The following is a 57,671-nucleotide window of genomic DNA, read 5'->3' on the forward strand; positions in this document are numbered from 1 at the left end:
GAATTGGCTGGAATACTACTTCAAAGCTATCCGCCAGGTTATCCTGGTAAAGGGCGCTGCGCAGACCGGTTTCAATTTTATTCTGTCGTTCAATTTGCCTGGCCAGCGTTTCTTTGAATTCGACCAGACGGTTGTGGTCTGATAGCGCATCAAAAGTTGCCATTTCCGCTTTGTTAAGACTTAATTCATGGTCGTCATTGGGCTGTTCTTTATAGTAGCCCAGTGAGACATTGCTGTAGAAACTGTTACCGTTAAAATTAAAAGGTTCATTTAGTTGCTTGTATAAGGTTTCGATGTTCAGTGGAACTGTATCGGGAATAAACACGCAGTAACAGTCGGAAGAGTGTTTAGAGAATATCCCTTTATCAAATTCTCCCTGGAATCGTGCCAGGATCTCCATAAACACCAAGTTGGCAACACCAATATTCCAGACTTCGGAAATACGCTGAAAATTGCAGATCCGGACACAGCAAATAGTGCCCTGATGAGGTTGCTCTTTAATTTTGTTAATGAAGGCATCCCGATACAGTAATCCGGTGTGGGGATCACGGATTGCGAGCTGCTTATTTAGGCGCCTGACGGAGATCAGCTCTTCGACAGGCTCAAGCCTGATGTAATATTGGTCATCTTGTCTGAAGCTGTAGAGTCTGACCCAGGTAACGCTGCTATTATCGATACTGACGCCCAGCTCAATTTGGTCAAATATAGGATCGAACAGGATTTCACTGAGATTGAGCTCAATAAAGTCCTCATCAATAAAAACCAGCTTTTGCGATAGTATGTCGCCAGGCTTTAGGCCTAGCATGCGCTCGGCAGCATCCGAGATGGAGATGATCTGCCCCTGCCTGTCATAGCTAAGATAAGCAATGTGCAGTAGTTGACTCAGTTGGTTTTTCATACAGATAACCCAAGCGCTTTTTGGATCTGGTAAGGGAGGTTACTCAGCGCATAGATTTTATCGACGGCCCCCCTCGCGATGGCTTCTTTTGGCATACCAAACACCACACAACTGGATTCGCTTTCTGCAAAAGTCACAGCCCCCTTTTGCTTCATTTCCAGTAAACCACTTGCGCCGTCATTGCCCATGCCAGTTAGAATAATACCAAGGGCATGATTGCCTACCGACTGGGCTACGGAGCGAAACAACACATCCACCGAAGGCTTGTGACGGCTGACAAGTGGTCCATCGCGTATCTCTAAATAGTAGTCCGAGCCTTGACGTTTTACCAACATATGCTGGCCTCCCGGGGCGATATAAACATGGCCGTGGCGGATGCGAGTGGCAGTTTGTCCTTCTTCTACCTTATGTGGTGTGATGTCATTGAGGCGTTGGGCGAACGCAGCCGTAAACTTACCTGGCATATGCTGTACGATAACAATCGGTGGTGAATGGGCTGGCAGCTGCTGTAAAAGTCGGGCGATTGCCTCTGTACCGCCTGTCGAAGCACCAATAGCAATCACTTTTCCCGCACTGTCAGGTGGCTGCGCTGTTTTGTGGGCAGGTAGCACTTCTTCTGTCGTATGTAGTTCACGAAAGGTGCCTTCTTCGAGGTATTTGAGTTGACGAACTTTGGCTTTAGTCGCCGCTTTGATAGCGTCAATGATCTGGGATACTGAGTCACTGTGTAAAAAGTCTCCCAGCCCGTGAGTGGGTTTGGCAATCACATCCACAGCGCCACAAGCAAGCGCTTCCATCGCGGTGGTGGTTTTTTCCTGCGCCAGTGCCGAGCAGATGATCACCGGCGTAGGGCGTTCCTGCATAATTTTCTTCAGGAAAGTGATGCCATTCATTTTAGGCATTTCCACATCCAACAGAATGACATCCGGCCAATTCAAATTCATTTTTCGTTCTGCAATGATGGGGTCAGGGGCTGTACCGCTGACAATTAAGGTACGTTCATGGGCTATGATCTCACTCATGACTTGGCGCATCAGGGCGGAATCATCGATGATGAAGACGCTGGTCATAAGGTCACCTTCTTGTATATGCAGGGGCTCAGAGTTTGCAGACAAGCAGGCTTATCTCGCATGGCTTCCGAATGTCCCAAAAAGAGTAAACCGCCATGGTTTAAACGTTTGATGATATTATTCAGGATGGCTTGTTGTTTGGATTTGTCAAAGTAGATGAGTACATTACGCAGAAAAATCACATCAAATGAAAAATCAACCGTGGTCAACTTCAACAGGTTGTCTTCCTGAAAGCTACATTGCTTTTTTAGCGTCGAGATCAGCGTGAAGTTATCGGCATTTTTGCCCGTTCCTTTCATGCAATACCGGATCCGGTAGCGTTTGGGAATTTTGCCTACGGTAGATATGGCATAGCGCGCATCTCTGGCCATCAGCACAGACATTTCAGAAATATCTGTGCCGATAACATGCCATGGCCGGTTATAGAATAAATCGTCCAGTATCATCGCCAGTGAGTAAGCCTCTTCTCCGCTCGAGCAGGCGGCGCTCCAGGCCCGAATGGGAGAGTGTCGTGGACGATTGTGCTGATAATAGTGATAAAGAAACTCAAACTGGGCTTGTTCCCTGAAAAAGTAGGTCTCATGTGTGGTGAGTTTATCAATAAAGACTTGCAGCTCATCTTGTCCCTCAGGTGTCATTAACAAGCGATAATACTTGCTGAAAGAAGAGCAGCGTTTAGCACGCAGGCGACTGGCAAGGCGACTTGCCACGATATCCGCTTTGTTTTTACCCAGACTGATCCCGGTATGCTGCTCAAACAGACGATTAAGTTGCTGAAACTCCACAGTTGAAATCGCCATTGCTGCCTAACGCTGACAAAATCGGGTGAAGAATTCAGTCTGAGAGGACTTCAGTTGCGTATTTATCTCACTGATATTGAGCACACTGTTCATGTCCAGCAAAATAGTGAGCTGATTATTAATTTTAGCCATTTTCCAGACAAAGTGACGGGGGATATTGGCCCCGAAAGAGGGGGAGTCCTCCAGCTGAGTGCAATTGATAAACTGAATAGACATCACGCTGCTGACTAGCATGCCGAGGGTCATAACTTCGTCCAGACTGGGGTCATAAAAGTCATATAACACGATGCAACTGTATTTGTTGTAAGGCTGAGGATTTTTCAGCATCAGGCGGTGCTGCATATCCAGAACCGGGATAACACTGCCCCGGACGTTGATCACGCCCCGGATCACCTGATTGCACATAGGTACCATCGTCGTGTCGGTCAGCTCAATGACTTCTTTCACGGATTCTATCGGAATGCCAAAGGTATCATAGCCGATCGACACTAACAGTGAATGAAGTTCTTCGTTGGTCTTATTGTTGTCCGTCAGAGTGGGCGCTGAATTCATATCACCTTTCCTCGTATGAGTGTGCGGGGTCAGAGTCGAGTGTCAGTTCCAGTGCAAGTTGTTTATTATGTTGCTGTAAGTCGTCAAACAACTGCACATCATCCAGCGTCAGTATTTTGGTTATGTCCAGTATTGTCATCAGATTGTCTGTTAGTTTTGCCAAACCATACACAAAACGGCTATGAAACTGACCAGCAATACTAGGCACCTGGTCAATTTCATGTGCAGGAATATCCAGCACCTTAGTGACCATATCGACTTTCAGGCCGACAGTAATATTCTGCGCTTTATAGTTGCACTCAGCAACGATAATACAGGTACGATTGGTATTAGGTTGTGCAGGTTTGTTCAGTCGAACGGATAAGTCAAAAACAGGTATGACTAACCCTCTGAGGTTGATGGCACCAATAATGAAATCAGGTGCCATGGGAATTTTATCCACTTCGATATATTCCATGATCTCTCTGACAATGGAAATACTGATTGAATACGATGCGCCATTGAGCTCAAAAGCCAGATACTTATCAAGATCATAGGCTGCGGTGACTGGGTCATGGATCAATTCACTCATCGCACATTACTCATCAAATGGGGTGTAACCATCTTCGCGGCTATGGCTACTGTCGTGAATGACATGAGACTGACGCCCTTTGTGGCTGCGGCCATTGTTACTCAATTTAAAGTAGCCCACGGTCGAGCGAATATCTCCGGTTTGATCCTGAACCATTTTTGCAGTTGAGGCGAGCTCCTCTGATGCGGATGCATTTTGTTGCGCAATTTCATCAAGCTGAGCCACGGTACGATTAATCTCAGCCACACTGGTACTTTGTTCCGTCGATGCAGCGGTGATCTCCTGTACCAAATCGGCGGTCTTGCCAATGTTGGGTACCATTCTGTCTAGCATGGCGCCTGCGTGTTGTGCGATTTTAACGCTGTTGTCGGCAAGTGTACTGATGTCCTGTGCGGCAACTTGAGAACGCTCTGCGAGCTTACGCACTTCATCAGCCACCACCGCGAAGCCCTTACCATGTTCACCGGCTCTGGCCGCTTCAATGGCGGCATTCAAAGCCAGGAGATTGGTTTTATATGCGATGTCTTCGATGATGCCGATTTTCTCTGCTATCTGGGTCATGGCCTGAACAGTGTCTTTTACAGCCTGGCCACCATCGTTTGCCTCGCTGCTGGATTGCTTGGCAATGTCATTGGTCATTTTTGAGTTTTCGGTATTCATTGAAATTGACGAACTCATTTGTTCCAGCGAGGCGGAGGTTTCTTCCACGCTGGCTGCCAGCTGGTTGGAAGTGGAACTGAGCATGCGAGAAGTGGTGCTCACTTCATTAGTACTGTGGGCAATGGACTCAACAGATTCCTGGATATCCAGCAGGATATTTTGCAGCCGTTCGATAAAGCCATTGAAGCTTTGTGCGGTTTGGCCTATTTCGTCATTACCAAAATCCGGTATACGACGGGTCAGATCGCCTTCGCCTGAACGCAGGTCTTCTGCCGCTTCTGCCAGCGCATTGATAGGCAGCACTATGCCTCGGATCAAAAAAGCGGCGGTGGCGACAGCAAGGACGATGGCGACGACCAGCAACCCCCAGACCAGCCGGATACTGTCTTGCGCTGCTGACATTAGGTCTTTAAGAGACGTTGAACCGTCTATAATCGCTTCATTGGAAATCTTTTCCAGTATCTCTTCTATTTTACTAAAGATGTCGTGCTCCAGTCTGTCAACATCTTTGGAAGCCTGGATCTTCTGTTTGGGGTCATACATAGCGAAAATTTCTTTTCCACCGTTATAAAGTCCCAGGTACATACGCTCTATGTCTCCAATGGCTTTGATTTCCTGGGGTTTTCTTTCTAATGGTTTCAGTTCAGACAGAAAGTTAGAAAAAGCGCGTGCATCTTTTTCAAATGCGGCCTTTGCACCCACCCGGCCACGCATATATGCATTAAGTGAATTCATCATGTCGCCTTGCTCATCGATCAGCTCGAGATAGTAACGCACCCCGGGCAAATCATCGTTGACGACTTCGGCAAAGTCACCGCTACTACCCGCATCTTCTACTTCTGCCTCTTTTTGTGAGTCGAGTAAACTTTCGAGCGGCTCCGCGAATTCGCGATTGAGGTACTCAAATTTATCGACCGCTTTTTCTTCCTGAAGGGGGTCAAATCGGTCAAAAATCAGCTCCTGATTTTCGCTGGCATAGCGACGCACTAAATCTTCCAATTGCCGTATGTAACCGGTGTCGACTGTTTCGAGTCGTTTTAGATCTTCAAGGTAGTTAGTGAACTCACTGTAATTTGATAGAAAGTCCGCTTTTTCGTCGGCCTCACCGGCGATGTATTCAAGTACATTGCTGTTCATGTCTCCCAGCTCGTCGAGCATGTTCAACGCATAAATGGCTTCGGGAATATCTGTTTGCCCTACGTTGGTGGCAAATCCCTCAATACGACCATTTTTCATTTGCACAGACATGGCAATCACCAGCAACAGCAGCCCCATGGTAAACATGGCCAGAATGATCTTGTTTTTAATGGTCAGATTCTTAAACATCTTTACGCTCCGGTTTTATCTGACTAATGCTTGAGCTCTAATTGCTCATACATCGTAATTGCGGTGCGGATCAGGGCAGATACATCCAGAATAATGGCAACTTTGCCACTGCCGAGTATGGTTGCTCCGCTGATACATTTGAGGCCTTCGAACAGCCTCCCCAGGGGTTTTACAACGGTCTGAAACTCTCCTTGCAATGAGTCGACGACCAGACCGGCTCTGAGCGTGCCAAACTGGACGATAACCAGTGATTCCTTCGTATGTTCAATTTGCTGCTCTATCCCAAACAGGGAGCGCAGACGAATAAAAGGCAGGACCTCAGTTCTGAGGTTGATGTAGTTTTTATCCTGAATGTCGGACTCGGAGACCACCTCGTGGAGTTCCAGGCACTCAACCACAGTATCTAGGGGGATCACGTAATCCTCGTCGCCAACGGTAAACATAAACCCGTCAATAATGGATAAAGTCAGCGGCAGGCGAATAATAATTTTGGAGCCCAGCCCTTTGGTACTGTCGACTTCCACGCTGCCCCGCAAGCTTTCAACATTACGTTTTACCACGTCCATGCCCACGCCACGGCCCGAGATACTGGTCACGGCAGCGGCGGTTGAAAAGCCAGGTTCAAAGATAAGCAGGTTAATTTCTTTGTCCTGCAAAGAGTGCTCTGCGCTTATTAAGCCGTTTTCGATTGCTCGAGCCAGGATTTTGCTCTGATCTAACCCCTGACCATCATCCTGGATCTCTATCACAATTGAACCAGAGTCATGATAGGCCTTCAGCGTTAGCTGGCCACAGGCAGGCTTGCCTGCGGCGACACGCTCGTCAGGTGTTTCGATACCATGGTCTATAGCATTGCGGATGATATGCATAAGCGGATCGCTGACTTTCTCAACAAAGGTTTTATCCAGCTCGGTATCCGCGCCAATAATATTGAGCTCCACCTCTTTACCCAGTTCGTCAGATACATCCCGGACAACGCGTTTGAATTTATTAAAGGTTTCGCCAATTTGCACCATTCTGAGTTTAAGTGAGCTGTCACGAATGTTCTCAACTAACCTTTCAAGTAGTGCCATGGCTTCTATCAGGGTTTCGTTGCCTGTTTCGTGGGCAAGCAGATTCGTTCTGGCCCCGGTAATGACCATTTCTCCGACTTGATCAATCAACCTGTCGAGCTTCATTGCTTCGACCCGCAAGGTTTTGCTGCTGTGTACTTTGTTTTTCTGTTTATCCTTCACGGGGAGGGGTTTAGAGTCATCATCTGAGGTTGACGTGGATGGCTCGTTCGGTAAAAGTGACTGAGTGAGCTGTGACAGGGTTGACTGGAACTGAGATGGTTCCGGAAAGTACCGTGCGCATGCCTGGATTGCGTCGTAACTGCACTGATCAGGCGGTAAAATCTCTATAGCCGCATCGTTTTTAATAAACTCGAAGACCTCTTCTATCGCCTCTTTATTTTGACTTGTACGAAACAGCATCAGAAACGCCAGGTAGCAGGACTCGGGGTCATAAGGGGTTTGGGCATTCAGAGGAACAACATTGGTGGCGACTTCAAGCTCGGTCACTTCGTTATTAAGAAAATGAATAAAAGGGAAGGGGTCGAGGCCATTGCGCAGTACATTTTCGTTTGGAACAAAGCAGATAAACCAGATGCCATTTTGCGGCTGCATGTGGATGTCTGAGGTGGCAATGTTATCCTGGGGGGGAGCAGCATCGTCGATAAACTCACTGAACTGGCCGCTCAGAGCAGCAAGTTGGGTCAGCTGGTGTGCACTGGGTTCATTGTCCGACGCGGCGAGCAGGATCAGTTCCTCGCACAAGTCACCCGTTTCGAGGTATAGAGAGAGCAGGGGTTTACTCATTTCCCGATTGCCGTTTCGAACATCGTCCAGTACTGTTTCTGCAATGTGGGTCAGGCTTACGACGTAGTCAAAACCAAACAAGCCTGCACTGCCTTTAATGGTGTGAATGGCGCGGAAGATGGCGTTGATGGTTTCTTCCTGATCGGCACCAGCGTCACTGGCTTCCATATCCAGCAGAGAGTTTTCCATGTCGGCCAGAAGCTCTTTGGACTCACTGACAAAGGTGGTAATGGCCGCGCTTAAATCAACAGACATAGTTAAAGTTCGCTTTTATTTGGAGCGGCTAGGGACACATTCAACAGGGTTAGCCTGGCTGTTAGCAGATCTGACAGGGTGAGGGCATTAATCTGTACCCCTGTTGTCCGACAGTGATTCACCAGCCAGACTGTCAACTGGATCCCTGCGCTGTCGAGCTCTTCGACCTGGCTTAAGTCGAGCTCTACCGTCTGTTTGCCCTCTAAAAACGCACTGAGCTCAATATGCACATCTTGTACTTCGTAGATGGTTAATTCTGCTGGGAACTTAAAACACTCAGACATCACGATCACATCATCAATAACTTAGAGACGGCTTGAAGCATTTGTGCTGGCTTAAATGGTTTGACCATCCAGGCCTTTGCGCCTGCTTTTTTGCCTTCTTCCATCATGCTCTGTTGATTTTCAGTGGTCAGCATAATGACGGGTGTAAATTTGTATTGTGGCAGCTGTTTGACATTTTTGACGAACTCAATGCCGTTCATATTGGGCATATTGACGTCACTGATTATCAGGTGAACTTTGCTACCGGTGAGTTTACTGAGTGCATCTTTGCCATCGCAGGCTTCAATAACCTGATAGCCTGCCCCTGTCAGCGCAATATTTACGACCTGTCTTAAAGAATCAGAATCATCTACAACTAAAATGGTTTTACTCATAATGTACCCTCAGGCTGCATGTCAGAAAAAAGTAAGGTCGTCCACAGTGTCATCGTCCTTGCGATTGTTGCCGCTATGACTAGATGCCAGAATATGTCGTTGCTCCCGGGTCGCAGCAGTACGAGACAGTGTGTCACTGATCCGCTGATGATTAAATCGGGCGGTGTCGCTTTGGCGGCGCTCTTCAATGAATTTATCCAACTCTTGTGTCATGATCTCCAGCGCAATCGTCACGCTGTCCTGGATCTGATCAACCCGGTCCTGAAACTGCAGGTCAACCAATATCTCCGAGATTTTTTGTCGATTATCTTCGTTAGAGGTCTGAAGTATTTGTGCCTGTTGCTCTACGTTTTGAGATAAAGTGAGCCAGGTATCAATCACCTCGTTGATTTGGCGCTGATACTTTTCCGTCAACACCTGGCGTTCGCTTAATTCACTTTCCATCATTGTCATGGAGCTTTGCATTGCCTGCGCGATAGACTCGACCATTTTGTTTATTTTGACCCCAGTTTCTCCACTTGAATTGGCCAGCGCGCGTACTTCATCTGCTACAACAGCAAAGCCACGACCATTGTCACCGGCACGCGCTGCCTCTATGGATGCATTCAGAGCCAGTAAATTGGTTTGCTCTGCAATTTTCGCAACATCGATAGACATTGCTTGTAATTCTTTGCTCTGCTCGACCATGGTTTTAAATGTTTCGGTGCGTTGCTGTTGGCTGGTATTGGATTGTTCAAGATAAGCCAGGATTTGATTTAACTGGTCGCGACTGTGTTGAGAGGTTTGCTGCAAGGTATTGGCACTGCTGTTATCCAGGTTGCTTAAGGTTGCAGTGATATTGCTCACTAACTGGGAGAACTCACCAGACATATTGTCAACCGCCTGCTTGGTTTGCTGACGGGCGCTGTTGATTTGCTCCCGCAGCTGCGGAGTAATAGTATGGCCCAATTGCTCCAGGCAAGTGAGATCCGATTGCTGCCCGAGAGCTTGATCTGGTTGTGGTTCTGTTACTGGGGAGGCGTCTGCCCTGGCGGCTCGGATGCTCACATACATGGCTAGTCCAGATAGAGCTGTGATGACTAGCGCAAAGACCAGGTTTGACCCATACCAGGCGATGGCAAAGATGACTAACTGAATAGCAATGGAAAGTGGGATCATAGTTACGACCACTTTAACCTGTTAGATGATCCTTTAATCCTAGTCGAGTCTATTTATTGTGCAAATGCAAATAGTCACCTTAAACATTCCCGCGCTTTTACACCTGCCAGAGTGGGGTCGTGCTTGCATCCTGTTCATTTAATTCATACAGTAGGGGAAATTTTCTCAAGAAGTACCTAGAATGACGAAAGACAACAAACAAATGAGTAAAGAAGAACAACAAAAAATGCTTGCCCAGTGGCAACACACTTCTTTGCAGGCTGCTCAAAAGTATCTTGCAGAAAAGGGCATAGTAGGTATTAATATTCAAGCCAAAGAGTCCCGTATATTGCCCCCGATCTGTGGTGTCTGGAAAATTAAGGACAACCAGGGTAAAGGGTATTGGGTTATTTCAGGTAAAGTTCCAACAGATGCGATGCCAGTGAGCGGGGCTGCGGATGCCCGCGCTGCACTTAAGCACTTTTCTTATCAATGGCAAATTAAAGCTGATAAAATCTTGGGTGCAGAGCGTCCAGATCCAACCCAGACTGAGTATGCCAACTTTCTTATTCACCATGCCCATGGCGTGTATGATTTGGCCAACAAAGACCAGTTATGGGCTAATGTAGCATCGTAAAAGGCTCAGAGTTCATTTCTTTTACCGGGCATTTCATCCGCTGTCTTGGAATGCCTGCTTCCATAAACACACCGCCTTGTTTGGAAAAGCCGGACTTCAAAAAGGTGGGTACCTCGTCTAAGATGCATTGCACGAAGACGTTTTCATAGCCTTTTTGTTCCGCCAGGGTACTAAGAAAGCTGATCAAAGATTGGTAGGCCTCGCGATTTCTGTGAGACCGAATGATCGCAATTCGACTGATCAGACCATCACAACATAATCTGCCGGTTCCAATCGGGCACTGATTTTCATCCCGCACGAGAACATGTTCCGCAGTTTTATCGTGTTGATCAAACTCTACTTCCTTTGGAAGGTGAAGTTCGCAAACAAAGACTCGTTCGCGGATTTGGCGCAGTTGTCCCTGAGTTTTTTGCCAACTCACTCTATCGACGTGGTAATTCATGATTGCCTCGCATCAAACATCATAATCACGCCTGATTAGGGGATCAGCCTGTGCTCTTTATTATTGTGGCATCGACTTTATCGATGCCTTATTTTGTGACTAACCCTCAGATTCAGGTAATTACACCCAGTCCTCAATGTAAAAGGACCCATCGTTAATAAGCGTAGTTAATGTTTGTTTAAATTCCAAACATGTAAACTCATCTAATAATGAAGATACGGGCGTAGAACTCTGATCTGTCAGCTTTTTAACAGCTGGTAAGACCTCAAGTGGAAGGGTAAAATTTTGCCCATTCACACTCAGTATCACTGCGTGTGTCGTTAATTGATACAGTGCTCTGACGCCACCTGAGCGCACCAGGGTATCTTCGCTTGAAATATCATCTTGTAAGGAGTCAGCATTCAGTGGCGGATCGAGTGGGGCCAGATCCATTTCATGCTTAGGTTCACTGAGTGTCTGCCCCAGCCATTGGTCGAAGATCTCGCTGTCATGCAGTATTGCTTCCAGCATGGTGCGGATCTTCCCTTTGTCCTGACGACTGACCTCGCCGAGAGAATCTCGTAGCGTGAGGTCAGGGTCACTGTAACGGGTTGTACCTGATTCTGAGTCTATCAGGTGATCAGCTAGGCTTGAGAGCAGATCTTTTTGATCAGGGGCCCGAAAACCAACAGAATAGTTCATTGCATTTTCAACGGCATAGCCTTCATGAGGGCAGCCAGGTGGAATGTATAAGATATCACCTGGTTCCAGCTCTGCATCTATGCAGGCTTCAAATTGCTCTACTTGCAGCAGGCTTTTGTTCTGGGCAAATTGTTTTAGGCTGGCATCAGGCATGCCGACGCGCCAGCGTCTTTTCCCCTGGCCTTGAATAATAAATACGTCATATTGATCAAGGTGCGGACCAACGCCGCCCCCTGGCGTAGAAAAACTGATCATCAGATCGTCAATACGCCAGTTTGGAATAAAGCGAAAGGGTTCTAGCAAGCTGGCAGCCTGAGGGTGCCAGTGATCAACGGCTTGTACCAGCAAAGTACTGTGCTGCTCTGTCAGTAAGGAAAAATCTTCAAACGGACCATGGTGCGCATCCCAGTGATTGTCATGGTTGGTGACGATCCTAGACTCAATATTGTCTTCCATTGCCAGGCCAGCCAGTTCTTCTGGTGACAGTGGATCGATAAAATCCTGAAAGCCTTGTTTGATAAGTAAAGGTTTTTTTTGCCAGTACTGGGCGAGAAACGCAGCCTCAGTAAGGGCATTGATAGATAGCTGATACATAAAGTGACTCCAATAAAAAAGCGAAAGTCCGGCACTATGCCACGACTTTCGCTTCTCAGGCTTATATCTGAGTTATACCAATTTGCATAATTAAGCCGCCAATGCTGAGGTCAGGACACCTCGCTTGTCACCGGTCAAAAATGTCTGAACATATCTCTGAAGTATAGGTTCTGAGCGAACATTTTTAACACTATGAGCGGCAGATTTTATCTCTCAAACTGGTTTTTAAAACTTGGTATTAGTTTAGTTCATCAATGAAAGCTTCGGCGCGGCCAATGTAGTTGGCTGGCGTCATTAGCTTCATGTCAGCTTTTACGTGCTCTGGCAGATCCAGGCCATCGATAAACTCAGCCATAATTACCTGATTAACGCGCTTACCGCGAGTCAGCTCTTTGAGCTTTTCGTACGGCTTTTCGATACCGTATTTACGCATGACAGTTTGAATTGGCTCAGCCAGCAGCTCCCAGTTGTCATCCAGTTCAGCCAACAGGCGATCTGCATTCACTTCTAATTTGCTGATCCCTTTAAGGGTGGCTTGGTAAGCAATCAGGGTATAACCCATGCCAACACCCAGGTTACGTAGTACCGTAGAATCGGTCAAGTCACGCTGCCAGCGAGAAACCGGTAGTTTTTGTGCAAGATGAGTGAAGATTGCATTCGCAATACCCAGGTTGCCTTCAGAGTTTTCGAAGTCGATAGGGTTCACTTTGTGTGGCATGGTTGAAGAACCGATTTCGCCAGCAATGGTCTTTTGCTTAAAGTGGTTGAGTGCAATGTATCCCCACACGTCACGATCAAAGTCGAGCAGAATGGTGTTGAAACGTGCAACCGCATCAAACAGTTCCGCAATATAGTCATGCGGTTCAATTTGCGTGGTGAAAGCATTCCAGGTCAGGCCCAGACTGGTCACAAATTGCTCAGCATGATTGTGCCAGTCGTAATCAGGGTAAGCGCTCAGGTGGGCGTTGTAGTTACCCACGGCACCATTGATTTTGCCCAGCATCTGAACGTTGGCAATTTGCTCACGTTGACGTTGCAAACGTACGTATACATTTGCAAATTCTTTGCCCATAGTCGAAGGAGAAGCGGGTTGACCGTGGGTGCGGGTCATCATCGCAACAGACTTATATTCAATCGCCTTTTCTTTGATAGCAGCCAATAGCTTATCGCAGTATGGCAGTAATACCTGATCACGTGCTTCACTCAGCATCAGGCCATGAGAAAGGTTGTTGATATCTTCAGATGTGCAGGCAAAGTGAATAAACTCATTAACAGCCTGAAGCTCAGCGTTGTCTGCGACTTTCTCTTTTAACAGATACTCGACGGCTTTAACGTCATGGTTGGTTGTGCGCTCAATCTCTTTAACTCGTGCGGCATCCGCTTCACTGAAGTTATCAACAATGCTGTCTAGCAGGGCATTCGCCTGCTCACTGAAGGCTGGAACTTCGTTGATTGCAGCTGCGTTGGCCAGGGCTTGTAGCCAACGTACTTCAACCGTCACGCGATACTTGATCAGGCCGAACTCACTGAAAATACTTCTCAGCTCACTGGTTTTGCTACCATAGCGGCCATCTACTGGAGAGATAGCGGTTAACGCTGAAAGCTCCATAACTTCTCCTAACTAATTGGTTTTTGAACGATATTTAAATATAACTTTGTGCAGCAGTAATGATTTTTTTCTTTGCAAAGAAAAATTGACGACGCTTACCACCAAGCTGACGCCATAGTACTGCGCTGCGGATCCCGGCCAGTAACAGGGCCCGGATCTGATGTTGTACATGAGATTGTTTGAGCAACTCGGGCTTACCAAAAATCTGGATTTTTGGACCCACCGGACTTACAACCTGGCTATAGATATCAGCCAGAGCGGCAATGATTTGTTCGTCACCGATATCAAAATGCTGTAGTTGCCTGTCGAGTTGCTCAATGCGCTTACCCAGTTCAGCCAGTGCTTTATCATTGGCTGATAATGCGCGCTCTAACTGCATCAGGCTGCCCACATATTTGACCATTTCCACGTCTTTTTCACCTTGCGCACTCAGCTGATCTGCGAGTGCGCGACAGCCTTGCTTGACGGCACTGGGGTCTTCGTAGACATCCTGAGGGTTTTGCGGTGAAGTAATAGTGATACTTTTTAATATACTGTCCGTTTCGTGGCTGTTAAAAGTGCCATATCGAGCGCATTTCTGAACGAGTTTGGCAATGTGACACATTGCTGCCAGTGGGATCACGACTTCACGTTGCATTATTTGATCACCGACTCAATGATACCACCACCAAGACACACATCATCCAGGTAAAAGACCGCAGATTGTCCTGGTGTCACTGCTTTTTGCGGTTCATCAAATAACACACGTGCCATGCCATCCTGACCTACTAGTAATGTACAAGGGATGTCTTCCTGGCGATAACGGGTCTTGACTGTACAGCGCGTTGTGCCTTGTGGGCCAACTCGGTCAACCCAGTGGAGCTGATTGGCGTTCAGGCCATTGCTGAACAGGCGAGGGTGGTTTTTACCTTGCCCAACGATCAACACATTGCGTTCAACGTCTTTGTCGACTACGTACCAGGGTTCACCGGAGCCTTCTTTCATTCCCCCAATCAATAACCCCTTACGCTGACCCAAAGTGTGATACATCAGGCCTTCATGTTCACCAACATGGTTGCCTTCGCTGTCTTCGATATTGCCAGGTTGAGCAGGCAGAAACTTTTGTAGAAAGTCTTTAAATTTGCGCTCACCAATGAAGCAAATACCGGTACTGTCTTTTTTATTGTGAGTAATTAAATCTTGTTCTTCTGCAATACGGCGTACTTCCGGCTTTTCGATATTACCAACTGGGAAAAGTGTTTGTGCCACGTGCTCGTGACTGAGTGTATAAAGGAAGTAACTTTGATCTTTATTGTTATCCAGCCCACGTAACATGGCAAACTTACCATCTCGTTCCTCACGACGTACGTAATGGCCCGTTGCGATGTAGTCTGCACCCAGTGCTTCGGCGGCAAATTCAAGGAAAGCCTTAAATTTGATCTCTTTGTTGCACATGATGTCCGGGTTTGGCGTACGACCCGCTTTGTATTCGGCAAGGAAATACTCGAATACGTTATCCCAGTATTCTGCAGCAAAGTTAACGGTATGCAACTCTATGCCCAATTTATCGCATACTGCCTGAGCGTCTTTTAAATCTTCAGCGGCGGCACAGTATTCGTCATTGTCGTCTTCTTCCCAGTTTTTCATGAACAGGCCTTCAACCTGATAGCCTTGCTGTTTAAGCAGGTAGGCCGAAACGGAGGAATCTACGCCGCCGGACATACCGACGATGACTTTAATTTGACTGTTATCGCTCATAAACTCGCTGTGTATTTTGATTACAAAAAAGTGAGCTGCATTATAGCATGTAAATCAAGGTGCCCGGAAGTCGCGGGCTGATTAATCCCAAGTTTTTCATCACCGGGTTAAGTGGTTTTCATCACGCGATACTGGCCATTTTCAATCCCATCCAGGGTGTAGGGACCGATTTGGTAACGGATCAGTCGCAAGGTCGGGTAACCAACATGCGCTGTCATGCGCCTTACCTGACGGTTACGGCCTTCAGATATGGTGATCTCCAGCCAGCTAGTGGGAATGTTCTTACGTTCGCGGATAGGGGGTGTGCGTGGCCATACATCGGGAGCTGTGATCACGCGCACTTTGGCTGGTCGTGTCGGACCGTCTTTAAGTATGACACCTTCACGCAATGCCTCCAATGCGGTGTCATCTGGCTCACCTTCTACCTGGACCCAGTAGGTTTTGTTGGTTTTTTTCCCCGGTTCAGTCAGCTTATGTTGTAAGCGGCCGCAATTGGTGAGCAACAGTAGGCCTTCGCTGTCCCGGTCGAGTCGTCCAGCGGCATAAACATCTTTTATGTCAACAAAGTTGGCGAGTGTTTGGCGGTTCTGATCGTCGGTAAACTGGCACAGAACATCAAATGGTTTATTAAACAGAATGACTTTAACCTGATCTGGCGAGAGTTTGGGTTTATTCGTGCGTTGTGTGCCGGGGCGTTTATGAGTAGTGCGCTTAGCAGTGTGTGTTCGGTTTTTTGTGCGCTGTGCAGGCATAGTCACTAGTATAGCTGAGTTGCAATGGCGCGAGTGTAGCAAAGAATGGCGGCAAATAAAAAAGGTGGCTGTGAGGCCACCCTTTTTTTAGAGCAATTAACGCATTAAGCCATGTTAGCTAATACGTTATTCAGTGTTTTGCTCGGACGCATGGCTTCTGCTGCCAGTACATCGTTAGGCTGGAAGTAACCGCCAATATTCATTGCCTGGCCCTGAGCATCGTTCAGTTCCGATACGATTGTTGCTTCATTGTCTGTTAGACCTTTTGCAACGTCGGCAAATTTAGCCTGTAGCTCTGCATCTTGAGTTTGCTCTGCAAGTGCTTGTGCCCAGTACATAGCAAGATAGAAGTGGCTGCCACGGTTGTCGAGTTCTTTCACTTTACGTGAAGGAGACTTGTTCTCATCAAGGAATTTACCTGTTGCTGCATCTAGCGTATCTGCCAGTACTTGTGCTTTGCTGTTACCAGTTACCTGGCTCAGATGTTCAAGAGAGGCCGCTAGCGCCAGGAATTCACCCAGCGAATCCCAACGTAAGTGGTTCTCTTTTTCGAACTGTTGTACGTGCTTAGGCGCAGAACCACCAGCACCTGTTTCAAACAGACCGCCGCCGTTCATGAGTGGCACGATAGACAGCATTTTTGCACTGGTGCCCAGCTCAAGAATTGGGAACAGATCTGTCAGGTAATCACGCAGTACGTTACCAGTCACTGAAATCGTGTCCTGCCCATCTTTCATGCGAGCAAGTGAGAATTTGGTTGCTTCAATAGGCGCCAGAATGTGAATTTCCAGACCCGCAGTGTCGTGCTCTGGCAGGTAGGCATTTACTTTTTTGATTAGTTCAGCATCGTGCGCACGGTTTTCGTTCAACCAGAATACCGCAGGTGTGTTAGTTGCGCGTGCACGGTTAACTGCCAGCTTAACCCAGTCTTTGATAGGTGCGTCTTTCACCTGACACATACGCCAGATATCGCCTTGCTCAACATCGTGTTGCAGCAATACGTTACCTGCCTGGTCAACAACGCGGATTTGACCAGCTGATGGTGCTTCGAAAGTCTTGTCGTGCGAACCGTATTCTTCGGCTTTTTGTGCCATCAGGCCAACGTTAGGGATAGTACCCATAGTACGAGGGTCGAACGCACCGTGTTCTTTACAGAACTCGATGGTTGCCTGATACACGCCAGAGTAACAACGATCAGGAATTACGAAGCTAGTATCTTGTTGCTTACCTTCCGCATTCCACATCTGACCACTGGTACGGATCGCCGCTGGCATAGATGCATCGATAATAACATCGCTTGGTACGTGCAAGTTTGTGATGCCACGGTCAGAGTCAACCATTGCAATACTTGGACGCAGGTCATAAACGGCTGCTAAATCTGCTTCAATTTCTGCGCGTTTTGCATCGTCCAGGTTAGCTAGTTTGTTGTAAACGTCACCAATACCATTGTTTACATCTACACCCAGCTCTTCGAACGTGTCGCCATGCTTAGCAAATACTTCTTTATAGAAGACTTTAACAGCGTGACCGAAGATGATTGGATCAGAAACCTTCATCATGGTGGCTTTCATGTGCAATGAGAAAAGTACGCCTTTCTCTTTTGCAGCTTCTACTTCTGCTTCCAGGAAGCTACGTAGTGCAGTTACGCTCATACGAGACGCGTCAATAATTTCGCCTGCCAATAGTGGCGTGCTTTTTTTCAGAACTGCAACCGTGCCGTCTGCGGCAACGTGTTCAATACGAACGTCAGTTGCTTGTGCAACGGTAGTTGATTGCTCAGAACCGAAGAAGTCGCCTTCGCTCATGCTGGCAACATAGGATTGTGAGTCTTTAGACCATGCACCCATTGAATGCGGGTTTTTACGTGCGTACGCTTTAACAGAAGCTGGCGCGCGACGATCTGAGTTACCCTCACGTAATACAGGGTTTACTGCACTACCTTTGATCTTGTCGTAAGTCGCTTTGATTTGGGCTTCTTTGTCGTCTTTTGGCTCTTCAGGGTAGTCAGGAAGGGCATAGCCTTTTTCTTGCAACTCTTTAATTGTCGCTTTTAGCTGCGGGATAGACGCACTGATGTTAGGGAGTTTGATGATATTGGCATCTGGCGTTTTGGCCAGTTCACCTAGCTCAGCCAGAGCATCACCAATGCGTTGCTCTTCGCTCAGAAATTCTGGGAAGTTCGCAATGACACGGCCTGCCAGTGAAATATCACGAGTTTCAACTTCAACACCAGCCGCATTGGTGTAAGCCTGGATAACTGGCAATAAAGAATAAGTTGCCAGAGCCGGCGCTTCATCTGTTTTAGTGTAAATAATTTTTGATGTCATCATCATTCCTAGATAGTTTAGGGCTAAACAGCCGTTCAACAAAGCAAAAGCTTGCTATTCAAGGACGTATCCGCATACACGATCTTTATTCAGCCATCAGCTTGGTGACCTGATAAGGGATCATCAAGCTGATGGCTGAGCTCGGCATATAGCAAGTTTGTTAGGTATTGTTACTCGTGGGCACAATAAAAATATCTAACACACCTGACGCGCCCTGAGGCATAACAAATTGGTTGGCTTGTTTGACATCGGCGGGGATTGTATCAACCAAATGACTAAGTCGCTAATGCAATTTAATAAACATATAAAATTTTATGAACTAAGGTGGAAGAAATGAGACTAATTAACGAAGGGGATTAAGCGAGAAACAAACGTAACCCGCTTTGAGTGTGCCAAAATCTTGCAATGCTACACAACTTCCTCCGCTATCGGCGCGATGTTGGTAGCGTGCAGGCCTTTGGGACCTTCTTGCAGATCGAATGTTACATCCTGACCGGCTTTAAGCGTTTTGTATCCATCCATTACAATCGTGGAGTAATGGGCAAAGATATCTTCTTCGCTGCCGTCTTCTACGATGAAACCAAACCCTTTGGCATTATTGAACCATTTGACTTTTCCGCAAGCCATACTTCTACATCCTTCTATAAGTTGACTAAATTAAGTTAATCTAACCTTTGAAATTTGCTAAGCTGCCCATATGATTAATATGTCCAGCTAGGTAAAGACTGTAGTTTATTTGGCCAGACAGTCAAGTTTTTAAAGCGATTTTTTAACAATTTATTTATTTTTCAATTCAAGTTGCTTGAGTTGATAAGACAAGACTATATTTTATTATGAGTGGGACAAACGAATCTGGTGTGGTTGACGCGGTCCGCGAGGAACAGAAGCAAAAGTTGCAACCGCCGCGCAAATACAAAGTGATTTTAAACAATGACGATTACACACCAATGGATTTTGTCATTGAAGTTTTAATGACATTTTTCCGTATGGATAGCGAAAGAGCAACTGAAGTGATGTTGAAAGTACATCACGAGGGAAAAGCGGTATGTGGACTGTATCCTGCCGACATTGCCCATACAAAGGCTGAGCAGGTAAATCGATATGCTCGGGATCACGAGCACCCGCTGCTCTGTAGTTGTGAGCAGGAATGACCTTATATATTCTCGTTGGGGGTTGCCAATGCTAAATAAAGACTTAGAAATTACTCTGAATACCGCGTTTCGTGAGGCAAGAAATCGCCGTCACGAATTTATGACGGTAGAACATTTACTGCTCGCATTGATCGATAACCCGTCTGCCAGTGAAGCATTGAATGCTTGTGGCGTTGACACAGAGGGGCTAAAAAAGGAGTTATCCGAATTTATTGATGAGACGACGCCGGTCATTCCAGATTTGGAAGAAGACCGTGAAACACAGCCGACACTTGGCTTTCAGCGCGTATTACAACGTGCCGTTTTCCACGTGCAGTCTTCTGGTCGTAATGAAGTGACTGGTGTCAATGTGTTAGTGGCGATTTTCTCTGAGCAGGAAAGTCAGGCTGTGTATTTGCTGAAAAAAGCAGATGTCAGCCGATTGGATATTGTTAATTATATTAGTCATGGTATTTCGAAATCGGACGACGAAGTTGAGCCGGAAGATAACGAAGAAATCCATGAAGAGAGTCACGAAGCTGCGTCTGAAGAAAAAACCAAATTGGAGAACTTCACCGCCAATTTGAACGTGCTGGCCAAAGCGGGTCAAATTGATCCTTTGGTTGGGCGCGATCAGGAAGTAGAAAGGACCATTCAGGTCCTATGCCGCAGAAAGAAAAACAATCCACTGCTGGTTGGTGAGGCAGGTGTTGGTAAAACGGCGATTGCTGAGGGCTTGGCGTATCGGATTGTTAATGAGCTGGTGCCAGAAGTGATTGCCGATGCTGTGGTGTATTCACTGGATATGGGCGCATTACTTGCCGGGACTAAGTATCGGGGTGACTTTGAAAAGCGTTTCAAAGCATTGCTGAAGGAATTACAAGCAAAACCGAATGCCATCTTATTCATCGATGAAATTCACACTATCATAGGGGCTGGAGCGGCGTCAGGTGGTGTGATGGACGCCTCAAACTTGATTAAGCCTTTACTATCAAGTGGTCAGCTCCGTTGCTTAGGGTCAACTACGTATTCTGAATTTAAAAACATTTTCGAAAAAGATCGTGCCCTGGTGCGGCGTTTCCAGAAAATTGATGTAGTAGAGCCGAGTGTAGCTGATACCGCGAAAATTCTTAGCGGTCTGAAAGAACGTTACGAAGAACACCATGGTATCCGATATACCCAAAAAGCGTTGAAGGCAGCTGCTGAGCTGAGCGCAAAGTACATTAATGAGCGTCACTTGCCTGATAAAGCTATCGACGTGATTGATGAAGCGGGTGCAAATCAGCGTCTGTTGCCAGCTTCTCGACGTAAAAAAACGATTGGTGTTGCTGATATTGAGCAGATAGTGTCTAAGATTGCACGCATTCCTCAGCAGAATGTGTCATCAAGCGACAAAGAAGTGCTTAAGAATTTGGATCGTAATCTGAAGATGCTTGTCTTTGGTCAGGATGAATCCATTGATGCGCTGACTTCTGCCATTCGTTTATCACGCTCAGGGTTGGGCAGTGAAGATAAGCCAATTGGTTCATTCTTGTTTGCGGGCCCAACTGGGGTTGGTAAAACGGAAGTGACTAAGCAACTGGCGAAGTGTATGGGCATTGAGTTTGTGCGCTTTGACATGTCTGAGTACTCTGAGCGCCATGCGGTGAGCAGATTGATTGGTGCGCCTCCTGGATATGTTGGCTTCGAACAGGGCGGTTTGCTGACCGATTCGGTGATTAAGCATCCACACTCTGTAGTGTTACTGGATGAAATTGAAAAAGCGCATCCGGATATCTACAACATCTTATTACAGGTTATGGACCACGGTACACTGACCGATAATAACGGTCGTAAAGCCGATTTCCGCAACGTAATTGTGGTGATGACAACCAATGCGGGTGTTCAGGAAACCGTGCGCCAATCTATTGGTTTCCAGCAGCAGGATCATTCGCACGATGCTATGGTTGAGATCAATAAGGTGTTTACGCCTGAGTTCAGAAACCGTCTGGATAATATTATTTGGTTTAACCACCTTGAGAAAGACGTTATCTTGCAGGTCGTCGATAAGTTTATTGTTGAACTACAGGCGCAGCTTGATAAGAAATCTGTCTGTCTTGATCTGACCAATGAAGCGAGAGATTGGCTGTCAGACATCGGTTACGACAAGTCCATGGGCGCGCGTCCAATGGCCAGGGTGATACAGGACAACCTTAAAAAGCCGCTTGCTAATGAGATTTTGTTTGGTGAGCTGGTTGATGGTGGGACTGTCACTATATCTGTTAAAGATAAGAAGCTGTCGTTTAAGTTCGAGTCTAATGTGGTTGAACCTGCTTAACCTCGACTTAAGATGACAAAAAGCCCGGCAATCGCCGGGCTTTTTGTTTTAATCGTCTCTTTGCATCCGCTTAGTGTGGTAAGCGTTACTGAGCTGGGCGAATTAACGCGCGCGGAAGACGATACGTCCTTTGCTCAGATCATAAGGTGTCATTTCAACAGTCACCTTGTCACCGGTCAAAATACGGATGTAGTTTTTGCGCATTTTGCCAGAGATATGTGCCACAACTACGTGACCATTTTCCAATTCAACACGGAACATAGTATTTGGTAAAGTGTCAAGGACCGTGCCTTGCATTTCAATAACGTCTTCTTTCGCCATGGGGAGCGTATCACCTCTTTGATAAGTTTAACGGTGCAGATTTTGCCGAAAAGCGCGCGATAAGTAAAGGCAGGAGCGCTTATTTTTGTAATCTAAATGTTTACCCAGACATCGCTTTTGAACTGTTGTGCAGGTAAATATTGTTGCTTATAGCGCATTTTGGCGCAGGCATCTATCTGGTAACCAAGATAGAGGTACGCTTTATCATGTTGGCGGGCAAAGTCTAATTGGGCCATGATCATGATAGTCCCCAGGCTCAATTGAGCATATTCGGGGTCAAAAAAAGTATAGATAGCCGATAGAGCGGTGGGCATGGTATCCGTGACTGCAACGGCTATGAGCTGGTCTCTGTGCCACAGCTCTATGAAAGTGATGGGCAGCCAGCGACAAAACAAAAAGCTCTCGTACTGTAGCCGGTTGGGCGGATACATAGAGCCATCGCTGTGGCGCATAGTGATATATTTTTCGTATAACTGATAATAGTCAGGTTGTTCCTGAGTACTGTATTCAAAGCGAAACTCTGGGTTTATTTTATTCCACTTGCGCTTTTGTGAGCGCGAAGGGGTATACGCATCTGCAAGTACACGTACTGACTGGCAGGCATGACAGGCAGGGCAGTGTGGACGATATATCTGATCGCCACTCCGGCGAAAACCAAATGAGAGCAAGGTCTCAAAACGGGATGGTGTATAGCAGTTGCTATCCAGTATAACTAACAACTGCTCTTTTCTGTCTGCGAGGTAACTGCAATCAAACTGTTGGCTCAGTCCAATTTTTGAAGGGAAATGTTCAGTCATATATCGCCCTCAATGGTTGCGGATGCCACATCGATTCAGGCACTTGATAATGGCTTGCTATCTTAAGTTTAGCTAAAAATTCTCTTCGTGAGATGACTTTTGCACCTAAAGACACCAAATAAGGGTTCTCCAGCTGGCAGTCTATGAAATGGGCATCATGGCGCTTGAGCCAGTTGACCAATGCCCACATAGCCAGTTTGGATGCATCGGGTTTGCGGTAAAACATTGACTCACCGCAAAAAACACCATTTAACATCACTCCATATAAACCGCCAATCAGGGTGCTCTCGTGCCACACTTCAACGCTGTGTACGAACCCTTCATCATGGGCTCTCAGATAAGCATCGAGCATGGCACTGTTAATCCAGGTACCTTCTTTATCAAGCCGTTGTTCTCTACATGCCTTAATAACCTGCTCAAATGCTGTGTTAACAGTAACCTGCGGCGCAAGTTTTCGCAGAGACTTTTTGAGTGAACGGCTGACATGGAACTCATTTAAGTCGAGGATCCCCCGTTCGCTCGGCGTCCACCACATAATGGGCTCTCGTTCATTGAACCAGGGGAAAATACCTTGCTGATAGGCGCGACGCAGCCTTGTGGTACTCAGGCATCCACCTACGGCCAGCAGCCCATCTGGATCTTTGAGTGCAAAATGGCAGGGAGGAAAAATAAAATCGGTAGCAGACAGATGAAACAATTGCTGAGTCATATTCGCGGATCTGAATTACAAACTAAAAACCTCGGGGATGAAGTCAGTCTAACCTATTTTTGCTTAGGCGTGGGGATTTTATATTGGAAGACGTGCGTTAAGTCACACGTCTTCCTGCAGGCGTTACTTAAGGTTGTCTAAGTAACGCTCTGCATCCAGGGCTGCCATACAGCCTGTGCCCGCAGAGGTAATTGCCTGGCGGTAGATGTGGTCAGAGACGTCACCAGCAGCAAAAACGCCTTCAACACTGGTTTGAGTGGCATTGCCGTTTAGGCCTGATTGTACAACCAGGTAGCCGTCTTTCATTTCCAGCTGATCTGCAAACATGTCTGTATTTGGTTTATGGCCGATCGCAATAAACACACCAGCAAGGTCTAGCTGTTCAGTTGCGTCAGAATCGGTATCTTTAATACGGATACCCGTCACACCCATGTCATCGCCCAGGACCTCATCGAGCGTTTTGTTCAGGTGAAGTACAACGTTACCATTGTTTGCCTTTTCCATCAGACGGTCTGACAGGATTTTTTCACTGCGGAAAGTGTCACGTCTGTGGATCACGTGTACTTCTTCAGCAATGTTTGACAGATACAGCGCTTCTTCAACCGCTGTATTACCGCCACCAACAACCGCAACTTTTTGTCCGCGATAGAAGAATCCATCACAGGTTGCACATGCTGACACACCGCGGCCCTGGAAGTTGGTTTCTGATTCCAGACCCAGATACTTAGCAGAAGCACCTGTCGCAATGATCAACGCATCACAAGTATAAGTACCCTGATCACCTGTTAAAGTGAAAGGACGCTTAGTGACATCAACTTTATTGATGTGATCAAAAATGATCTCAGTCTCGAAGCGCTCAGCGTGTTCTTTCATGCGATCCATCAGTGCAGGGCCTGTCAATCCATGCGCATCACCTGGCCAGTTTTCAACTTCAGTAGTGGTAGTCAGCTGACCGCCTTGTTGCATGCCTGTGATCAGTACTGGGTTAAGGTTAGCACGGGCTGCATAGACCGCGGCAGTATAGCCTGCAGGTCCTGAGCCTAAGATCAATAGTTTGCAGTGTTTTGCATCACTCATGTAAACAATTCCTAAAAATAAATTTTATCTTCTCTAGTTAGTGCTGCCGATTCTATGAATTTCAAGCCAGAAGTAAAATAAATTGCAAAAATCGATTTTTTATAAAATGACAAGCTGTCAAATATACTGTACTTGCTGAGAATTTGCGCCACAAGCGTGTAAATGAACGGTATTTCATGACCTGAGAGTTTTTTTTTGCTATGTTCTAGGGAATTTTTCTCTGTCTATTTGACGTTAGTCTGTTTTTAAAGGTAGTTATGGCATTTTGGCAGGATAAACCTGGGTTTTCACTGGAAGCGGAAAGTTGCAGAATACTCACTGACGCGAAACAGTATCATACACAGCTTTTGACACTCATTCGCGGCGCACAGCAACGCATTTATTTAACCGCGCTGTATTTGCAAGACGATGAGGCGGGTCGTGAAATACTCTCTGCTTTACATAAGGTAGCAACAGAGCGGCCACAACTGGAGATCCATGTGCTGGTCGATTTTCATCGTGCTCAGCGTGGTCTGATAGGCGAAGCCAAATCAGAAGGTAATGCGAAGCTGTATTGTGATATGCAAGCACAGTTTGGCTCACAGGTTAAAGTTTACGGTGTGCCGGTCAAAGCAAAAGAACTATTTGGGGTACTTCATCTTAAAGGGTTCGTGATCGATGACACTGTACTTTACAGTGGCGCCAGCATTAACAATGTCTATTTGCAGTATGGTGATAAATACCGCCTTGATCGCTACTTTGTGATTAAGAACCCCGCACTTGCGGCAAGCTTCTGCCATTTCCTGGATACTTATTTGCTTTCCAGCGAGGCGGTTCCGAGATTGGATTTACGCCCACTTAAACCGTTTTCAGAGTTAAAGTTGGCGCAAAAGCAGCTGATGAAGCAGCTCAAAAAAGCTCAGTACGACATGAGTGCGGCAACCGCGGAAAAGGGCTTAAATGTGCGTGCTTTTCTGGGGTTTGGTCGCCGTACTAACAAGCTAAATCGACTTATCAAAGCCTTGTTCGACACTACAGAGCGTGAGCTGTTGTTATACACACCTTATTTTAATTTTCCGGCTCCCTTACTGCGCTCATTGCGAAGGTTGCTCAAAGAAGGTAAGACCGTCACCATAGTGATTGGTGATAAAACCGCAAACGACTTTTATATTTCGCCTGATCAGCCGTTTAGTCGTATTGGTGCTTTGCCTTATTTGTACGAGACCATTTTGTACAAGTTTCTTAAATCGCAAAGACGTTATCTCAATGCCGGTCAGTTGAATGTTTACTTGTGGCGCGATGGCAATAACTCATTTCATCTGAAGGGGATTAACCGGGATAATCAGGTACATCTGATGACCGGCCATAATCTAAATCCGCGTGCCTGGGGCCTGGATATCGAAAATGGTATTCTGATAGAAGATCCTGAGCAGCAACTCGAGCAGGCCATTAATCAGGAACGTGATGCTATTCTAGCTAACTGCACCAAACTGGCCGGTCCGCAGGATCTTGAAACAGTGGATGATTATCCATCACCAGTGAAGAAAATACTTGGCCAGGCAAAGCGGGTTAAAGTTGACTTTATTATCAAAAAGTTCATCTAAATAAAAAAGGGCCTGATGGCCCTTTTTTATACGCCACTGTTATGAGTTGGTATTGTCATAGGCATGGCTGTGGACATTGGCTGCACGACCTGAAGGATCCGCGTTTTGCTCAAATGACGCATCCCAGGCCAGTGCCTCGGGCGTGGAGCAGGCGACTGATTTACCGTGAGGCACACATTTGGCTGCCGCATCCCCAGGGAAGTGTGATTCAAAAATACAACGGTAGTAGTAAGCCTCTTTGCTATCCGGGGTGTTGATAGGAAAGCGGTACTGGGCGCTGGCTAGCTCCTGATCGCTGACCTTCTCGTCAACATACTCTTTTAGCGAGTCTATCCAGGAATAACCAACGCCATCGGAGAATTGCTCTTTTTGACGCCAAAGCACATCGTCTGGCAGGTAGCCATCGAATGCTTCACGAATGATGTGTTTTTCAATGCGTCCTTCTTTACACATTTTATAATCCGGGTTAGTACGCATGGCTATATCCACAAACTCTTTGTCGAGGAAAGGTACTCTGGCTTCCACTCCCCACGCAGCCATGGACTTGTTCGCACGCAGGCAGTCAAACATATGCAGTTTAGAGACTTTACGGTTAAGCTCTTCATGGAATTCCTGGCTATTGGGGGCTTTATGGAAATACAAATAACCCCCAAACAACTCATCAGCTCCTTCCCCTGAAAGCACCATTTTTATCCCCATGGCTTTGATGTAACGTGCCATCAGATACATCGGGGTAGATGCCCGAATTGTCGTGACATCGTAGGTTTCTAGATGATAAACCACCTCTTTAAGTGCATCGATACCCTGCTGCACAGTAAAGTGGATTGGGTGATGAACTGTGCCTATCTGATCGGCGACCTTCTGCGCAGCTGCCAGGTCAGGTGATCCTTCCAGGCCGATGGAGAAGGAGTGTAGTTTGGGCCACCAGGCTTCAGTCGCATCATCGTCTTCAATGCGTCGCGCCGCAAATTTTTGCGTTATGGCCGAAATAACGGATGAGTCCAGGCCCCCAGAGAGTAACACGCCGTAAGGCACATCACACATGAGCTGACGTTTTACGGCAGCTTCTAATGCCTCTTTGACCGTACCAGGTTCCGCCTTATTATCCTTAATCGCATCAAATTGCTGCCAGTCTCGCTGATAATAGGGTCTCAGCGTGCCTTCTTTTGAGTACAGGTAATGTCCTGGCGGAAACTCTTCAATTTGATTGCAGATAGGAGTGAGCGCTTTCATTTCGCTGGCGACATAGAAGTTACCATGCTGGTCACGACCTGTGTATAGCGGAATAATACCAATATGGTCGCGACCAATCAGGTAGGCATCCTCTTGCTCATCGTACAGGCAAAAGGCAAAAATCCCGTTCAGGTCATCCAGAAATTCAGGGCCTTTTTGCTTGTATAGTGCCAGTAATATTTCACAGTCTGATTGGGTTTGAAAGGTGAAAGGGACGCTTAGTTGCTGCGCCAGTTCCTTGTGGTTATATATTTCACCATTTACGGCAAGAATATGCGTCCGCTCCGGGTTGTACAAAGGTTGTGCGCCACTGGATACGCCAACGATGGCGAGTCGTTCGTGCACCAGGATTGCTTTCTCACTGGCATAAACACCGGACCAGTCGGGCCCGCGGTGGCGTAAACGCTTAGACATTTCTATTGCCTGCTCACGCAGAACGCTTGGGTCGGATTTAATTTCCAACACACCAAAAATTGAACACATAATGGACCTCATTCCTGTTAGCTATTATTGTCGAGCACCTGTATTTTCGGTGTCTCGTGCTCATAGTACTATCAGAAATGGGATATCAAGTCACATAAAAAAACTGTGATTTTGGTGAGTAAATGTTGCCCTGTTTTGGTGCAAAAATGAACCAAAATAGGGCGGTGTGGCTAGTGAGTGGTGCCCGCAGCAATCTGCAGGTCAGTATCATGGGTCAGCGCAGAGGAAATCATGACTTTGAGCGCATCAACGACCTGAGGAGCACTCATACTGGGTGCACCGATTTGGTGCGTGGCTTGTTCGGGTAAGTAAGGGATATGAATGAAGCCACCACGACAATTGAGCTGATGCTCATTGATATAGTGAAGTAATCCGTACATGACATGGTTACACACGTAAGTGCCGGCGGTATTCGAAATACTGGCCGGGATCTGCGCTTGTCTGAGGTCATTGAGCATATGTTTAACGGGGAGTGCAGCAAAGTAAGCGGCAGGCCCTCCCGCTAATACCGGCGTATCTATCGGCTGAGCACCGGCATTATCCGGAATACGTGCATCGTTAATATTGATAGCAACACGTTCAATAGAAATATCCGCGCGGCCACCTGCCTGGCCCACACACAGAACCAGCGCAGGGGCATATTTATCTATGGCTCTGTTCAGTTGTGTTAAGGCATGATCAAACTCGCAAGGAAGCTCCTTGGTACGGATTGTGTGTCCTGCTATGTGGCAACCGTCGAGCTGGTGTACAGCCTGCCAGGAGGGATTAATCGATTCACCGCCGAAGGGCTCGAAACCCGTCAACAATACGGTTTTATGCGTTCCTTTAGTCATTGAAGATGACTCCATACATGAGCAAGATGTTAATGATTAACAGCGACAAAGCTGTCGGAATTTGAACTTTGATAACCTGATATTTGTCTTTCAGATCTAATAGCGCTGCCGGAACGATATTAAAATTGGCGGCCATAGGCGTCATCAGAGTTCCGCAATAACCTGAATACATACCGATGGCAACTAACGGGGCCGGACTTGCGCCATGACCTTGAATTAGAAATGGCACGGCAATACCGGCTGTCATAACAGGGAAAGCAGCAAATGCATTACCCATGACCATTGTAAACAGGGCCATTCCGATACAGTAAATAACAACCAGCATGAAGCGGTTGTCGGGAGAAACAAATAATGTGACCAGATCTTGAATGGCAGTGCCGGTATTGGCGACGATGAACACCCCTCCCAGCATCGCGAGCATTTGCGGCAGAATTGCGGCCCAGCCTATGGAATCAACCAGGCGTCGTGATTCCCCCAGAGCCTGAAACGGGCTACCACCGGTAAACTTCCAGCTGACTAACAGTGCGACTGTACAGGCCAGCGTCAGTGCTGCAAGGGTCACATGACTCTGGTCGAATACAAACAACCCTGCTACCTGAATATCTTTGAGCAGGATAGTACACACCACAGTTACTATGGGGATAAGCACTGCGGGAATAAACAGCTTATTACCGATCCGTCGGGCACTGGCAGTCTGCACTTCGTCACTGGGTATATCGTAGCTGCCCATGGAGACCTTGCCCATTCCGGCCAGTATTGCGATGGCGATGACAAAGCTTCCTACCCAGCGATGGGTCAGGTTTTCTCCCAAATAGGCGGCAGATAAATCACCAAACAGAAACACACTACCAAATAATCCCCAGAACAAGGCGGTAGTTAGTCGTTTTGGGTGGTGTTTATCTTGCAGTGTTTTGACCACCAAAAATAACACCACGAAGCCGATTAGCAGATATATATTATCAATCGACAGGATAGCAGGCTGCGCACTGGCAGAGGAGGCTATTGTGCTCATGCCAATTCCTCCCGGGCAACTGAATTGCTTGTATTGGAGCCGTTTTGCTCGGCATGCAGGGCTATTTGCGTTCGTATCTTGGCTTCTAGTCTGGCCAGTCGAAACAGGTGGACAATCAATGCCGCAATGGCTGTCGGAATGGCCCATAAACCAATATGAAGAGGTTCAATTCCCGTAATGCCATTTTCTCTTAAAAAGGCATCCATTAGTAATACGGCACCAAAGGCGATGAAAATATCTTCACCAAAGAAGACGGCAATATTATCACACGCTGCGGCATGCGCACTGATCATATCCCGGACAGGTTTGGGTAAGTCTCCATGCATGTTACTTGCTGCACCAAGCGCCATAGGTGCTAATAAAGGACGTACTGTTTGAGGCTGGCCTGCAAGGTTGATGAGGCCAAGCGCTGCACTACATTCACGCACAACAAAATAGACGCTGAGGATCCGCGCTGTGGTGGCACCTTTGATACTGGCTATCCAACTTTTGGCATGCTGCTGTAAGCCATAGCGTTCTAAGATAGCAATCACAGGCAAGAGTAATAAAAAGCTCGCTAACTGGCGGGAGTTAAGAAATTTTTCTCCAAAGGTTTCCAGCAAAGTCAGGTAATCTAAATCGACTGCCCAGCCGGTGACGAGCCCGGCACAGGTCACGACCAGCAGGGGGTTAAAACGAAAGGCAAATCCGAGGATCACCACCAGTATCCCTGTAAGGGGTAAAAAATTAAGTTCGCTCACGAAATACTCCTGTCGCGATGTGTCAGCGCAATGCGCAGTTGGTTGAGATGAAATTGTTGTTGTTGTATCTCTTGGTATGCCTGAGCCGGGGTGACGAGCGTGAAGCTAATGCTATCTCCGGCACTCAATTGAGCAAAGTGTCTCAGATCCGCCGCAATCACCTGAGCGACCATTGGGTAACCGCCTGTGGTTTGACAATCATTCAGCAATACAATAGGCGCGCCGTTTGGCGGTAGCTGAATGGTGCCAGGTAACACGGCCTGACTGTTGATAGAAACCTGATGAGTGACTAGCTCAGAGCCCGAAAGTCGCATACCCATTCTATTGCTATCTGGCGATACCTGCCATTGCTGAGTGCACAATAGCTGCTGTGTTGTAAGGGATAACCGTTCGCAATGTGGGCCCGGCAATATGCGTATTTTCTTGTGGTAGGGAGGTTGAAGTGCGCCAGCACTGCTTTTTTCTATACAGCTTTCATAGTGCAGCTGATCGCCGGCGGCCAATGCTGAACCATTTATGCCACCAAATCCCGCCTGAATATCGGTCGAGTGTGAGTCCAACACGGCTTTCAAGCTGAACCCACCTTCGACACTCAGATAGGCACGCAGTGCCTCGGAGCTCGAGGCGAAGCTCAGGATCTGACCTGGCTTGCTAAAATAGCGCCAGCCGGGTGTCAGTGGTGTATCGTCAAGGCGTGCACTCAGGTCTCCCCCGGTCAGTGCAAAATTGGTAGCTGTCGTAAATTTTAGCTGGGCTAGTCCGACCGTGATTTCAAGTACCGCGGTATTTGGCGGGTTATCCAGTAACAGGTTGGCAATCTGCAGTGCCATGGGGTCCATCACACCACTTTGCGAGACCCCCAGATGACGATGCCCATGTCGTCCTAGATCCTGGATACACATTTGCACGCCGGGCTTAATGACTTCTAGCATAGGCCCTCCTTCTGTGGCACAAATTTGACGTTATCACCTGGCTGAAACAAGCTGGGGGACTGCGCATTGGCATCGAATAAGCGAGTAATGCTGTTACCCAGCAGTCGCCAGCCGCCGGGAGAGGCGCTGGGGTAAATCGCACTTAAATCTTCAGCGATGGCGACAGAGCCGGCTGGCACATGTGTTCTGGGTGAGCTGAGACGGGCAACCTGAAGCTGCTCTGGCACACTACCCAGATAGGCAAAACCAGGTAAAAAACCCAGAAATTTGACCTGATAAGTCGGTGAACTATGCAGCTCGACGATGTCTTGTTGCGATAAGTTCAGCTGTTCGGCCAGTGGTGCCAGATCTGGGCCTGCTTCTCCTCCATATATAACCGGGATTTTGTGAGTGTTGGGTTGAAAGTCTTCTGCACTGAGTGCATGCCATTGGCTGAGTAATGCTTCTAGCCATTTAGTACCCTGTGTAGGGTCTTGCAAAACCAGGGTAAGAGAAGTTTTTCCAACTACAATATCTGTGTACCCGGCCTGTTTTTGCAGGTAGCGATGTAGGGCAAACAAACGGTTCTGTTGTTCGTTGTCGAGTCGGGCGCAGTTAAGGTCGAGTACAACAGCTTGCTCGCCGAGCAGATAAGTCTGTTCTTGTGTCATGGTTTCTTATTTTCATTTTATTGTCTTCACATGTGGCGGCCCATAAGTGTCGGTTCACTCAGAGGGACACCCGGGCAAAGCATAGCAAGCTTATTGTTGGCTGTCTTGCCAAACCTGTCCAGCGTTGTCAGTCTCAGAGCTGACCACAGCTAAAAAAAAGCCATGCAAGGGTTGCATGGCTCTGTTCGGTTGGGATTGAGTTAGTTGCTTAACAACCATTCACTCAACAGGCGTACACCAAACCCGGTGCCACCTGGAGATACTTCACCTTTACCTGTGGTAGTTAGTGCGTTTCCGGCAATATCAATATGTAACCAGCGCGTATCACCGGCAAAGTGCTGCAGGAATGAGGCCGCTGTGGTTGCGCCAGGGCCGCCAGAGCCAATATTGGCAATATCTGCAATATCGGACTTCAGCATATCTTTGTAGCCCAGAGGAAGTCGCCATAGCGGCTCATTAACAGCTTTGCCTGCAACCGTAAATTCTGTGACCAGCTGGTCATCGTCTGAGAAAACTGCTGCATAGCGGTTACCGACTGCACGGATTTTTGAGCCTGTCAGCGTCGCAAGGTCAACCATTACCTCTGGCTTGTAGTAGGTGCGGGCGTACCACATAGCATCACTCAATACCAGGCGGCCTTCCGCATCTGTGTTGAGGATTTCGACACTCAGACCTTCTGCTGTACGCAGTACGTCACCAGGCGCGATAGAGTTTTCAGAAACCATGTTCGCGGCCATGCCCATCACAGCAACAACGTTCACATCTGCTTTTGCCAGTGCCATGGCCTTCACTGTACCCAGTACCGCAGCAGCGCCAGCCATATCTGATTTCATGCGGGCGATAGATTTACCTGTTTTTATGCTATAACCGCCTGAGTCAAACGTGATCCCTTTACCAACCAGTGCGATTGGGGTGTCGTTATTTCCTTTATAATGGGCTACGACCAGGCGTGCGCCTTCTTTACTGCCTCTGCCAACACCTTCTAACGCGTTCATTCCCAGAGACTTAAGTTGCTCAGGTTCCAGGATTTTAACTTCAACACCATATTGCTCAAGTTGTTTTGCGGCATTTGCAAAGTCAACTGGCGTCATTTCAGTCGGGACCTCTGAGGTCAGGTCACGCGCCAGAAAAACACCTTGTTCGATATAGCTTAAAGTTATGTACTCGGCCTGGGTCTGACGCTGGTCATCAACACTCAGGCTATAGGTCATGCTGTGTGTATTTGGTTCTTTTTTGTATAGTTCAAAAGTGTGGTCGCGCAGATTTGCTCCATGTGCATATTGTGCAGCAAGCGCATGATTGCTTAGCTGACCATTAACGCCTTTAAATGCGACACTAACGGTACCAGCTTCTTTTTTCTCAAGCTTGGCATGCAGGTTACCACCAAGCTTGGCCATTTTTGCGCTATCCAGCTCATCACGCTCGCCAAGACCAACGACCAGAATGCGCTTGTGTTTTGAGTCCACAGGCGCCAATACTTCTACAACCTTGCCGTAATCACCTGTAAATTTGTCTGCTTCAAGTGCTTTGGTAAGCTGTTTACGGGTATCTCTGTCAAGAAATTTAAATGCATTGCTTTGCTCACTATCCTGAAACACAACCAGTGCATCGGTTTTTTCGTTCAGTTTACTGGTGAATTGGATGTCAGCGGCCAAAGCCGAAGCTGAGCCGAAAAGTGCGACGCTGAGTGCGCAAAGACGAGTAGATAATGACATTGATTAAACCCTCAATAACTAATTTGGGTTTTGTTTTACCCTAAACGCTCAGATTAATTAATTAAATGTCGTTGAATGACACAGAATCCTAGTTAAAGTGCGGGCTGGTAGGTTTTTTCCCCGAAAGTGAAATTGCAGTTAGGGTTTCGCGGTCTCAGTAGACAACAGATATTTATTTAAAGGATACCGGAGTGAATAAACGACTAATTCTGGGATTTACGCTGATAAGTGCAGTGAATCTGGTGAATGCTGGTGAAGTCTCTGTCAACAGTACGACACCTGAGCAAGCCAGCTCGCATATTAAAACGTTGGTTTTGGGATCTGGGTGTTTTTGGGGGGCAGAAAAACGTTATGAGGCTTTACCCGGTGTGATAGATGCCGAGTCTGGCTATGCTGATGGCCGCGGGTTTAAAGCAAGTTACAAGGCAATTACGGCACCCAGCAGGCGTTTTGATCCTAACAACTATGCTGAAGTAGTACGGGTCACTTACAATGCCAGTCGACTTTCGACCGCGTCTTTGCTTAAAGCTTATTTTGAAAGCCATGACCCGACTCAGAAAAACCGTCAGGGCAACGACATAGGTACACAATACCGCTCGATAATACTGTACACCGATGAAGCGCAAAAAAAGCAGGCTACTTCGTTAACTGAGCAGTATCAGGTGTTGTTGACGGAAGCGGGATATGGCCAAATTCAGACCGAGCTTAAACCGCTTGCAGCTTTTGTACGGGCAGAAGAATATCACCAGAATTACTTGGTGAAAAACCCCAATGGGTATTGCCCGGATCACAGTACTGGTGTCACTTTTGTCGATGTGGCAGAGCAGCAAGTTGACAACGACGCTTTGCTAACGGGCAAGCACGTGGTTGTGATTGATGCGCCTTACTGTCCCTATTGTGACAAGTTTAAGCAGCAAGTCGTGAACGATTATCAGGGCAGCATTCCTTTACATTTTCGCCGCGCCAGTCAGTTGCAGGGGCTGAGTATCATGTCTGCAACTTGGGCAACACCTACCATTTTATTTCTTGAAAATGGTAAAGAAGTTGCTGGCTTTCAGGGCTATATGAATCGTAAGGAATTCTATCAGGCGCTGGGTGCATTTAAATTGGGTGACAGCGACGCCTTTAAAACCGCATTTGAGCAGGGCACAGACAGGCCGTTTTGTAAGCAATATGACTTGTTCAAGAAAACAGGGGATGGGGTCTTTGTTGATAAGCTCAGTGGTCAGCCTTTATTTGATACGAAAGATAGGTTTAATTCGGGCACTGGCTGGTTGTCATTTAAGCATCCGGTCGCAGACAGTGTGACTTATCATGAGGATAATAGCCATGGCATGCAACGCGTTGAGATCCGCTCTAGTTCATCCGGAATTCATCTGGGTCATGTATTTGCTAAGGAAGGGCCCGGTGGAAGCGATCGCTACTGCATCAATGCGACCGTATTAGAGTTTAAATCAAGACAAGATTATCAGGCAAATCACCCGTCATCTGACTGAGTAACTCGGCCATGAGCTAAAGGACTAGCACCCGATAGCCTGAGACAGAGGACAATTGTTGATAGACTCTTCCCAACAAAAGCGGTTTTCTGTTGGTGCACAGTTATTGAAGTAGCTTTTTGGACGACCTCCTGCCACTTCTGGCGTCGCTTGCATTGCCAGTGCTTTGTCTGTACTGAGTCTTTTGATGCTTTTTTTGTTTAAATTGAGTTTCATTTTGATATTCCTTTTAAAAAAATGCGTGGTGTTCATTTATTGAACAATACTCACGTTGGTACAGTTGTAATAATATTGTGAAATTGTTTTTCATGTATCTTTGTAAATAATTGTGTCACAAAAAAGACATGCGATGCGAAGGTACGGCAGAACGATTTTATAACTATACTGAAGAAACCTGTATTTTGGCTTCTGTCTTATTATGCATCCTTTGTTCTGTGTTTTGATTCTGGCATGGTCGTTGTCGCTGAGGGCCGCGCAGCCAGTGCAAATCCTCTACAACGACTGGACCAGCCAACAGGTTCTTTCTCATATTGTGGCAGATATTTTTACGGAGCTGGGCTACCAGACAGAGTTTATCGAGGCTAAAACGGATGGCCAATGGTTCTTGCTTAAAGCCGGTATGGCGGACGTACAGGTCGAAGTGTGGGAAGGCACCATGGCAGATAAATATGCCCAGCTGATGCAAAGCCAGGTCATAGTCGACCTGGGGGATTATGCGCTAAAAACCCGTGAAGATTGGTGGTATCCACTTTATGTTAAGCAACATTGTCCCGGGCTTCCCCATTGGCAGGCACTGATCCAGTGTGCGGAGGTATTTGCCCGTCCCGGTTCCCACGGTAAAGGGGTATACATTGCAGGGCCATGGGAAAAGCCAGATAGAGCCAGGATCCGGGCACTGAAGCTGCCATTTGTTGTGGAACAAGTCGAAAGCGGTGAGGCTTTGTGGAAAAAGCTGGCCATTGCGCACAAAATCAAACAGCCCATTCTCATGTTTAACTGGACGCCTAACTGGGTGGGTGCTGTATATCCGGGTGAGTTTGTTGAGTTTCCGGACTTTGACGAGCGATGTGAAACTGAGCCGGGTTGGGGCGTGAATCCCAAGTTTCTGTTTGACTGCGGCAACCCCAAATCTGGCTGGTTAAAAAAAGTGGTCAGCACGCCGTTTTTTGAGCAACATCCTTGCCTGGCAGAGGGCTTGCGTCAGTTCAATATGACCGGCGCAATGCTTGAACAGCTTGCTGCTATGGTAAATCTGGAGAATTTCACCCCAAGCTTGGTTGCGAAGCATTGGCTTGAAAATAATCAAATACACTGGCGCAAATGGTTCGCCAGTTGCTCGCGCTCTTAATATATAGACTGAAATACCACCAAACGACATGCTCTCTATATAGCAGTAATAATAAAACGTGAGTTTACGCGGATCGCCGGACAATCAGCTTTGGTGGTAATAGGGTATCTGTGACGGCTTCTCCTTTAATTAAAGAGAGCAGGTTATTGACCAGCATCTGGCCAGCCAGCGTTGTATTCTGCTGTACGGTTGTCAGGGCGGGTGAGATAAAGTTGGCTGCAGCGATATTGTCGAAGCCAATAACGGCAACATCCTCAGGCACGTCTTTACCGGCCTCTTTGAGTGCTTTCAAAGCGCCAATAGCAATGAGATCGCTGGCTGCAAATAACGCATCAAATTGAATATTGTTAGCCAACAACGAGCGGGTTGCATGATAGCCAGACTCTTCGGTTGAAATCGCATTGGCGATTTGGCGTTCAGACAATGTACAATTATTGGCTGTCAGGGTGTCTCTAAACCCCTTAAAGCGTGCGAAAAATTCAGGGCTGTGCTCTGACGCGTCGCCTATAAAAGCATACTGTGAGCGATTTTGCTGTAGCAGATGTTCCGCTGCCAGTTTACCTCCGCCATAGTTATCACAGCTGACCGTTAAATCATCACGCCCATCGACAGTCGCTCCCCAGCAGACAAACTTGGTATTCTGGGTGAGCAATTGCTGAAGGCGAGACTGGTAGTCCATGTAGTCGCCATATCCGAGCAGAATGATACCGTCGGCACGGTGGCTATCCTCATAGTCCGCACGCCAGTCCTGACTGGTGGACTGAAAGGATACCAGCAGATCGTAGCCTTGCTTTGCGCATGCACGAGTGATGCTACCCAGCATATTAAGAAAAAACGGGTTTATCTGTGATTCATCTCCGGTGGGGTCTTCAAACAGCAATAAGGCCAGTGTGCTGCTTTGCTGAGTGCGCAGGTTACTGGCATTTTTGTCGACCTTATAATTGAGCTCCTTTGCTACCTCCCAGACGCGACGACGCGTTTCTTCATTGACCAACGGGCTGTTTCTCAGCGCTCGCGATACGGTAGACTGGGAAACACCCGCAAAATGGGCGATATCAAAAGAGGTAGCTTTGCCTTTAGGTTTCATAGTGCACTGGTTTTGAGTGATAACCTGATTATTGTCAGCAAATGAATAAAATTTGCAAGTCTAATATCTCTGTTACTGCTTTGGTAACATATTTGATTGGTTGTTTTTCCACAACATTGTATATGGCAAATAGAATTGACGCGAAAACACGCAGTTGGCAGACGTAGCACTGATCTGGAGAAAATTTTTATTGCCTCCATCTGACACCGGTGTCATAATGTCACTGTTTTATCATTTTGTTGTCAAAACGTATTTAGCTGTCCTTTCGGGGACAGCCTTTTTTCAGCTGAACGTGCAAAGTTATCTAGCTGAATCTTGGCATCATCACCAAGCCAGTTACCTTGGAAGTTGTGCACTCAGTGCACCCAGATAAAAGAGAAAAACAACATGAGCCAGACAACACCTCATAGCTCGAATCACGCAGGACAGGCCTTTGAGCCAATTGTCGTTGCAGATATTGGCGGTACCAATGCCCGCTTTGCTGTCGTAACCCATTACGAATCGAGCAGCAATCAGTTTGTTATTAGTCATCAGTCTACGTATCCCAGCGCCGAATTCCCCTCTTTTGAAACTGCCATTAGCCGTTATCTCAATGAACTACCTATAGCCAAGCCAACACGCGCGTGTTTAGCCGTTGCGGGTCCGGTTAAGGCGCAGCAGGTTTATCTGACGAATCTTGGCTGGCAGTTTAACAGTCAGGATATTAAACAGCAGTTTGGTTTTAATGAACTGGCTGTGATCAATGACTTTGCGGCCTTTGCTTACGCTGCACCTTATTTAGACCCGAAACAAAATATAGAAATTAAATCGGGTCAGGCTCAGGCTGGCGCCAATATCGCGGTTATGGGACCGGGCACAGGCTTTGGTGCCGCCTGTCTGGCCAGAGACATTAATGGTAGTGCTGTGATGAGCTGTGAGGCTGGTCACATCAGCCTTGCTGCAGTAACCGAATTGGACCAACAATTGTTGGCAGCTCTGAAACAGGAGATTGCACATGTCTCTGTTGAAGAGGTGTTCTCGGGTCGCGGATTGGCACACCTGTATCAGGCCATGGCCAAGGTAAAAGGCCATACCGCAGAAAGGTTGAGTGCAGCACAGATCAGTGAACGCGCATCAGAGTGTGAGATCTGCGATGCGACGTTGAATCATTTTTGTGACTGGATCGGCAGCGTAGCTGGCGACCTGTCCTTAACGTTTGGTGCGCTAGGTGGCGTATTTATTGGTGGTGGGATATTGCCGCGAATGGCAGAGCGACTCAAGTCCAGTCAGTTTGTTGAGCGTTTTGTGACTAAAGGGCCTATGAGCCAGTACGCAGGCCAAATCCCAGTCACCTTAGTCGTGCAGGAAAATATTCCTTTGATTGGTGCCGCAGCCTGTTTACATGAGCGTGCGAGCATCAGATAGTCAGGATAAGTGTAATGAAGAAAGTGACCATTAACAGTGTCGCACAGTATGCGGGAGTCTCGAAAAAGACCGTTTCTCGTGTGCTGAATAATGAACCTAACGTCAGCCCGGCGACCCGTGAGAAAGTACTTAAGGTATTCAAAGAGCTGGACTATCGGCCAAACCCGATAGCTCGGGGGCTAGCGCGCAATAAGAGCTTCATTATCGGCTGTCTGTATGATAATCCGAGTAAAAGTTACATTACCCGGGTACAAAGCGGTGCGTTAGAAGCGTGTCATAAACACAATTACAACTTACTGATCCACCCGTGTGAGCTCAGGGGAGAGGCGTTAATTGACAACATAGATCAATTGCTGACGACGTCTCGCCTCGACGGGTTGGTGTTGACGCCGCCATTTTCTGATTCAAGGGAATTGATAGAGTTTCTTAAGCAGAAGCAAATCAATTATGCGCTGGTGGCCTCTGCGATCCAGGATGATGACTCCATCTCTGTGTGTAGTAACGACGAGCAGGGCGCGTATGAGCTAACCGAGCACCTGATTGCGCTTGGGCATACAGACATTGCATTTATTAAAGGGCACCCGGATCACAGTGCCACCGAAAACCGGTTTAACGGCTATAAACGGGCGCTCGAACAGCATAAAATTCCTTTGCAAGAACGGCTTGTCGCGGAGGGCAACTTCAGTTACCACTCGGGTGCAGACAGTGCCAAGGCAATACTCGACCTGACACCACGTCCCTCAGCAGTGTTTGCTTCGAACGATTACATGGCGGCTGCTGTGCTTAAGCTGGCAACCCAACGGGCGTTGCGAGTGCCTGAGGATTTGTCTATTGCCGGGTTCGATAATGCACCTATTGCCAGGCATATCTGGCCGGGCCTGACGACCATTGCACAGCCAGTTGAAGAGATGACCCGACAGGCGGTTGAGCAACTGATACTGCAGATTTCTGAGCCTCAGGAAGAGGTTTATCATCGTGTGCTGGAAGCGCGTTTAATCACTCGCGAGTCAACAGCGCAAAACCACTAAATCCCATTTTTATACTTGCCCAAAGCCCGGCCGTTACTGGTCGGGCTTTTTTGTTTGTTATTTGTTCATTTGTGAATTTTAGACTAAATTTAATGTAAGGGTTGACACCGGTGTCAGAAACGTGAGTAAATATAGTGACACCGGTGTCAGGTTGGGGTGAGAGACAACCTGATAGCGTACCTTTGAACGGGTAAATCAAAGCTGCTCAGTACAGGGAGAGCTGTACTGAGCCTTTTCCTCTAACAATAGAGAGTTGAATTATGTTGCATCCTCGAATTCATGAAGTCACTCAACGCGTTATCACTCGCAGTCAGCAATCTCGTCATGCCTATCTTGAGCGTATCGAACAAGCAAAAAAACAAACTCGAGTCAGAGCCGGACTAGGCTGTGGTAACCTGGCACACGTGATGGCGGCCTGTTCGAGCAGTGACAAAGCCAGATTAAAAGCCGATGAGCAGCCAAACCTGGCCATCATCAATGCCTACAATGATATGTTGTCTGCCCACGTACCATACAAAGAATATCCGGATCAAATCAAAGCGATTGCAGAAAAATACGATGCGACTGCGCAGGTTGCGGGTGGTGTACCCGCAATGTGTGACGGTGTAACGCAGGGTCGCGACGGCATGGAACTGTCTTTATTCTCACGTGACGTCATTGCGATGTCGACAGCAGTTGCACTCTCACACGATGTGTTTGATGGTGTGTTCTGTCTAGGTGTGTGTGACAAAATCGTTCCGGGACTGTTGATTGGCGCACTATCATTTGGTCATCTTCCCATTTATTTCCTGCCAGCAGGTCCGATGCAGTCGGGTATTCCAAACAAAGAAAAGGCGCGAGTCAGACAAAAGTTTGCACAAGGCCTGGTGAGCCGCGAAGAATTGTTGGAAGCGGAAAGCGCGTCTTACCATAGTGCCGGTACCTGTACTTTCTACGGTACCGCTAACTCAAACCAAATGCTCATGGAAATCATGGGTTTGCATTTACCGGGCAGCTCATTCATTAACCCTTACACTGAACTGCGTGAAGGGCTTACAGCCAGCGCGGTAGAAACCATGCTGAAGCAGCTTCAGGGTGATGGCAAAGTCAATAGCCTCGCGGATGTGGTCAGCGAGAAAACAGTGATTAACGGCTTAGTTGGCCTGTTAGCGACGGGTGGTTCGACTAACCACGCGATTCACTTGGTTGCGATGGCTAAAGCGGCTGGCGTTGACATTACCTGGAAAGACATGGCTGATTTATCGGAAGTCGTGCCACTATTGACACGTATTTATCCAAATGGTTCTGCGGATGTGAATCACTTCCAGGCTGCCGGCGGTATGGGATTCCTGATGCGTGAGTTACGTGATGCGGGATACCTGCACAATGACGTGAAAACCATTGTTGGTGAAGGTTTAGATGTGTACACCAAAGAACCTGTACTGGATGTGGATCCTTCACTCATCATGACGGACAGCAAGGGTCCGGCAAAAGTGAAGTGGATTGATTGCCCTGCAGATTCTTTGGACGAAGAGGTACTCAGACCTGTTTCTAATCCATTCAACAATCAAGGTGGCTTACAGCTACTGAGTGGAAACCTGGGTAAATCAGTGATTAAAGTGTCGGCCGTTGCAGAGCAACATCAAGTGGTGTCGGCACCTGCCAAGGTATTTAGTTCACAAGCCGCATTGCAAGAGGCTTATACGCGAGGCGAACTTAATCAGGACTTTATTGCGGTTATCAAAGAACAAGGTCCTAAGGCAAAAGGGATGCCGGAATTACACAAATTGACGCCGGTCATGGCGAGCTTGCAGGATGAAGGCTTTAAGGTTGCCATTGTGACAGATGGCCGTATGTCAGGTGCGTCCGGTAAAGTGCCTGCGGCTATTCACTTGGCTCCAGAAGCCGTTGAAGGCGGGCCAATTGCCAAAGTACGAGAAGGTGATTTGATCACATTAGATGCACCAAAAGGTGAGCTGTTACTGCATGTGAGCGACGAAGAGCTTGCACAGCGTGAGATTAAACTAACGGAAGTTGGTCCAACATTTGGTACGGGGCGCGAGTTATTTAGCGGCTTCAGAAATATTGTCAGCAGCGCCGATTTAGGTGCGAGTGCATTCGGCATAGAAGAATAATAGCAACTGGGAATGAGGACATTATGAGCATTAAAGAAATATTATCAGCGGCACCGGTAGTACCCGTTATTGTTATTGATGATTTAGAAGATGCAGTGCCATTAGCACAGGCATTATATCGCGGTGGTCTTCGCGCATTGGAGGTGACATTGCGTACGCCAGTTGCTGCACAAGCAGTAAAGGCGATGAAAGAAGCGGTACCTGAGGCTTATGTAGGCACAGGTACTGTGGTTGACAAAGCGTCATTCGACGCTTCTGTTGAGGCTGGCGCCGACTTCATGGTGAGCCCGGGTGTCAGCTCAGAATTGCTGGCGCTGGCAAAAGAATCTGATATTCCGTTTCTGCCTGGTGCGGCGACACCGAGCGAAGCGATGGAACTGGCTGCGCAGGGCTTTAAGTTTCTTAAGTTTTTTCCGGCAGAAGCCGCAGGTGGTACGGCGATGCTGAAATCAATCGGTGGTCCTTTACCTCAGGTGACGTTTTGCCCAACAGGTGGGATCAGCTTAGCAACAGCACCCAGCTACCTGGCACTGAATAATGTGATATGTGTAGGTGGGACCTGGATGCTCGATAAAACACTTATCGCAAACAAAGACTGGCAAGCCATCGAAGCGCTTGCTCGACAAGCAAGTGAAGTAAACTAATTTAGGGGAATAGGGTTATGATTAATATTGCAATTAATGGCTATGGCCGTATCGGTAGAAATGTACTGAGAGCACTTTACGAATCAGGTCAAAATGACCAGATCAAGATTGTCGCGATCAATGATCTGGCACCAGCACAAACTAACGCACACCTGACTCAGTTTGACTCTGTACATGGACGCTTTAACTTCCCTGTTGAATTAAAAGACAACACGCTGATTGTAGGTGAAGATGAGATCACACTGACTCAGGAGCGCGACCCTGAGCAATTACCGTGGCGCGATCTGAATGTTGACATCGTCCTTGAATGTACTGGTTTGTTTACTTCGCGTGAAACAGCAGGTAAGCACATCACTGCGGGTGCAAAGAAAGTTATTGTGTCTGCGCCTGGCACGGATATGGATGCCACAGTGGTGCACGGTGTGAACAGCGATGTACTAAACGCAGATAGCACTATAATTTCAAACGCGTCATGTACAACTAACTGCCTGGCGCCAGTGGCCAAAGCGTTGAACGATACCATAGGTATTGAGCAAGGCAGCATGACCACGATTCATGCTTATACCAATGACCAAAACCTGTGTGATGTATATCACAAAGACCTGTACCGTGCGCGTAGCGCAACACAGTCGATGATCCCGACGAAAACCGGTGCCGCTAAAGCGGTTGGTCTGGTACTGCCAGAACTGGCAGGCAAATTAGATGGCATGGCGGTACGTGTGCCTACCGTAAATGTCTCTGTGGTTGACCTGACCTTTATCGCTAAACGAGAAACATCTGCTGCGGAAGTTAATGAGATCCTTCAGGGGGCCGCAGAAGGTGCAATGGCAGGTATCCTTGAATATAACACTTTGCCGCTGGTATCTGTGGACTTCAATCATAACCCGGCCTCTTCTGTCTTTGATGCGACTCAGACTAAAGTAGATGGTAAATTGGTGAAAGTCATGGCCTGGTATGACAACGAGTGGGGCTTCTCAAATCGTATGCTGGACCAGGCAAAAGCATTGGCTGCGTTCCTATAAGTAGCACGCTTAGCAGAAGTTTAAATTCTTTCGTCATTTTAGCCCCACACCATGTGGGGCTTTTTTGTACGTGCTTTTTTAATCCAAACCGTGTGTTTACCTTTTTTAACGCCAAAGTTGGTTTATTAGGCGCGTGGTGTTTGCACCTTAGGGTTGATTTTTATTACACTGCGCACAATTTTAATTAACGACAAAGAAATAACATGAAAGAAGGGTTTAAAGTACCTCATACGCTCATCCTGCTGTTGTCTATGATGCTGGTGGCATATATTGCGACCTGGCTGGTTCCGCAAGGTTTCTTCGACACCGTCACGCTCGATAATGGCCGTCAGGCTGTCGTGCCCGGCACTTATGCACTGGCTGAAGCACAAACTCATTTAACACCGATGGATTTCCTGGTTGCTATTCCGCGTGCATTTGCGGCTGCACAAGACGTTATTTTCTTTGTTTTCATTGTTGGTGGTGTTCTGTCAATTGCACGTGCAACGGGCACCATTGATGCTTTGATTGGCCGCTTACTTGAGCGATTTGGTCATAAGCCAAATATTCTGATTTTTATGGTGGTGTTTTGTTTTGCACTGGCATCCGGTGTGATTGGTACTGCGGGCGAATATATTCCCTTTGTTCTAATTCTGGTGGGACTGTGTAAAGCTATGCGGCTGGATGCGATGACCGCCGTGGGTATGGTTGTGGCAGGGTACGGGATTGGCTATGGTGTATCAGCCTTTAACCCCTTTACTGTGATGGTGGCACAAAAGGTTGCTGACATTCCGGTTTATTCAGGTATTGAGCTACGTCTGGCGATTTTCCTGCCGTTTGTTTTAATTGGCTTTCATCATGTATGGAGCTACGCCAAAAAAGTACAGGCAAATCCTGAGCTATCCCTGACGAAAGGCTTGCCTTGCCCGCTAGCAGGCTCAGCGGAAGCAAATTACCCGGTGCTTAATAAGCGCCATCAAATGATCCTGTTCGGCCTCGTTGCCACCATCATCACGGCAGTCTGGGGTATTTCCCAAAAGGGCTGGTATTTGTATGAACTCGGCGCGGTGTTTATCTCCTGGGGTATTTTCACTACGTTAGTGGGCCAGATCGGTGCTGATCGTGCTGCAAATGAGTTTATCGAAGGGGTGAAAGACCTGGCAACCACAGCTATTCTGATTGGTGTTGCAAGGGGCATTGCGTTAATTATGGAAGATGGCCAGATCTTGCACACTTTGGTTTATGCGATGTCATCGCCGCTTTCACATTTAGGTGCTGAGCTGGCTGCAGTTGGTATGTTTATTATGCAAACCTTGTTGAACTTGTTTATTCCTTCGGGCAGTGGTCAGGCGTATGTAACTATGCCGCTTATGGCACCGGTTGGTGACATCATTGGTGTGTATCGTCAGGTTGCGGTGCTTGCATACCAGTTTGGTGATGGTTTCTCTAATATGATCATTCCGACCAACGCAGTACTGATGGGTATCATCGGAATGGCCGGTGTACCTTATCATTTATGGTTCCGATTCTGTCTGCCGTTATTCGGCAAGTTGATGCTGGCTGCGTCGGTGGTATTGGTGCTTGCGGTTACTTTTGGTTATGGTGAAGATGTACAGCCAAAAGTGAATGCAACGACACAGGTTCACTCGTAATATATCCGCTCGCAGAGTAAGTGCTCTGCGAGCAATTTCAGCGTCGACGCTCAGCCTTATCTTCCTCTCGTTATGCTCGTGACATAGATCGTTGTCAATCCGGGTTTTCACCTTGTTGCATGCCAAAGCTTATTGTTTTTACGACGCAGTTCACAAATTGGGGTTCTGGGTAATTTTGTTACCTTTTTTATTTGATTGTAAATGAGTTCTGTTTTTTTTGTGCTTGACAGTTTGAAAGTTGAGGTGCTAGTAATAGATTTGAACCCATAAAAGGAACTGTACAATGAACATAAAGAAACAGCCTCTTGCTTGTCTTATAGCTTCACTGCTCAGTGTAAGTGCTTTCGCAACAACCGATCGTGACTATCAACACCGTTGGCTTGATCCAAATGGTGATCCTATGCTCGCATTACAGTGGAACTTATTGAATTCGGGCGTATTGGCAAATACTCAATCAGGAATTGATCTGAACTTATGGCAGACACACATCTGGGGTCATAAAGGACAGGATATTCTCGTTGCAGTCGTGGACTCTGGCGTGGACATGGAACACGCAGACTTAGATGCCAATACGATTGACGATCCTTTAATTGATCCACAGCCCAATTTGGGCGCCGATCACGGCACTATGGTGGCCGGAATAATTGCAGCGGTTCAAAACAACATCGGTGTGCGTGGGGTCGCGCCAATGGCGAAGGTCACGGCATTTACCAATTATGGCGGAACCTTTGAAAGTCATGAGCAGTGGAAAATAAGCCATGGCTATGATGGTGACCTTACGGATAATTCAACTTCAGATCAGATCCGCATTTTTAATAAAAGTTATGGTATGAGCCCGTCAGTGAGCCTGCCTTATACCTTTTCAAAAACCATTCAGGATAGCCAGGGTAAAGATATCCTGATGTTCAGCCAACCCGAGCAGGAAAAGATTTATGAAGCGGTTTCTCTGTCTACTGAACAGGATCCTCGCACCGCAGTCTATGTACAGGCAGCCGGAAATTCATATCGCGATTCTCGCGTTCACTATTTTACAGACACTGGACTAGGCTTTTTAGGTTATAGTTTTCCGGTTGGTGGCAATTATGGTTTGCCCTGGACAAACGGCAACTCACTTTATACTCCAGCGAACTTCTGGAACCTGACCGTTAGTGCGTTGAGTGCTGATGGTGTGCTGTCAGACTATTCGACGGTTGGAAGTAATGTGTTTCTGACCGCCCCTGGTGGACTGGACAGAGGCACCCCAGGTCATGCGACAACGCGTATTTCATGTGCCTGGTATCTGGAAAACATTGATGCAAACTTCGCTTGTAATGGCGAGGATGATTTTACTGTACGAATGAATGGTACGTCGTCAGCGGCACCGAATACGTCGGGCGCTATTGCGTTACTACTTTCTGCTGCGCAGCAACAGAGCCACGACCTGACACCGCGCGACATTCGTCATCTCCTGGCACGCACAGCGACAAAAGTGGATCCGACACGCGCCGACATCGATGTGAATGGCATTACAGCATTTGAAGGGTGGAGCACTAACGCAGCAGGGCATCTATTTTCGCCTTACTATGGTTTTGGCTTGATCGATGTAGACAAAGCGACTGAGCTGGTGCGCCGTTATGCAATCGAACAACTCCCATCTGAGTTGGTTAAGACGCCCTGGTATGGGCTGAATGACGTTGTGAACGCAACCATTGCGGATGATGCCAGCCAGACGACAACAGCAAGCATTAATATAACCGATGACTTGTTTATTGAAGGCGTTCAGATCCGACTCAATGCACGACATGCACGTATTTCAGATTTGAAAGTAGAGCTGGAATCACCGAGTGGTACCCGCAGTATCCTGATGTCACCCTTTAATAACTTGATAGGGCAGCATTTAGGCTTGCCAGAACAGTCACCCGGTAGTCAGGATGGCTATACAGATCACCTGATGCTCAGTTACAAGTTTTGGGATGAGAAAGCCAATGCAGGCAATGGCCAGTGGACATTACACATCACAGATATGAGTGATGAAACCCGGACTTTTGGGCTCTTCGATTTCGTCAATGGGGGTCAACTTCGTGAGGTAGAGAACAATCCTGAGGCTGGTGTGTTACAGGGCTGGTCTATCCGTATTCTGGGTCATAAAGTGAAAGTAACGAAGAAAAAAACGCTGTAAACCCTTGAAGTGGTTGCAATGGCAACCAATAAACCAAAACGCCGTGTCTCATTGAAATACGGCGTTTTGAGATGAGTCGTGATACAACGGCTAGTCTAATTTAAGCTCAAAACTACCTGTCACCTCTTCGTCTTTGAACGTGCCTAATGGTAGCGTAAAGTCAAAATCCGCTTTGATGTGCGTGTCCGTGTTGTCGCGTGACAAATCAATGGTTCCCCAGCTGTTCTTAAGGCCACTGATCTCTGGGAATACAGGGGTACTTAGCTGCGCATATTTTTGATCTAAACCGTGTACATTGCTAATTGAAGCGAATGGAGAATCTGGTGCGTCATCCATTACAAATTTCAATAATAATGGGCTGCCTTCGTACTCGCTGGCGAGTCGCAAAGTCGTCGCTGTGGCACTGTCCACTACGTTAGTACCGCCGATTTCAAGTGCTTCGACAGTCGTCGTCGCAATGATACCGCAGACTTGAGCTGTTTCACTCAACTCAGGGTAGTTAGTGAAGTTGACAGATAACTGACCAAAACTGTCTTTTTGGGTGTCGCTGACGTGTTTGAATGTGCTGGTAGCCGCAACGTTTTCGCCACACATTCTGGTAATGGTAAAGCTGTTCTCATTCTGAGTGAGTACTGTTGAGCCTGTCCCTTCTGTACAGTCAATATCCGTGTAGAACTCGGCAATCTTGACGCTGCTGTTTTGCTGCTCACCACATACACGCGCAGTAAATGCCGGATCATTTTGGTCTACATTGATAATATCCATAGGGCGAGTGAGCTTAACCACCACATTGTTAAACCCACCGTCATCACGCTGCGTTTTGATATATTGGTGTGCTGTTTCTGTCCAGGTACTACCAAAAGTGAGCACGCTTAAATCAAGCGTCTCTACAACGTTGCTAGTATTTGGTTGAGGTGCAATGATGTTAGTATCTGTATCAGCAACTGACACAGAGCTAAATTGATTCACAAACCCTATCACGTTAGAGGAATCTTCCAGTTTTACGGAGATACTCAAAGAGGATTGTTGGCTGACTTCCGGGGCGGTGAATTTAATGGTATCACTGCCTTGGCCTGTGAATGGCACATCGCCATTTACGCCACGTACTGTCCAGGTAAAAGTGAGGTTTTTAGCATTGTTGCCCGTGGTATTTAATGAGAGGGTGACTTCCTCACCTTCGTTCACATCGATAAAAGAAGGAAGCTCTGTATAAGTCACTCTGTTTTCATTGAGTGAAGTGCTTGGAGTATCGCCAGCGTCGGAACCGCCGCCGCATGCAGCAAGGGACAGGGCCATAGTGACACATAGGAAGAGCTTTTTATTGGGGAAGAATCTCATATTGAAGTTTACTCACATTCGTTCAAAAAGCCGGCATGTTAGTGCTTATTAGCTATGAAAACAACAGTGATTGATGAATGATTGTAAACAACGGAAGGAAGGCAGGCTACCAGTCAGTAACTGGCAGCCTGTATGAGGTTATTTTGGTTAGAATGTCGCGCGGTAGCGAACACCAAACTCGCTGGCATCATTGCTCTTGATCACCAGGATATAGTCACCGGTATTCAGGCGTGCATCATCATAACGCTCATCAAAGATGTTACGACCATACAAAGAAATATCCCAGTTGGTGTTGGCTGGTGCGTAAGAGATATCAAAGTTGACTGTGGTACGGTCATCGATTTGTGTCATGCGACGCGGATCTGAGCTTGGCTCACCATACATGCTGTCGCGGTATGAGATATCAAAACGCGTGTTGACGGTTGCATTGTTGCTCAGTTCAAATTCATAAGATGGGCTGATAGAAGCAGTCCACTCAGGCGTGAGCGGGGCAACCGGCTTAATGCCATTTTGTTCTTCTACATCTACATCCATGAAGCCGAAGCTTGAATGCAAGGTAAAGCGGTCTGTGACATAGTAGGTGCTTTCAAATTCGATACCGCGTGAAGTTTGCTCAACAATCAGGTTGTTTGTGTCGAATCCTGAGTCCGTTACTACATTCACCTGGTATGGCAGGTCTTCATATTCTGTATTGAAAAACGCCACACTCATGCTGAAGTCGTCAGTCAATTGACCTTTAAAGCCGGTTTCATAGTTGATAGCACTGATGTTTTCACTTGCCATGAAAGCATTATTAGCACGTACAGCGGCCGCGGCATTTGGGTTGTCAAAACCGCCTTCGCCGAAGAATTGACCGATCAGGAAATACGGACGAGCAGGGTACTGACCAGACTGATAACCCGTTTGAACCGTACCGTACCAGTTCAGACCATTTTCAAAGGTATAGTTGGCAGCGGCTTCCCATGAAATCTCATCCCAGTCTTTGCTTGAAGAAATGGTGCCGACAGGGTCAAATACGTTAGTTGATGCTTCTTTCTCATCTTCTGTATAACGTACACCACCGGTCAGACGCAGATCATCTGTCAGGTCATATCCCAGGTTGAAAAATACGGCGCGGCTGGTGGTTTCCTGATCCAACTCAAGTTTAGTTGGGCCACCGTCAAAGCTTGCTTCGTCTGAACTCTGGCGGTTGCTGCCCTCTTCGTTAAACCAGTACAGACCAGTGACGAAATCCGCGCGGCCCAGGTAGCCAGTTAGTTGAAGTTCCACAGAAGTCTGATCTGCTTCACCACGTTCTGGATAGTGATCGAGCGCGATAGCTGTACCATCGTCATCCAGGCCCGCTTTATACTCAGAAGAGCGCTTACTGAAGATGAACTTAGTGCCAAAATCGGCATTGATGTCGTATTCGGCAGTCAATGAGATACCGTTTGCTTTGTTTGAAACGGTCGCTGTCTCTATGCTGCTGGTTGCATTGTCATACGGGTCGGCAGCGACCATAGAGTTGCGCAGGCCTGCTTTATATAAACGGCCTTCCGGCATTTCATCAATTAAAACAGTAAATGGACGTGTACCACCTTCACCGTCATTGGCGTCAGCAGTAAGAACTAAACGCAGATCATCGGTAGGTGTGTATTTAACGGATACACGACCATGGAACTCCTGATTCTCACCCACATCGTATTCAGCATTTGGCAGGTTAGTAAATTCACCCAGTCCACCGCGGCGGTTAAAGCCCATATTAAAGTTGAACGCCAGTTCATCAGTCACAGCCTGGTTAGTGAACATGCTTGCTTTAATACGGCCACGTGTGCCTGTTTCTGCGCTCACCTTAGTCACAGCTTCTTGATCTGGTTGCTTGGTGATGATGTTAATGGCGCCACCGATTGAGTTACGACCATACAGAGTGCCCTGAGGACCACGCAGTACTTCAATGCGCTCGATGTTAGCCAGGTTCCAGTTTTGACCTACCTGGCGACCCAAGTAAACACCATCTACATAGACGCTGACGCCTGGATCTGTGGTGATCAGGTGGTCTTGCAAGCCGATACCACGAATAAATGGGTTTGCAGATGAGTTATGACCTGCAGAAAACCCTGTAATATTCAGGTTTGGAACAAATTTGCCCACATCAGTGATGTCAGAGATACCTTGCGCATCCAGATCATCTCCTGAGAATGCACTCATAGCGATCGGTACTTCATAGATAACCTGTGAACGTTTGGTCGCGGTTACTGTGATGGCTTCGATTTTTGATTTCTCAGCTTGTGCTTCTTCTGCAAAAACTGGGGCAGAAGATAAGCCGGCCATTGCCAGTGCCATGGCGGTTGCGATCGGAGTAAGATTGCGTGCTGTGGTGCTCATGTATGTTCCTCAAGTTAGAAACGGTTAATTTTAAATCTCGTGTGTGTTGGTTTCTGCGAGGGAAGTCGCCAACCGGGTTGAATGGCTATCACTGAGCTGGCTTTTGACATTTATAAAATTGACGCGCACAAAAAAGCAATCACCATAAGGGGACTGCATGACTTTTATTAACAAGAATTTTAAAAATGAAAGGCCAGCAAAAGCTGCTATTCGGTTGGGCGTGCATTCTACAATGTAATGAAATAATTTTGCAATAAAACTTGGTTAAAAATTTTTATTTTGCTTGATTTTTGCATAGCATTGTCGTTGTATTCGGTAATTTTACATGAATGTACCTTTTTAGTAAAAACTCGCGACAGTTAGGTTTATTGTTCTGTTAATTGCAATTATTTGCGCCAACCCATTTTGATTTTGTTTTAGAAGCTGTGCTAGCGTTGTAGTTTGGACCCGAAATAGGGGAGGGGGCGTCTCAGGTGCAGGAAGGAAGTATGGATTTTAAAAGTATCATGTGTGCACTATTGGTGGTGACAGTGTGGGGGGTTAACTTTTCAGTGATCAAACTGGGACTGGAAGAGTTGCCACCTATTTTATTCTCCGGTTTGCGCTTTTTGATTGTGGCAATTCCAGCCGTGTTTTTTATTCCCTTTCCAAAGACCTCTGTGTGGCATGTGTTTGGGGTTGGCTTGTTTCTCGGTGTCATCAAGTTTGGCTTGTTATTTGTTGCAATGGAAAGTGATGCCTCAGCAGGCATTGCCTCCTTATTGCTTCAGGCACAGGTGGTGTTTACGATTGTACTGAGCGCACTGGTACTGAAAGAGCAAGCTAGTCGGTTTCAGATTGTCGGCGCCGTCATTGCGTGCGGTGGGTTTGGCATGTTCTTTATGAGTCAGACCGGTAGTGTGACTTTGCTGGGGATAGCATTAATCCTGTGCGCGGCCTTAAGCTGGGCGGTGTCGAATCTGATTATGAAGCAGTTACAGCAGGTTAACTTATTACATTTCATGGTCTGGGTTAGTGTGGTGGTCCCTTTACCTCTGTTTGCCTTGTCCTATTATCTTGAAAACGATACGCCGATAAACCTTGTTTTAAGCAGCAGTGGACAGACCTGGCTGGCGTTACTTTATGTGGGGCCTGTTTCAACTTTGTTAGCATTTGCACTACGGGGCTGGCTGCTTGGTAGGCATCGCGCTGCCGCAGTTACCCCGTTTGCGTTACTCATTCCTTTGGTTGGCATCGTGAGTGCCAGTGTGATCCTGAACGAGCAGGTCGACACATTTGAGTTGATTGGTGGGGCTGTGATCCTCTGTGGTCTGACATTTTCCGTATTAGGCGAGCGGCTATTTCAATTCTTTTCAAACACAGCACCAGTAAAACGAAAAGTCAGCTGACAAATTTACCAGAGCGGGTGCAGTTAAATTGACCAGTTGCCTTTGCTAATCCGAATATTGCGACCTGGTGGACGAATTTTGTTCGTCCTGTAGCAATCAGCGCTAGACAATTGGTCTAAGTCCCTTGAGTATCCCAGCTCAATGTGAAAAAATTCGACACAATTAAAATCCAGTTAACTCACATACGAGGAACACACTATGCGCATTATTTTGCTAGGCGCGCCGGGTGCAGGTAAAGGCACTCAAGCTCAATTTCTAATGGAAAAGTACGGTATTCCACAAATTTCAACAGGCGATATGCTACGCGCTGCGATCAGCGAAGGTACACCGCTGGGTCTGGAAGCCAAAAAAGTGATGGATGCAGGTCAGCTTGTATCTGATGACATCATCATTGGTCTGGTAAAAGAGCGCGTTGCAAAAGAAGATTGTGCGAATGGTTTCCTGCTAGATGGCTTCCCGCGTACTATCCCTCAGGCAGATGCAATGAAAGAAAATGGCATTGCTGTTGATCACGTTATCGAGTTCGACGTTGCTGATGAAATCATCGTAGAGCGTATGAGCGGTCGCCGCGTGCACCCAGCTTCTGGCCGTGTATACCACGTTGTGTACAATCCACCAAAAGTGGAAGGCAAAGACGATCAGACAGGTGAAGATCTGATCATTCGTGCTGATGACACAGAAGAAACAGTGCGTAAGCGTCTTGGTATCTACCACGACCAGACCAAACCACTGGTAAGCTACTACCAGTCTGAAGCGGATGCAGGCAATACTCAGTACCACAAACTGGATGGTACTCAGGCTGTTGAAGCGGTAAGCCAGCAACTTGCTGAGCTGCTAGGCTAATTTACTGCCCACATAAACAGAAAAAGCCAGCCTATACGCTGGCTTTTTTGTGTTTGACTATCAGGCTTTTGCGACAATAATTGCCCTGAGCGGAGCCGGGTAACCCTCAATGGTCTTACTGGGGTCGTTTGGATCCAGGAAGTCGGCCAGCGATTCGGTTTGCATCCACTCGGTACGTCTTTGTTCATCCAGCGAGGTCACGTCTTTGTCGACCACCTGTATGTCTTTAAAGCCAACGCGTTGCAGCCACAAAGCAAGCGCATCACAGCTTGGAATGAACCATACGTTACGCATTTTTGCGTAGCGATCTGTGGGTACCAGGACGGTGTTAACATCACCTTCGATGACCAGAGTTTCCAATACCAGTTCACCACCCGGGCGCAACTGAGCTTTTAGCTGAGCCAGGAAGTCAATGGGGGAGCGGCGATGATACAGAACACCCATTGAGAAGACCGTGTCAAAGGCTTTCAACTCGGGGAGCTGCTCCACGCCCAACGGCAACAGATGGACGTTGGGATCTGGATTAAAGTGTTTGATCGCCTGAAACTGACTCAAAAACAGATCTGAAGGATCAATGCCCACCACAAACTCAGCCCCCGCACCGCGCATTCGCCACAGGTGATAACCAGAGCCACAGCCGATATCTAACACATTGCGGCCATGTAAATCGCTGATATGAGGCAATAAGCGATCCCATTTCCAGTCGCTGCGCCATTCAGTGTTTATGTCGATACCATGAACATGAAAAGGACCTTTGCGCCATGGCATCATGCGTTTGAACAGATGTGTCAGCTGCTTTTGATGCCCGTCAGAAATGGGGGTTTGGCGAGTAAAAGAGACTTTGCTCTGAATATCAACCTGGTCAGCAGGTAAATCAGGCAGGTTTTTTAATACTTTTTCCCATTGTGGCCAGTCGCCATGCTGCGCTTCTTTTTGCCAATGAGACAGTTGCGCTGGCAGTGTTTCCAGCCAGTGACTGAGTGGGCTTTTTGCAATGGCGGCGTAAAAATCGGTAAACCAGGAATTCATAGTCTTTCTCTTATTTAATCGCAATCATGGAGCAGAAGTTAAAGCACTGATACCACACCTGGGTGTGAGTAAACCCAATCTCCTCGAGGCGATTTCTATGGGCGCTCAGGCTGTCAGTACGCATCACGTTTTCAATGGCAGTACGTTTTTGGCTGATCTCGAGTTCTGAATAGCCATTGTGTCGCTTGAAGTCATGGTGAAGATCAATTAACAGATTGTCTTTGATATCATTTTCGCCTTTGATTTTCTCAGAGAGCAACAGTACACCGCCAGGCTTAAGTCCCTGGTATATCTTTTTCAGTACCGTGGCTCTTTGGTCCTGAGGAATGAACTGTAAAGTAAAGTTCATAGCAACGACGCTGGCGTTGTCGATCGCTAATTCGTTGATGTCGCCCAGCTGCACATCTACCGGGACATCGGACTTAAAGCCCTTAAGATGCATCTGACAGCGCTCAACCATAGGCAAAGAGTTGTCTACTGCGATAATGCGGCAGTTTTCTTTATCGATATTACGGCGCATACTTAGGGTTACTGCGCCCAGTGAGCAGCCCAAATCATACAGGTTAGAGTTACTCTGAGCATACTGTCCTGCCAGCTTGCCCATGGTACTGACTATGGTGGCATAACCCGGCACTGAGCGCTGGATCATGTCCGGAAATACTTCTACTACGTTTGCGTCGAAGGTGAAGTCTCTGACTTCTTGCTCTGTGGCATATATACTGTCTTTGCCCGTCACACTGCTAGTCCAATTTGTCTTAGAAAAAAATAATCATGCTATTTTAGCATTTTATACTAGATAGTCAGTGATAAATTGAGTAGCTTGGCTAGTATTAACAATAAGAAGTAAGTTAGAGAACCAACATGGCGAAAAATAAAGTGATCAGCACAGAAGATATCCTATCCACACTTTGTCACTCAGTGACTGAGGTTTTGTCCTCGGCCAGTGGCAATCAGATTGCCTATTCGGCAATGGTACAGAAGATCACCCGTACCTGTATGCGTCCAGATATTGGTTGTTTTGTCCTGTTTGATGGCGGTTTTACCGGTCTGGTTGTGACCAACTTTACTGCCCAGGCTGCAATGGAAGTGTATCAGGACTATATGCGTTCAATGGGTATGCCGGAGAGTGAAATCGCACAAAGTCATTTGTCAGACGACGTATCCAACGTGATGGGGGAGCTGATGAACCAGATCGTGGGTGACTTCACCAGCAAAGTGCGTGAGCAACTGCATACCTCTATCACACAGAACCAGCCTAAAATGATGGCGATCAATAAGCAGGTTCAGATATCGGTCGATACGACCATGGACAGGCCACAGGCACGCCGCGTGACCTTCACCACACAGGGCCAGAATATTTTCTATCTGGAGCTGGCAATGGACAAGACTGAGTTTATCAAGCTACACGATTACGATATCACAGAAGCTGTAGACCCGGATGATATCATCGCTAGTCAGAGATCGAAAAAGGCAGAACCTGCTAAAAAAGCTGAGTCGCCAGCAGAAGATGTGGCAGACGACGACTTTATGGCAGACCTTGGATTATAACGAGTAACATCTTACCTTCTCTGGGCAACAGGCCTTGTCTAATCTACCGCAGCGCTGCCTGACAAGGCCTGCTGCGGCACATAAGGCTCAAGTAAAGAGTGGGCTTTTTCAAACTCATACTGAGTAATCAGCGCTTTTAACTCATCTAACACAGCGCCAGGCAGTGGTGCGTCGTCGTGCAGTGATGTGACTAATTCAGTGGCAGATGAGTCGTACTCTCTCAGCGCCTTAGCTAGCGCTATCAAAGGTGCTTCAGTCGGCTCTGAGTGAGTGTCTGAGGTACTGTTCGCAGCGCTTTGCGTCGCTGCGTTTTGAGCGTGTGTAATACCAGATTCAATATGATGTGTAATCTGGGCATGACAGTCTCTGATGTAATCCAGCAAATTGTCTATCTGTGTCCCGTCGAAACGAGCGTCCTTAAGCTGAGATTCCAATTCAGCGCATTGACCAGTCAGAAAGGTCATAGATAAGTTTGCACTTGCGCCTTTCAGTGCGTGGAGTATGTGTTCTGCAAGCTCTGTGTTGCCTATCGTGATGGCCTGTTTGAGGTTGATAAGCTCTTCTATCTGCTGTTTAACAAACTTCTCAAGCAGTGAAAAATACACCTTCCGGTTGCCAGCTGCCCGGTTAATACCGGCTTCAATATCTATCCCGTCAAACGTACTTGCCTCGGTTTCTGTGTTCTGTACTGTGGCATCTTGACGTTCTGCGGAGACTGGTATCGGGTTAACGTCATCTCGTTCCTGTTTCCGAGTATGGGCCAGGATTGTCGCAACCATATTCTCCACATCGATAGGTTTTGCAATGTGACCCACCATCCCCGCATCCAGACAGGTCTGAATGTCATCTTGCATGGCGTTGGCCGTCATGGCCAAAATGGGAGGTTGGGCTGTGTTGGTAAGTTGACCGATTGCACGTGTTGCTTGTAGTCCATCCATAACCGGCATTTGCATGTCCATCAGCACAATATCAAATGTGGCACTTTGTACCGCATTAAACGCCTCCTGACCATTGTTAGCAACCTCCACCGTTGCACCATGGAAAGATAAGATCTCAACCGCAATTTCCTGATTTACCGGCTGATCTTCGGCTACCAAGATGGTTAATCCGGATAGCCTGCTATCCTGGGCTG

At 47.2% G+C, this 57,671-nt stretch carries 52 protein-coding genes (2 of these 52 running past the window's edge); 16 read left to right on the plus strand and 36 right to left on the minus strand.

Annotated elements, in window-relative coordinates; translation table 11 throughout:
• The 10 genes in view from MHN31_RS04895 to MHN31_RS04940 are tightly spaced (at most 23 nt apart) and all read right to left on the minus strand, a layout consistent with a single transcriptional unit that may run on beyond the window.
• Positions 1–898 carry the 5' portion of a sensor domain-containing phosphodiesterase gene (locus MHN31_RS04895; RefSeq protein WP_239443599.1) on the minus strand. It extends 722 nt beyond the left edge of the window, so only the first 898 of its 1,620 coding nucleotides appear in the window; its start codon is at positions 896–898; its stop codon lies off the left edge, out of view.
• Positions 895–1,968 (minus strand): chemotaxis response regulator protein-glutamate methylesterase, encoded by a 1,074-nt coding sequence (locus MHN31_RS04900; RefSeq protein ID WP_239443600.1) that lies wholly within the window; start codon positions 1,966–1,968, stop codon positions 895–897. Before MHN31_RS04900 ends, MHN31_RS04895 begins: the two co-directional genes overlap by 4 nt.
• Entirely contained in the window at positions 1,965–2,768 is an 804-nt protein-coding gene (locus MHN31_RS04905; protein ID WP_194867884.1) for a CheR family methyltransferase, read from the minus strand. The genes MHN31_RS04900 and MHN31_RS04905 overlap by 4 nt, the downstream gene beginning before the upstream one ends.
• Before the next feature lie 6 nt (positions 2,769–2,774).
• The gene (locus MHN31_RS04910) at positions 2,775–3,320 is read right to left on the minus strand and encodes a chemotaxis protein CheW (protein ID WP_125561357.1); all 546 of its coding nucleotides are present in this window, start codon (positions 3,318–3,320) and stop codon (positions 2,775–2,777) included.
• Between the two features lies 1 nt (position 3,321).
• A complete protein-coding gene (locus MHN31_RS04915; protein ID WP_138538839.1) occupies positions 3,322–3,891 on the minus strand; it encodes a chemotaxis protein CheW in 570 nt (189 codons plus the stop codon).
• Between the two features lie 6 nt (positions 3,892–3,897).
• Positions 3,898–5,877: a methyl-accepting chemotaxis protein gene (locus MHN31_RS04920; protein ID WP_239443601.1), complete on the minus strand. Its 1,980-nt coding sequence runs from the start codon at positions 5,875–5,877 to the stop codon at positions 3,898–3,900.
• A 23-nt stretch (positions 5,878–5,900) separates the two neighbouring features.
• Positions 5,901–7,991 (minus strand): chemotaxis protein CheA, encoded by a 2,091-nt coding sequence (locus MHN31_RS04925; protein ID WP_239443602.1) that lies wholly within the window; start codon positions 7,989–7,991, stop codon positions 5,901–5,903.
• A gap of 2 nt (positions 7,992–7,993) precedes the next feature.
• Positions 7,994–8,275: an STAS domain-containing protein gene (locus MHN31_RS04930; protein WP_239443603.1), complete on the minus strand. Its 282-nt coding sequence runs from the start codon at positions 8,273–8,275 to the stop codon at positions 7,994–7,996.
• 5 nt (positions 8,276–8,280) lie between these two features.
• The gene (locus MHN31_RS04935; protein WP_010385407.1) at positions 8,281–8,649 is read right to left on the minus strand and encodes a response regulator; all 369 of its coding nucleotides are present in this window, start codon (positions 8,647–8,649) and stop codon (positions 8,281–8,283) included.
• A gap of 21 nt (positions 8,650–8,670) precedes the next feature.
• Complete coding sequence (locus MHN31_RS04940; RefSeq protein ID WP_239443604.1) at positions 8,671–9,807, minus strand: methyl-accepting chemotaxis protein; 1,137 nt, start codon at positions 9,805–9,807, stop codon at positions 8,671–8,673.
• 181 nt (positions 9,808–9,988) lie between these two features.
• Between MHN31_RS04940 and MHN31_RS04945 the strand changes: the two genes are divergently transcribed.
• Positions 9,989–10,423: a DUF4826 family protein gene (locus tag MHN31_RS04945; protein WP_239443605.1), complete on the plus strand. Its 435-nt coding sequence runs from the start codon at positions 9,989–9,991 to the stop codon at positions 10,421–10,423.
• On the opposite strand, the gene MHN31_RS04950 is transcribed toward MHN31_RS04945, so the two are convergent.
• The 8 genes from MHN31_RS04950 to cspD all read right to left on the minus strand — a co-directional run bounded on the left by MHN31_RS04950 (position 10,407) and on the right by cspD (position 19,192).
• Complete coding sequence (locus MHN31_RS04950) at positions 10,407–10,865, minus strand: GNAT family N-acetyltransferase (protein WP_239443606.1); 459 nt, start codon at positions 10,863–10,865, stop codon at positions 10,407–10,409. The two genes, MHN31_RS04945 and MHN31_RS04950, sit on opposite strands and share 17 nt — an antisense overlap.
• 120 nt (positions 10,866–10,985) lie before the next feature.
• Positions 10,986–12,140, minus strand: coding sequence for a cupin domain-containing protein (locus tag MHN31_RS04955; RefSeq protein ID WP_239443607.1), 1,155 nt, complete (start codon positions 12,138–12,140; stop codon positions 10,986–10,988).
• 238 nt (positions 12,141–12,378) lie between these two features.
• The gene (gene purB, locus MHN31_RS04960) at positions 12,379–13,749 is read right to left on the minus strand and encodes an adenylosuccinate lyase (protein ID WP_010385395.1); all 1,371 of its coding nucleotides are present in this window, start codon (positions 13,747–13,749) and stop codon (positions 12,379–12,381) included.
• 34 nt (positions 13,750–13,783) lie between these two features.
• Entirely contained in the window at positions 13,784–14,386 is a 603-nt protein-coding gene (gene hflD, locus MHN31_RS04965) for a high frequency lysogenization protein HflD (protein WP_125561341.1), read from the minus strand.
• Entirely contained in the window at positions 14,386–15,486 is a 1,101-nt protein-coding gene (mnmA, locus tag MHN31_RS04970) for a tRNA 2-thiouridine(34) synthase MnmA (protein ID WP_010385392.1), read from the minus strand. The genes hflD and mnmA overlap by 1 nt, the downstream gene beginning before the upstream one ends.
• A gap of 107 nt (positions 15,487–15,593) precedes the next feature.
• Positions 15,594–16,238 (minus strand): pseudouridine synthase, encoded by a 645-nt coding sequence (locus MHN31_RS04975; protein WP_239443608.1) that lies wholly within the window; start codon positions 16,236–16,238, stop codon positions 15,594–15,596.
• Between the two features lie 104 nt (positions 16,239–16,342).
• Complete coding sequence (locus MHN31_RS04980; protein ID WP_239443609.1) at positions 16,343–18,565, minus strand: NADP-dependent isocitrate dehydrogenase; 2,223 nt, start codon at positions 18,563–18,565, stop codon at positions 16,343–16,345.
• Positions 18,566–18,973: 408 nt separating this feature from the next.
• Positions 18,974–19,192, minus strand: a complete 219-nt coding sequence (cspD, locus tag MHN31_RS04985; protein ID WP_010385386.1) for a cold shock domain-containing protein CspD — start codon at positions 19,190–19,192, stop codon at positions 18,974–18,976.
• 206 nt (positions 19,193–19,398) lie between these two features.
• On the opposite strand from cspD, the gene clpS reads away from it, so the two are divergent.
• Together clpS and clpA are read left to right on the plus strand one after the other, a co-directional pair.
• Positions 19,399–19,716: an ATP-dependent Clp protease adapter ClpS gene (gene clpS / locus MHN31_RS04990; RefSeq protein WP_010385384.1), complete on the plus strand. Its 318-nt coding sequence runs from the start codon at positions 19,399–19,401 to the stop codon at positions 19,714–19,716.
• A gap of 28 nt (positions 19,717–19,744) precedes the next feature.
• Positions 19,745–22,012 carry an ATP-dependent Clp protease ATP-binding subunit ClpA gene (gene clpA, locus MHN31_RS04995; protein WP_010385383.1) on the plus strand — a complete coding sequence of 756 codons (2,268 nt, stop codon included), beginning with the start codon at positions 19,745–19,747 and terminating at the stop codon, positions 22,010–22,012.
• Between the two features lie 102 nt (positions 22,013–22,114).
• Here clpA and infA read toward each other — a convergent pair whose 3' ends face one another.
• The 4 genes from infA to trxB all read right to left on the minus strand — a co-directional run bounded on the left by infA (position 22,115) and on the right by trxB (position 24,916).
• Entirely contained in the window at positions 22,115–22,333 is a 219-nt protein-coding gene (infA, locus tag MHN31_RS05000; RefSeq protein WP_002962494.1) for a translation initiation factor IF-1, read from the minus strand.
• 92 nt (positions 22,334–22,425) lie between these two features.
• Positions 22,426–23,130: an arginyltransferase gene (locus MHN31_RS05005; protein ID WP_138536845.1), complete on the minus strand. Its 705-nt coding sequence runs from the start codon at positions 23,128–23,130 to the stop codon at positions 22,426–22,428.
• The gene (gene aat / locus MHN31_RS05010) at positions 23,123–23,839 is read right to left on the minus strand and encodes a leucyl/phenylalanyl-tRNA--protein transferase (protein WP_239443610.1); all 717 of its coding nucleotides are present in this window, start codon (positions 23,837–23,839) and stop codon (positions 23,123–23,125) included. Before aat ends, MHN31_RS05005 begins: the two co-directional genes overlap by 8 nt.
• Before the next feature lie 123 nt (positions 23,840–23,962).
• On the minus strand, positions 23,963–24,916 hold the full coding sequence (gene trxB, locus MHN31_RS05015) for a thioredoxin-disulfide reductase (protein WP_194867891.1): 954 nt from the start codon (positions 24,914–24,916) through the stop codon (positions 23,963–23,965).
• A 257-nt stretch (positions 24,917–25,173) separates the two neighbouring features.
• On the opposite strand from trxB, the gene pssA reads away from it, so the two are divergent.
• Positions 25,174–26,499 (plus strand): CDP-diacylglycerol--serine O-phosphatidyltransferase, encoded by a 1,326-nt coding sequence (gene pssA / locus MHN31_RS05020; RefSeq protein WP_194867892.1) that lies wholly within the window; start codon positions 25,174–25,176, stop codon positions 26,497–26,499.
• A 39-nt stretch (positions 26,500–26,538) separates the two neighbouring features.
• Here the strand turns inward: pssA and asnB are convergent, their stop codons facing one another.
• From asnB to MHN31_RS05055, 7 genes are all read right to left on the minus strand, one after another.
• Positions 26,539–28,215, minus strand: coding sequence for an asparagine synthase B (asnB, locus tag MHN31_RS05025; protein WP_194867893.1), 1,677 nt, complete (start codon positions 28,213–28,215; stop codon positions 26,539–26,541).
• Positions 28,216–28,385: 170 nt separating this feature from the next.
• Positions 28,386–29,048 carry a pyroglutamyl-peptidase I gene (pcp, locus tag MHN31_RS05030; RefSeq protein ID WP_049863767.1) on the minus strand — a complete coding sequence of 221 codons (663 nt, stop codon included), beginning with the start codon at positions 29,046–29,048 and terminating at the stop codon, positions 28,386–28,388.
• Positions 29,041–30,060 (minus strand): DUF979 domain-containing protein, encoded by a 1,020-nt coding sequence (locus MHN31_RS05035; RefSeq protein WP_239443611.1) that lies wholly within the window; start codon positions 30,058–30,060, stop codon positions 29,041–29,043. The genes pcp and MHN31_RS05035 overlap by 8 nt, the downstream gene beginning before the upstream one ends.
• Complete coding sequence (locus MHN31_RS05040) at positions 30,057–30,800, minus strand: DUF969 domain-containing protein (RefSeq protein ID WP_058795166.1); 744 nt, start codon at positions 30,798–30,800, stop codon at positions 30,057–30,059. Before MHN31_RS05040 ends, MHN31_RS05035 begins: the two co-directional genes overlap by 4 nt.
• Positions 30,797–31,732: a biotin-dependent carboxyltransferase family protein gene (locus MHN31_RS05045; RefSeq protein ID WP_239443612.1), complete on the minus strand. Its 936-nt coding sequence runs from the start codon at positions 31,730–31,732 to the stop codon at positions 30,797–30,799. Before MHN31_RS05045 ends, MHN31_RS05040 begins: the two co-directional genes overlap by 4 nt.
• On the minus strand, positions 31,726–32,382 hold the full coding sequence (gene pxpB, locus MHN31_RS05050; RefSeq protein ID WP_194867896.1) for a 5-oxoprolinase subunit PxpB: 657 nt from the start codon (positions 32,380–32,382) through the stop codon (positions 31,726–31,728). The genes MHN31_RS05045 and pxpB overlap by 7 nt, the downstream gene beginning before the upstream one ends.
• 200 nt (positions 32,383–32,582) lie before the next feature.
• Complete coding sequence (locus tag MHN31_RS05055) at positions 32,583–34,097, minus strand: leucyl aminopeptidase (protein WP_239443613.1); 1,515 nt, start codon at positions 34,095–34,097, stop codon at positions 32,583–32,585.
• A 233-nt stretch (positions 34,098–34,330) separates the two neighbouring features.
• Here MHN31_RS05055 and msrA point away from each other — a divergent pair, with 233 nt between their 5' ends.
• Positions 34,331–35,593 carry a peptide-methionine (S)-S-oxide reductase MsrA gene (msrA, locus tag MHN31_RS05060; protein ID WP_239443649.1) on the plus strand — a complete coding sequence of 421 codons (1,263 nt, stop codon included), beginning with the start codon at positions 34,331–34,333 and terminating at the stop codon, positions 35,591–35,593.
• Between the two features lie 24 nt (positions 35,594–35,617).
• Here the strand turns inward: msrA and MHN31_RS05065 are convergent, their stop codons facing one another.
• Positions 35,618–35,809 carry a hypothetical protein gene (locus tag MHN31_RS05065; protein ID WP_010385368.1) on the minus strand — a complete coding sequence of 64 codons (192 nt, stop codon included), beginning with the start codon at positions 35,807–35,809 and terminating at the stop codon, positions 35,618–35,620.
• Positions 35,810–36,074: 265 nt separating this feature from the next.
• On the opposite strand from MHN31_RS05065, the gene MHN31_RS05070 reads away from it, so the two are divergent.
• Positions 36,075–36,941 (plus strand): ABC transporter substrate-binding protein, encoded by an 867-nt coding sequence (locus tag MHN31_RS05070; RefSeq protein WP_239443614.1) that lies wholly within the window; start codon positions 36,075–36,077, stop codon positions 36,939–36,941.
• Positions 36,942–37,005: 64 nt separating this feature from the next.
• Here the strand turns inward: MHN31_RS05070 and MHN31_RS05075 are convergent, their stop codons facing one another.
• Positions 37,006–38,028, minus strand: coding sequence for a LacI family DNA-binding transcriptional regulator (locus MHN31_RS05075; protein ID WP_125561317.1), 1,023 nt, complete (start codon positions 38,026–38,028; stop codon positions 37,006–37,008).
• A gap of 387 nt (positions 38,029–38,415) precedes the next feature.
• On the opposite strand from MHN31_RS05075, the gene glk reads away from it, so the two are divergent.
• From glk to MHN31_RS05110, 7 genes are all read left to right on the plus strand, one after another.
• Entirely contained in the window at positions 38,416–39,432 is a 1,017-nt protein-coding gene (gene glk / locus MHN31_RS05080) for a glucokinase (RefSeq protein WP_239443615.1), read from the plus strand.
• A gap of 14 nt (positions 39,433–39,446) precedes the next feature.
• On the plus strand, positions 39,447–40,460 hold the full coding sequence (locus MHN31_RS05085; protein WP_125561313.1) for a LacI family DNA-binding transcriptional regulator: 1,014 nt from the start codon (positions 39,447–39,449) through the stop codon (positions 40,458–40,460).
• A 260-nt stretch (positions 40,461–40,720) separates the two neighbouring features.
• Positions 40,721–42,574, plus strand: coding sequence for a phosphogluconate dehydratase (gene edd / locus MHN31_RS05090; protein WP_239443616.1), 1,854 nt, complete (start codon positions 40,721–40,723; stop codon positions 42,572–42,574).
• 23 nt (positions 42,575–42,597) lie between these two features.
• The gene (locus MHN31_RS05095; RefSeq protein ID WP_125561309.1) at positions 42,598–43,218 is read left to right on the plus strand and encodes a bifunctional 4-hydroxy-2-oxoglutarate aldolase/2-dehydro-3-deoxy-phosphogluconate aldolase; all 621 of its coding nucleotides are present in this window, start codon (positions 42,598–42,600) and stop codon (positions 43,216–43,218) included.
• 17 nt (positions 43,219–43,235) lie between these two features.
• Entirely contained in the window at positions 43,236–44,240 is a 1,005-nt protein-coding gene (gene gap, locus MHN31_RS05100) for a type I glyceraldehyde-3-phosphate dehydrogenase (RefSeq protein WP_194867903.1), read from the plus strand.
• Positions 44,241–44,443: 203 nt separating this feature from the next.
• Positions 44,444–45,871, plus strand: a complete 1,428-nt coding sequence (locus MHN31_RS05105; protein ID WP_125561304.1) for a TIGR00366 family protein — start codon at positions 44,444–44,446, stop codon at positions 45,869–45,871.
• Positions 45,872–46,154: 283 nt separating this feature from the next.
• Positions 46,155–48,029 (plus strand): S8 family serine peptidase, encoded by a 1,875-nt coding sequence (locus MHN31_RS05110; RefSeq protein WP_239443617.1) that lies wholly within the window; start codon positions 46,155–46,157, stop codon positions 48,027–48,029.
• Positions 48,030–48,119: 90 nt separating this feature from the next.
• Here the strand turns inward: MHN31_RS05110 and MHN31_RS05115 are convergent, their stop codons facing one another.
• Entirely contained in the window at positions 48,120–49,325 is a 1,206-nt protein-coding gene (locus MHN31_RS05115; RefSeq protein ID WP_239443618.1) for a hypothetical protein, read from the minus strand.
• Between the two features lie 189 nt (positions 49,326–49,514).
• On the minus strand, positions 49,515–51,731 hold the full coding sequence (locus MHN31_RS05120) for a TonB-dependent receptor (protein WP_239443619.1): 2,217 nt from the start codon (positions 51,729–51,731) through the stop codon (positions 49,515–49,517).
• Between the two features lie 488 nt (positions 51,732–52,219).
• On the opposite strand from MHN31_RS05120, the gene MHN31_RS05125 reads away from it, so the two are divergent.
• Positions 52,220–53,119, plus strand: a complete 900-nt coding sequence (locus MHN31_RS05125) for an EamA family transporter (RefSeq protein ID WP_239443620.1) — start codon at positions 52,220–52,222, stop codon at positions 53,117–53,119.
• A gap of 198 nt (positions 53,120–53,317) precedes the next feature.
• On the plus strand, positions 53,318–53,962 hold the full coding sequence (adk, locus tag MHN31_RS05130; protein WP_010385354.1) for an adenylate kinase: 645 nt from the start codon (positions 53,318–53,320) through the stop codon (positions 53,960–53,962).
• A 60-nt stretch (positions 53,963–54,022) separates the two neighbouring features.
• Here adk and cmoB read toward each other — a convergent pair whose 3' ends face one another.
• Both cmoB and cmoA read right to left on the minus strand, forming a co-directional pair.
• Positions 54,023–54,991 carry a tRNA 5-methoxyuridine(34)/uridine 5-oxyacetic acid(34) synthase CmoB gene (gene cmoB, locus MHN31_RS05135; RefSeq protein WP_125561294.1) on the minus strand — a complete coding sequence of 323 codons (969 nt, stop codon included), beginning with the start codon at positions 54,989–54,991 and terminating at the stop codon, positions 54,023–54,025.
• 10 nt (positions 54,992–55,001) lie between these two features.
• Positions 55,002–55,727, minus strand: a complete 726-nt coding sequence (gene cmoA / locus MHN31_RS05140) for a carboxy-S-adenosyl-L-methionine synthase CmoA (protein WP_239443621.1) — start codon at positions 55,725–55,727, stop codon at positions 55,002–55,004.
• Positions 55,728–55,852: 125 nt separating this feature from the next.
• On the opposite strand from cmoA, the gene MHN31_RS05145 reads away from it, so the two are divergent.
• A complete protein-coding gene (locus tag MHN31_RS05145) occupies positions 55,853–56,539 on the plus strand; it encodes a DUF3334 family protein (protein WP_049866285.1) in 687 nt (228 codons plus the stop codon).
• Between the two features lie 38 nt (positions 56,540–56,577).
• On the opposite strand, the gene MHN31_RS05150 is transcribed toward MHN31_RS05145, so the two are convergent.
• A protein-coding gene (locus MHN31_RS05150) for a PAS domain-containing hybrid sensor histidine kinase/response regulator (RefSeq protein WP_239443622.1) crosses the window boundary here: on the minus strand, positions 56,578–57,671 show its end. 2,821 nt of this gene lie beyond the right edge of the window; 1,094 of the gene's 3,915 nt are visible here — the last part of the coding sequence; its start codon lies beyond the right edge, outside the window; the stop codon is at positions 56,578–56,580.

It is taken from the genome of Pseudoalteromonas sp. McH1-42, from assembly GCF_022347845.1.
In the GTDB taxonomy this organism is placed as follows: domain Bacteria; phylum Pseudomonadota; class Gammaproteobacteria; order Enterobacterales; family Alteromonadaceae; genus Pseudoalteromonas; species Pseudoalteromonas rubra_D.

Bases quoted from the DNA above. Each gene is read 5' to 3' on its own strand.
- MHN31_RS04980 (WP_239443609.1), bottom strand. From the start codon at position 18,565: ATGACATCAAAAATTATTTACACTAAAACAGATGAAGCGCCGGCTCTG.
- MHN31_RS04955 (WP_239443607.1), bottom strand. From the start codon at position 12,140: ATGTATCAGCTATCTATCAATGCCCTTACTGAGGCTGCGTTTCTCGCC.
- cmoB (WP_125561294.1), bottom strand. From the start codon at position 54,991: ATGAATTCCTGGTTTACCGATTTTTACGCCGCCATTGCAAAAAGCCCA.
- adk (WP_010385354.1), top strand. From the start codon at position 53,318: ATGCGCATTATTTTGCTAGGCGCGCCGGGTGCAGGTAAAGGCACTCAA.
- MHN31_RS05035 (WP_239443611.1), bottom strand. From the start codon at position 30,060: ATGAGCACAATAGCCTCCTCTGCCAGTGCGCAGCCTGCTATCCTGTCG.
- glk (WP_239443615.1), top strand. From the start codon at position 38,416: ATGAGCCAGACAACACCTCATAGCTCGAATCACGCAGGACAGGCCTTT.
- MHN31_RS05145 (WP_049866285.1), top strand. From the start codon at position 55,853: ATGGCGAAAAATAAAGTGATCAGCACAGAAGATATCCTATCCACACTT.
- aat (WP_239443610.1), bottom strand. From the start codon at position 23,839: ATGACTCAGCAATTGTTTCATCTGTCTGCTACCGATTTTATTTTTCCT.
- pssA (WP_194867892.1), top strand. From the start codon at position 25,174: ATGGCATTTTGGCAGGATAAACCTGGGTTTTCACTGGAAGCGGAAAGT.
- MHN31_RS04930 (WP_239443603.1), bottom strand. From the start codon at position 8,275: ATGTCTGAGTGTTTTAAGTTCCCAGCAGAATTAACCATCTACGAAGTA.
- trxB (WP_194867891.1), bottom strand. From the start codon at position 24,916: ATGAGTGATGCAAAACACTGCAAACTATTGATCTTAGGCTCAGGACCT.
- asnB (WP_194867893.1), bottom strand. From the start codon at position 28,215: ATGTGTTCAATTTTTGGTGTGTTGGAAATTAAATCCGACCCAAGCGTT.
- hflD (WP_125561341.1), bottom strand. From the start codon at position 14,386: ATGCAACGTGAAGTCGTGATCCCACTGGCAGCAATGTGTCACATTGCC.
- MHN31_RS04945 (WP_239443605.1), top strand. From the start codon at position 9,989: ATGACGAAAGACAACAAACAAATGAGTAAAGAAGAACAACAAAAAATG.
- edd (WP_239443616.1), top strand. From the start codon at position 40,721: ATGTTGCATCCTCGAATTCATGAAGTCACTCAACGCGTTATCACTCGC.
- MHN31_RS04920 (WP_239443601.1), bottom strand. From the start codon at position 5,877: ATGTTTAAGAATCTGACCATTAAAAACAAGATCATTCTGGCCATGTTT.
- MHN31_RS04915 (WP_138538839.1), bottom strand. From the start codon at position 3,891: ATGAGTGAATTGATCCATGACCCAGTCACCGCAGCCTATGATCTTGAT.
- MHN31_RS05105 (WP_125561304.1), top strand. From the start codon at position 44,444: ATGAAAGAAGGGTTTAAAGTACCTCATACGCTCATCCTGCTGTTGTCT.
- MHN31_RS04935 (WP_010385407.1), bottom strand. From the start codon at position 8,649: ATGAGTAAAACCATTTTAGTTGTAGATGATTCTGATTCTTTAAGACAG.
- MHN31_RS04950 (WP_239443606.1), bottom strand. From the start codon at position 10,865: ATGAATTACCACGTCGATAGAGTGAGTTGGCAAAAAACTCAGGGACAA.
- MHN31_RS05065 (WP_010385368.1), bottom strand. From the start codon at position 35,809: ATGAAACTCAATTTAAACAAAAAAAGCATCAAAAGACTCAGTACAGAC.
- gap (WP_194867903.1), top strand. From the start codon at position 43,236: ATGATTAATATTGCAATTAATGGCTATGGCCGTATCGGTAGAAATGTA.
- MHN31_RS04940 (WP_239443604.1), bottom strand. From the start codon at position 9,807: ATGATCCCACTTTCCATTGCTATTCAGTTAGTCATCTTTGCCATCGCC.
- MHN31_RS04975 (WP_239443608.1), bottom strand. From the start codon at position 16,238: ATGCCTGCACAGCGCACAAAAAACCGAACACACACTGCTAAGCGCACT.
- pcp (WP_049863767.1), bottom strand. From the start codon at position 29,048: ATGACTAAAGGAACGCATAAAACCGTATTGTTGACGGGTTTCGAGCCC.
- pxpB (WP_194867896.1), bottom strand. From the start codon at position 32,382: ATGACACAAGAACAGACTTATCTGCTCGGCGAGCAAGCTGTTGTACTC.
- MHN31_RS05045 (WP_239443612.1), bottom strand. From the start codon at position 31,732: ATGCTAGAAGTCATTAAGCCCGGCGTGCAAATGTGTATCCAGGATCTA.
- MHN31_RS05120 (WP_239443619.1), bottom strand. From the start codon at position 51,731: ATGAGCACCACAGCACGCAATCTTACTCCGATCGCAACCGCCATGGCA.
- cspD (WP_010385386.1), bottom strand. From the start codon at position 19,192: ATGGCTTGCGGAAAAGTCAAATGGTTCAATAATGCCAAAGGGTTTGGT.
- MHN31_RS05075 (WP_125561317.1), bottom strand. From the start codon at position 38,028: ATGAAACCTAAAGGCAAAGCTACCTCTTTTGATATCGCCCATTTTGCG.
- MHN31_RS04925 (WP_239443602.1), bottom strand. From the start codon at position 7,991: ATGTCTGTTGATTTAAGCGCGGCCATTACCACCTTTGTCAGTGAGTCC.
- MHN31_RS05110 (WP_239443617.1), top strand. From the start codon at position 46,155: ATGAACATAAAGAAACAGCCTCTTGCTTGTCTTATAGCTTCACTGCTC.
- infA (WP_002962494.1), bottom strand. From the start codon at position 22,333: ATGGCGAAAGAAGACGTTATTGAAATGCAAGGCACGGTCCTTGACACT.
- clpA (WP_010385383.1), top strand. From the start codon at position 19,745: ATGCTAAATAAAGACTTAGAAATTACTCTGAATACCGCGTTTCGTGAG.
- mnmA (WP_010385392.1), bottom strand. From the start codon at position 15,486: ATGAGCGATAACAGTCAAATTAAAGTCATCGTCGGTATGTCCGGCGGC.
- MHN31_RS04910 (WP_125561357.1), bottom strand. From the start codon at position 3,320: ATGAATTCAGCGCCCACTCTGACGGACAACAATAAGACCAACGAAGAA.
- MHN31_RS05095 (WP_125561309.1), top strand. From the start codon at position 42,598: ATGAGCATTAAAGAAATATTATCAGCGGCACCGGTAGTACCCGTTATT.
- MHN31_RS05005 (WP_138536845.1), bottom strand. From the start codon at position 23,130: ATGACTGAACATTTCCCTTCAAAAATTGGACTGAGCCAACAGTTTGAT.
- MHN31_RS05125 (WP_239443620.1), top strand. From the start codon at position 52,220: ATGGATTTTAAAAGTATCATGTGTGCACTATTGGTGGTGACAGTGTGG.
- clpS (WP_010385384.1), top strand. From the start codon at position 19,399: ATGAGTGGGACAAACGAATCTGGTGTGGTTGACGCGGTCCGCGAGGAA.
- MHN31_RS05115 (WP_239443618.1), bottom strand. From the start codon at position 49,325: ATGGCCCTGTCCCTTGCTGCATGCGGCGGCGGTTCCGACGCTGGCGAT.
- MHN31_RS05085 (WP_125561313.1), top strand. From the start codon at position 39,447: ATGAAGAAAGTGACCATTAACAGTGTCGCACAGTATGCGGGAGTCTCG.
- purB (WP_010385395.1), bottom strand. From the start codon at position 13,749: ATGGAGCTTTCAGCGTTAACCGCTATCTCTCCAGTAGATGGCCGCTAT.
- MHN31_RS04900 (WP_239443600.1), bottom strand. From the start codon at position 1,968: ATGACCAGCGTCTTCATCATCGATGATTCCGCCCTGATGCGCCAAGTC.
- MHN31_RS04905 (WP_194867884.1), bottom strand. From the start codon at position 2,768: ATGGCGATTTCAACTGTGGAGTTTCAGCAACTTAATCGTCTGTTTGAG.
- MHN31_RS05055 (WP_239443613.1), bottom strand. From the start codon at position 34,097: ATGTCATTATCTACTCGTCTTTGCGCACTCAGCGTCGCACTTTTCGGC.